The organism is Runella sp. MFBS21 (genome assembly GCF_029433105.1).
GTDB lineage: Bacteria > Bacteroidota > Bacteroidia > Cytophagales > Spirosomataceae > Runella.
The window spans coordinates 208,977-266,647 of the sequence record NZ_JARNTW010000004.1; the positions used below are offsets into that span (position 1 = coordinate 208,977).

Here is a 57,671-nt window from a genome sequence, read left to right on the forward strand (position 1 = left end):
TAACTACGCACAGATTCAGGATGCGAAAGATGGTCAGGGTAATCCAGTAACGGATATAGACTCGACACCAGGTAATGGTTTCACAAAAGGTGAGGATGATGATGACGATGAGCCAATTACTGTGACTCCAACTCCAGTATTTGACTTGGCTTTGTTGAAAAACTTAGCTCCCGGTCAAGCTTCAGTAGTGAACCCAGGTGCGAACGTTACCTTCCGTTTGACAGTAACCAACCAAGGTAATGTACCAGCGACAGCGATTGTGTTGAGCGATTCGTTGCCAGTGGGTATGACCTTGAATGATAGCGATTGGACCGCAGCTGGTCAGATAGCTACGTTGAATGTACCTATCGCGTCCTTGGCACCAGGTGCAAGCACCACAGTAGATATCACCGTAACAGTAAATGCAAACTTCAGTGGTTCGAGCTTGACTAACTACGCACAGATTCAGGATGCGAAAGATGGTCAGGGTAATCCAGTAACGGATATAGACTCGACACCAGGTAATGGTTTCACAAAAGGTGAGGATGATGATGACGATGAGCCAATTACTGTGACTCCTGCGCCAGTATTTGATTTGGCTTTGTTGAAAAACTTAGCTCCCGGTCAAGCTTCTATTGTTGATCCAGGTGCAAATGTTACCTTCCGTTTGACAGTAACCAACCAAGGTAATGTACCAGCGACAGCGATTGTGTTGAGCGATTCGTTGCCAGTAGGTATGACCTTGAATGATAGCGATTGGACCGCAGCTGGCCAGATAGCTACGTTGAATGTACCTATCGCGTCATTGGCACCAGGTGCAAGCACTACAGTAGATATCACCGTAACAGTAAATGCAAACTTCACTGGTTCGAGCTTGACTAACTACGCACAGATTAAAGATGCGAAAGATGGTCAGGGTAATCCAGTAACGGATATAGACTCGACACCGGGTAATGGTTTCACAAAAGGTGAGGATGATGATGACGATGAGCCAATTACGATTCGTGAGTGTCCTATTCCTCCAACGCCTACATGTGGTGGTCTTGCCAAAAATACATGTCCTAATTCATGCGTTAATTTGAATGACTTCATTCATAGCGATATTCGTACGCCTGGCGGTAGATTTGAATGGCATGCCGGACCAAGACCTACAGATCCAATTGTAGCTGATCCAACCAAAGTTTGTGTATCTGGTGTTTACTATTTGTTTGAAGTAGCAGCTTGTGGAGTGTATAGCAACGGCGCACATCTAGATGTGGAACTTACTCCATGTTATGCTGACTTGACTTTGGCAAAAACAGTGAACAACACTACGCCTAGTCAAGGAGATACCGTTACTTATAGTATTGCGGTAACCAACTTAGGGCCTAATAAAGCTACTAATGTAGAAGTTACAGATACTATAAAAGCAGGTTTGCAATACGTATCAGGTAGTGCTGCATGGGTACTCAACGGAACAGTCTTGACTGCTTCTATCGATTCGATTTTAGTAAATCAAACGGTGACGTTGACTTTCAAAGCAAAAGTAGTAGGTACTGGTACAATCAAAAACTTTGCACAAGTAACGAAGTCTGATCAACCAGATCCGAACTCTACGCCAAATAATGGAGGATATACTCCAAAAGAAAATGATGAAGATGATGTAGATATCACCGTAAAAGTGCCTTGTGCCATTCCTCCAACCCCAACTTGTGGTGGTATAGGAGAAAACACATGTCCTGATACCTGTGTGAACCTTAATAGCTTCATTCATAGCGAAATCCGTACACCTGGAGGTAAATTTGAATGGTATACAACATCCAACCATTTGCCTGGTACTTTGGTTGCTGATCCTACTAAAGTATGCACTTCGGGTACTTACTATCTATTTGAAGTAGCAGCTTGTGGTGAATACAGCAACGGCGCATGGTTCCAGTTGACAATCAAACCATGTGTAACTCTAACTGATTTGTCAGTAGAGAAGAGTGTTGTAGAAGCTGGACCTTATACAGTGGGTCAAACGATTACTTATAAAGTGATTGCTTCTAACAATGGTCCTGTAAATGCTACTGGTGTCACTGTAACTGATGTGCTTCCTGCTTCGCTTACTTTTGTAAGTGCAAGCCCAGCGGGTGAATATAATAGTGCGACTGGAATATGGACAGTGGGCAACTTAGCAGTAAGTGCCAACCGTACATTGGAAATTCGTGCTACTCTTAACGCTGTAGGTTCAACTACAAACACAGCGATTATCAAAGGGCCTAACAACGACCCAAGTAAAGCTGGAAATGATACCTCGCGTGTGAATATCAACGTAGGTTGCGTGAAACCAGATAAGCCAATCTTGGCTTGTGCTACTACCAATATCTGTTTGGGTGATAGTACTACTATTCATGCAATCGGATGTGCTGGAGGTATTGTAACATGGTCTAATGGTGCAACAGGTACAACTATCGTTGTAAGACCAAGTCAAACAACTACCTACACTGCAACATGTAAGAAAAATGGCTGCGAAAGTGATCCTTCAAATGCTATCTCAATACATGTAAACACTCCAACTACACCAGCAATAACAGCAAGTCCTTCTACAACAATCTGTAAAGGTAGCTCAGTGGTGTTGACAGCAGCAAATTGTGCAGGTACTATTAGATGGAGTACAGGAGCTACTGGTGCTCAAATCACCGTAACGCCTGATGTCACTACTAGCTACTCTGCCATTTGTAAAATTGGAACTTGTGAAAGTGCACCTGCATCTATTGCTATTACAGTAACGCCTGGCGGTCCTGTTCCTGAGGTAGTTTGCAGCACCGACAAAGTATGTCCTGGTGAAAGTGTAACACTTCAAGTAAACAACTGCGCTGGTATTGTAGAATGGTCAACGGGTGAAACAGGAACGGCAATTGTAGTATACCCAACTCAGACTACTACTTACTGGGCAGTATGTAACCTCAATGGTTGTAAAGCACGCTCTAAAGATTACACCATCAAGGTGGTTCCTGTAGCGGCTCCAACTGTGACTGCAAGTTCGTCAACAGTAATCTGTAACAATGGAAGTGCAACGCTTACAGCAGCTGGTTGTGAAGGTGAAATTCTCTGGTCAAATGGCGCTACTGGAGCAAGTATTGTGGTAAGTCCAAATACAACGACTAGCTATACTGCAACTTGTAAAGTAGGAAATTGTACAAGCGAGCCTTCTGCACCAGTGACCATCACTGTAGGAAACCCAACTCCAGTAGTTGTAGCAGCTTCTAAAACGCTTATTTGTGCTAGCGATAGCACTGTACTAACCGCAAGCGGTGAATGTACAGGTACTGTTGTATGGTCAAATGGCGCCACTGGAAGCAGTATCGTAGTAAGACCAGCTTCTACTACCGAATACACTGCAATCTGTAAAGTGGGAACTTGCGAAAGCCAATCTATTAATAAAGTAAAAGTAACTGTGACTACTGCCGGCCCAGCGCCAACAGTGGTATCATCTAAACCAAGCATCTGTGCTGGGGATAGTGTGACGCTTACCGCATCGGGCTGTGCTGGAACTGTAGTGTGGAGTACAGGTGCTGTAGGAGTAACAAGCATTGTTGTTAAACCTAACACTACTACTACTTACACTGCGTCTTGCCGTACAAACGGTCAATGTGATAGCGCTCCTGGTAGTGTAACCGTAACTGTAGGTAACAATACCACACCTCCAACAATCACTGTAAGTCCTTCAGGAACAGTATGTGCTGGTAGCACAGTAACTCTGACTGCGAGTGGTTGTGTAGGTGGTACAATTACATGGAATACAGGCGCTACTACGTCGAGCATATCTGTAGTCGTAAATAATACTACTACTTATACGGCCATCTGCAAAATCGGAAATTGCTCAAGCAACCCTGCTTCTGTTACCGTAAATGTAGTAGCAGCCCCTGAGAAACCTGTAGTAATCTGCAGCACCGACAAAGTATGTCCTGGTGAAGGTGTAACTCTCCAAGTTCCAAATTGCTTAGGAGTTGTACATTGGTCAACTGGCGAAACTGGTGAAGCAATCGTAGTACATCCTACTGAAACTACTACTTATACCGCAGTATGTAAAGTAGGAGACTGCTCAAGCCCAGTATCGGCTGACTACACTATCAAGGTTATTCCTGTACCTGTACCAACAGTTTCTGCAAGTCCAGCTTCTATCCAATTGGGAGAAACTTCTGTCTTGACAGCTTCTGGATGTGACGGTGAAGTGACTTGGTCAAATGGTATGGTAGGAGCTAGCATCGTGGTTAACCCATCTGAGACTACTTCATACACTGCCACTTGTAAAGTAGGTAACTGTACAAGCGCTGCTTCTGTACCAGTGAAAGTGACTGTCGGAAATTGCGTAGCACCTCAGATTACGGCTAGCTCAGCGGTTATCTGTGAAGGTTCTAGTGTCACCCTATCGGCATCGGGATGTGAAGGTGGTAATATTGAATGGTCAAATGGTAGCACTGGAAACAGTATTACTGTGAACCCAATTGGTACCACTACTTACACAGCTGTATGTAAAAAAGGTGATTGCACTAGCAATGCTTCAAATGCCGTAAGTGTAGTAGTAACAAAAGTAAATACTCCGACAATCGTAACTTCTGCTACTCACATCTGTAAAGGTGAGCAGGTATCGTTGTCTGTTTCGGGTTGTGAAGGCTCAGTATTGTGGTCAACTGGTGCAAATAGTGCTTCAATCACTGTAACTCCACAAACTACTACTAGCTACACAGCTATCTGTAAAGTAGGTGATTGTGAAAGTGCTGCTTCTGCACCGCTTACTATTGTAGTGGGCGTACCAGATGCTCCAACTATCCAAGCATCTAAAACCAACTTGTGCTTCGGTGAATCAGTAACCTTGACTGCACAGACTGCTTGCGCTGGTTATATCCAATGGTCAAATGGCCAAATTGGAAGCTCAATCACGCTCGTACCTGCTGCTAGCACTATTTATGTAGCTTACTGCTGTAACAATGAAAATTGTAAGAGCGTAGCTTCAAATACTGTAAACGTGACTGTTGCACCAAAAGTAACAACACCACAAGTAGTAAGCTTAGCCAATGTGTGTCCTGTAAAAACGGTAGATCTTGCATCGGCTGTGAAAAACTACACCGCTGGATCAGGCTTAACAATGGAATTCCACGTAGGAAATACACCAAGCTCAGCAGTTGTTGCTAATCCTTCAGCTGTAGGAGAGACAGGTACTTACTATGTATTCTTCCGTTCGACTACTGGATGCTATAGCGAAGGTGTGGCTATCCACGTGTTGATTTCGTCTTGCGAAACTACACCTTGTGAAACCAACCCAGCTACAGCTGACGCTGGTGCCGATGCTTCTATCTGTGCTGCCCTTGAGTACAAACTCAACGGTAAAATAGGAGGAGTTGCTACTAGTGCTATCTGGAGTACTACTGGAACTGGTAGATTCAGCAATCCGCTTGCTTTGGATGCAACTTACTATCCATCATTAGAAGACTTGATTAAGGGTGATGTAATACTCACCCTTACCACCAATGACCCTGATGGCGAAGGTAATTGCCAAGCTGGAAAAGATGATCTCAAGTTGGTATTTGAAGGTATCAAGTTTAGACCTCAAATTGTCATCAATGGTACGGTGAAACCAGATACATTGCCACAAACAATCACTATCTGCCAAGGTGATACCGTGAAATTGAGTGCTAGCGAACAGCAAGGCTATCAAGTGAAATGGTTTAAAGACGGTCAGGTATTGTTCCCTGCTTCTGACAAGAAGAGCTGGGATGTAACCGAGCCAGGTACTTACTCTTACTCACTAGTAGACGAAAAACGTTGTTGCTCAGTACCATCTGCTTACATTACGGTAGTAGTGAAAGCCCTTCCAACACCAATTGTGAAAAACCTACGTAATACTTGTCCAAGTACTACCGTAGATTTGACCACAGCGTTGGACAACAGTGGTAATTACACCGTTCAATTTAAATCTGCAGCAGAATTGGCATGTACTTGCCTAGTGGGTACACCAGAAGCTGTAGGGGCAGGTACTTATTATGTGGTCTACAAAAAAGACGGTTGCTATAGTGCACCAGCGGCTATCGAAGTGAAAATCTTTGATTGTGCTACGGATACACTCCGCTCTGATCTAAATATCGTGAAGAGTGTAGACAAAAATGTGGTAGCACTTGGCGAACAAGTAACTTATAACATAGTTGTTTCTAACTATGGCCCACATGATGCGACAAATGTAGACGTCCGTGATATTATGCCGTCTGAACTAGAAGTGATTTCAACTTCAGGAATGACCAATACAAACGGTGTCTTGTTGACTCGCCTCCCTGTTCTGGCTGCTGGCGCTAGTGACACACTTACTGTGGTCGCAAAAGCCAAAACCTCAGGAATCCAAGTGACTAACAGAGCTGAAATCAGCTATGCAGATCAAGTAGATCCTCAGACAGACAACAATCGCTCTTCTGTAAGCATTGTTGTGAGCGACGGAACAGTAGCGCCAAGTATTGGAGTAGCTTTAGCGGTGGATAATATCGAACCAAAAGGTAACGGTGATAGCACTAACATTAGTTATGATGTTACTTACAAAATCATCGTTAAAAACGTAGGAAATGTTCCATTGACTAACCTTCAGGTAGTTGACAGTATTACCCACGCTTTTGCGCCTCCTGTTACTTATACAGTAGTAGGTACGCCAACCGTAAGTGGAAATACTACAGCTACAGCTAATGCCGCCTACAATGGTACTACCGATAAGGACTTCTTAACGCTAGGTACTCTTCCTGTAGGAGCTGAAGCTTATATCTATGTAACTTACAATGTTGTGCCTCATGGCAACAACGGACCATTCTTGGGTAGTGTAATTGCTAAAGGAAGTCACGACGGTACAGTTGTTTTCGATATTTCTAATAAAGGAACTGTCGTAGATCCTCCAGTAAATACCTCTACTCCAGTGCGTTTCGATTTGCCAAGTGCGTTGATTGGTTTATCTAAATCAGTAGGAACACCAATAGTGATAGGAGATGGTAAATTTAAAATTCCTTACACTATCAGTGTGACCAACTTGGGTACAAGCGATCTCACTAAAGTTCAGGTAGAAGATGATTTGGGTCTTACTTTTGGCTCAAAAGCTGTCATCGTTGGCAAACCTTTGGTAACTGCAGATGAAGGATTCACTGTAGACTCTACCTACACAGGTCAAGGCTTACTTACCAAATTGTTAGTGGATTCACTAAGCGCATTGCCAAAAGGCAAGACCCGTAGTGTCCAGTTGGCGGTTATCGTTTCGCTTTATAACCCTGATTCAGTAACTACCTTCAACAACATCGCGATTGGTAGAGGTATAACAGGAGCAGGTGTAATGACGGCTGATACTTCGACTACAGGTAATGACGCTGACCCAGACAATGACCTAGACCCACGCAACAACAGCGAGTCGACGGCAGTGTCTCTCAACTCTACTCCTGGTAATGGATTGCTCGGTTTAGCGTTGTCAATCAAAGATACCCTCCGCAAAGGAGACGGTAGCTTGAATGTGACTTACCGTGTGATTTTGAAAAACTATGGTGCAGGTACGTTGACCAATGTTCAAGTGACTGATTCGTTGACCAAAGTGTACAGCTCATTGAATGGGGCTAGCTACCAATTGGTAGGTACACCTACTGCCAGCGATGTAAGTACCTTGCGTATTAATCCTGACTTCGACGGAGACCGCGATGCAAATCTCTTGATTGCAGAGCAGAGCCGTTTGGCAGGTGGACGTACCGACTCGTTGTTCTTTACAATCAATGTAACTACCGACGGTCGATTGACACCATATCAAAACCGCGTATTGGGTACGGCGTTAGCAGGTCAAAACACAGTTTCGGATTACTCAACCAATGGTTTGAATCCTGATCCGAACGGTGATAATGACCCAACAAGTTTGGCAGAAGCTGAATTTACGCCAATCGTGATTATCTCTGACGGTGGATTGTTTATCCCAGAAGGCTTCTCTCCAAATGGTGACGGAATCAACGATAAATTTGTGATTCGTCATCCATCTGGCACGAAGATTGTTCTAGAAATATACAACCGCTGGATGAATCTGGTATATCGTAGCAATGATTATCAGAATGATTGGGAAGGTGGAGCAAACGTAGGTGTAGGCAATAGTAACCAAGCGGTGCCTGTTGGAACATACTTCTACAATGTTATTCTCCTTGACCAAAATGGCGGCGAAATTAAGAAGTCAAGTCGATTCATGACCATTAACCGCTAATCACGATGACCAATATCATCAAACAAAAGTGTACGATGTTGCTGCTGCTGATCTCTTTGATCGGCAGCAGTAAACTCTGGGCTCAGCAAGACAAAATGTTTTCGCAGTACATGTTCAACATGATGGCCCTTAATCCTGCTTACGCTGGAAGTCGAGATGTACTCAGTGCCACAGCTCTCTATCGTAATCAATGGGGAGGAATGCCGGGTGCTCCACAAACCGCTACTTTTACCATTGATATGCCCGTGAATCGTGAAAAAGTAGGTCTAGGTTTGCAGCTTTTCAACGATCAAGTAGGTCTTGAAAACTGGACGGGAGCCATGCTTTCTTACGCTTTTCGTATCAAAATGGGAGAACGCTCGACTTTGGCTTTGGGATTGCAAGGCGGTGCTATGAATTTCCGTTGGGATTTGGCCAAAGCCAATCTAGGAAATAATTTGTCCGACCCCGCTTTTGCAAGCAATGTGTCTAAAATTCTGCCTAACTTCGGTACAGGGATTTATTTAAGCAACGACCGTTCTTATATTGGGGTTTCGGTACCCTATCTTATCGAAAACAATCTCTCTGATTATGATTCAGGTGAGCAGCGTGCTAAAATCCGCCGGCATTTTTATGCCACCGCCGGATTTGTGGTTGGGCGTAACAATGTCAAACTGAAACCTTCGATGATGGCGCGTTATGTAAATGGAGCTGGGCTTTCTCTTGACGGAAACGTCAACGTCTGGTTCAATGACCGTATCGCTTTAGGTATGTCTTATCGTCACAACCGTTTTACGACTTACGCTGGCCAAATTCAGGAAGATAAAGAAGGCAATGCCCTCAAAGGTGATGCACTAGTTGGAATGATTGAAATACAGCTTTCGGATCAGTTTCGTTTGGGGTATTCATACGACTGGACGCGCAACCGCCTCAATCAGGAACGTAAATTTTTGAGCATTCCTACCCACGAGATAATGTTGCGTTATGAATTTGGCTTTAGCAAGAGCAAAATTCTCACTCCGCGTTATTTCTAAGGGATTATTTTCAACGATTCAAAGGTATATTCTTCATGCTGGGTTTATAATAAACCGACAACGGAGAGTATACCTTTTTTCTTACCCAAATTTCTGAATCATGAAGACCTATATTTTTCTAGTTGCATTGGCAGTAGCGATTTGGGCAAAAGATGCGCATGCACAATCGTCTCTGAGCCAAGCCAACCGCCAATATGAAATGATGGCTTACAGTAAAGCCATTGAGTTGTATGAAAATGCACTTAAACAAAACCTACAAGATACAGTCAAACTTAATACATTCCTAAAACTAGGACATAGCTATCATCAACTCAGAGATACCCAAAATGCCGAGCGCGTTTTTCGTTTGGCTATGGGGGAGGGTAAATCTCTACCGCACGAAAATGCTAGCTCTTACTTGTATTTTGCACAAGCACTCGCTAGCAATGGTAAATATGATGAAGCCAAAGAGATTTACGAACGTTACAGCCAAGCTCAACAAGAAGACCAAAGAGGGAAAGATTTTACAAAATTATACTCAAACGTGGGCAAACTCTCAAAAAATGCCACTAGCTATGTAGTCCAATCCCTAGACAATATCAATACTAATCGAGCCGAATTTAGCCCTGTTTATTATAAAAAAGGACTCGTATTTGTATCGGCTCGCAATGAAGCAGTAAACATAAAAAGAGTTTATGGATGGAATCAAACAGCCTTCTTAGATTTGTATGAAGTGCCAGATTTATCGGTTGTCAATTCTTCCAAAACTAGTAAAGTAGGTGGGTCAGTAGGCGCAAATCGGACCCTCGCAAAAAATAAAGGAGTGTACCTTCTTGGGTCGGACGAATATACCCCTCTCACTGCCAATGATACCAAAATTCCTGCTACTTATCGCTCTCTCAATGACAAAAACCCTGAGCCATTGCAGGCACCTGTCATAGAGTCACAAAACATGGGAAAAGCACTAAATTCTAAATACCATGAAGGACCAGTAGCTTTTTTCAAAGACGGCAGCAAAATACTATTTACTCGCAACAATTATTTAAATGGAAAATATAAAACTAGTAAAGAGGGTATCAACAAATTAAAGTTGTACTCTGCCGAATTGAAAGGCAACAATTGGGATAATCTACAAGAACTACCTTTCAACAGCGATGAGTATTCGGTAGGACATCCTACTTTATCCAAAGATGATCAATTGCTTTACTTTGTATCGGATATGCCGGGTGGTTTTGGCGGTACTGATATTTATGTCAGTCGCAACGAAAACGGTAATTGGTCAACTCCTGTCAATTTAGGGCCTTCTGTCAATAGCAAAGGCAATGAAATGTTTCCCTTTGTAGACGAGCAAGGTAATTTATATTTTGCTTCTGACGGACTTGCTGGAATGGGAGGCTTAGATATATTTTATGCCAAACTCATCAATGGTGTGATGGCTCGTAAACCTACCAACTTAGGAGAACCTATCAACTCTACTAAAGATGATTTTGGATTGATTACAGATGCTGAACGTAAAAGTGGTTTTTTTAGTAGCAATCGCAAAAGAGGTGGTGAGGATGATGACTTGTTTCGTTTCGAACGTGTAGGGCCTCTTAATCCCTGTCAAGAAACACTAGTGCACGTCATTGATGGTGCTACTAAGACGTCGTTGGCGAGTGCCGCAGTGGAAGTAGTTAGTAAAAGTGAAAGCGAGCCGGGTGCCAAAACATTATATACTGACAAAGATGGTAACCTGAAAATTTGTCTTGATTCAGAAACGGATTTTGTGTTCAAGGCCTCCAATGAAGGCTATGTTAATAATGCTCGCAACTTTACAACCAAAGACCTAGATGCCACGGAGTTAGTACAATTAGAAATTCCACTAGATAAACTAAAGCCTAAAGCACCTCCTGTCAAGATGTTTACGTTGAGAGGGCTAGTGACGACTCAAAAAGATCGTAAGCCTATTTCAGGTGTGAAAGTTTTGTTACACAACGAGTGTGATGGTTCTACACTAGAGGCAGTTACGGACGCCAACGGAGCCTATGAGTTTGAAGTACCAAGCGGCTGTGATTATTCTATAGAAGCGCTTAAAGATAATCTCGCTACTATGGGTACCAAAGTGAAAGGCGAAGAGTTTTCAGAAGCAAATATCACCATGTTTGAAAAAGGAGATGTTATCAAAATTGATAATATTTACTATGACCTCAACAAATGGAATATCCGTTCGGATGCCGAGTCTGAATTAAACAAATTGGTGGGCTTGATGAACAAATACCCCAAAATGAAGATTGAATTTGGCTCTCATACTGATAGCCGTTCTTCTACCAAATACAATAAGACTCTTTCAACAAAACGAGCCAAAGCCGCTGTCGCGTATATTGTGAAGCAGGGCGTTTCGTCGAAGAGAATTATCGCAGCAGGCTATGGTGAAGAAAAACCGGTCAATAAATGTAAAGATGGGGTGCCTTGTAGTGAAGAAGAGCACCAGCAAAATCGCCGTACCGAAATCAAAATCTTAAGTTTGTAAAATAAAGTTTTAAGGTTGCTCACAAAACAGAAATCTCATTGAGGTTTCTGTTTTGTTTTATAGTTACTTTTTGAGTTACAACGCGTCTTATTAAAAGGTTCAAATAGTGTTTGATTAAAAGGTGGAAGTTGTACTGACTTCTGCCTTTTTTATTTTTCTTTTTACTTTTGTAAAAAAAACATTATTATGCCCAACTGGACTACTGTAAAGGAGTATACCGATATTACCTACAAAAAATGCGATGGCGTGGCACGTATTGCCTTTAACCGCCCCGAAGTTCGCAATGCCTTTCGCCCCCATACCACTTTTGAATTATTAGATGCTTTTGCTGATGCTACTCATGATAGTCACATTGGGGTAGTGCTACTTTCGGGCGAAGGTCCTTCGCCTAAAGATGGCGTGTGGGCATTTTGCTCCGGCGGAGACCAAAAAGCTCGTCAAAAAGGTGGTTATCGAGCCGAAGACGGTCGTGATCGTCTCAATATCTTAGAAGTACAGCGACAGATTCGCTTCATGACCAAGCCTGTTATCGCCGTGGTACCAGGCTGGGCAGTAGGTGGAGGGCATAGCCTTCATGTTGTTTGTGATTTGTCGCTAGCAAGCAAAGAACACGCTATTTTCAAACAAACAGACGCCGACGTGGCGAGTTATGATGCTGGGTATGGTTCGGCTTATTTGGCACGCATGATTGGTCAAAAGCGTGCTCGCGAAATATTCTTTTTGGGACGTAACTACTCCGCACAAGAAGCCTACGAAATGGGGATGGTCAATGCCGTAGTACCTCACGATCAACTGGAAGATACCGCTTTTCAATGGGCGCAGGAAATCCTCGGTAAAAGCCCGATGGCAATTCGGATGTTGAAATTTGCTTTCAATCTTGTAGACGACGGGCTGGTAGGGCAGCAGCTTTTTGCAGGAGAGGCCACGCGGCTAGGCTATATGACCGAAGAAGCCGAAGAAGGACGTGATGCGTTTCTCCAAAAGCGAAAACCTGACTGGGATAAGTTTGAACGCTATTGATGAAAATAACTACCTAGGGTTATACCACTCTGTGTATCTTTTTTCTTCTGTGGTTAAGAATAAAAATTTTATGAAAAAGCAGAAACCATAAGGGACTTCTGCTTTTTTGTTTTGTAGATTAAAAATTATAAAATCTTTTATAATCACTATTTTATATCAATTTTGTTTAATTTTGTCTTCCTCTTATGCTGCTACCCTAAATTTTGACACCATAGTATGCTTTCTACTGGTTCGTTCAACTCATACAATGAGACCGCCCTTTGGGAATCTCTTGCCAAAGGAGATCAGGAGGCTTTTGAGATTTTGTATAGGCATTATTTTAAAATACTGGTCAATTATGGTTCTCGATTTACATCAGATACATTGCTGCTTGAAGATGCCATTCAAGATTTGTTTACCTATCTCTGGCGGCGAAGAGTCCAGCTAGCCAACATTCAAGAACCTAAATTTTATCTGCTGCGGGCACTACGAAACCAACTTAGTCGAAATATCCGTAATGATTTACTAGAGGAAGCTGAAGATATTGACGATTTTCTAGATTATCTGGTTTCGCTTTCTGACGAGCAGCAGACAGTAGAGCAAGAAACGCTGCTTGACCAATCCCGCCAGATCCAGGCTGCTATTTCCAAACTAAGTCCTCGTCAGCAGGAAGCTATCAACCTCCGCTTTTATCACGGTATGACTCTTGACCAGTCGGCTGAACTTATGGGTATTCCCAAACAAGTAGTTAGTAATCTCCTTTTTAAAGCCTATTCTATGCTACGACTCATGTTGAAAGGGCTATTTTCATTTCTGTTTACGTTTGTATATTCCTAATAGGGTAGTAGTGACCAAATAAGGTTTATTTTTAGTCTTCAAAATGGTATTTTTCAAAAAAAATAAAAAAAAGTTCAATTTCGTTGGTTAATTTCTACAAAAACGTGACTGTGTATAGTAGAAGACCCAAATAGATTGATGATGCTATACCATAATTTCACCTTGAAGGATTTCCTCAACGACGATGCGTTTGTTCGATGGGCATTGCACAATGAACAAGATGCTTACTGGCAGAAGGTGATGGTCGACTACCCAGACAAACAGGATATCATCAGACAAGCACTTGAACTTATTCAACAACTACATAACGCTGAAGAGTACAGGACTCTGACCCTCAGTGAAGAACAAAATTGGAAACGACTCCGTAAAAATACCGTTCACGCCTCCCCGCTGGCTCTATGGTCTCAAAAACGCTATTGGGTGGGTGCATTGAGTGTTTTTATCATAGTAGCCTTGGTGGGTGGATTGCTGTGGATAAAGAAGGCTACAGACAGCACTACCTACACTAAATTGGTAACCAAAGCTTCTGAGAAAAGTCCACTTATCGAAAAAGTGAATAACAGCGATACCACTCTGAAAATCAATCTAGAAGATGGTAGTGTGGTTTATCTGAAAAAAAATAGCCGATTCAGTTATCCTGCTCATTTCACTGCCAAATCGCGAGAAACTTTTTTAAGTGGGGAAGCTTTTTTTCAAATTGCTCCCAATCCTAAAAAACCTTTTTATGTCTATGCCAACGAACTGGTGACACAGGTATTGGGAACGAGTTTTGATATCAAAGCCTTTGATAATGACCAAAGAGTACAAATCAAAGTGCGAACGGGACGAGTGTCAGTCTATAAACAAAACCCGATTCGATTAGCAAGTGAAGAAAGCCAACATCTCATTTTGCTACCTAATCAGCAGGTCGTTTTTAATAGAGAAACCGAAAGCTTATCGAAACAATTGGTAGCTGATCCAATACCTATTCAGCCGTTGGTGAAGGGCGAAAAGCGTTATTTCGAGGATGTACCAGCTACTACGGTATTGCAGGCCTTGGAAAAGCGCTACGGTGTACGTATTTTATATGACGAGGAGTTGCTTGCAAAATGTATTATTACAACCACCCTGAGCGACCAACCACTAACCAACCAATTGGATTTAATTTGCCAAACGATTGGGGCCACTTATAGAGAAATGGATGCCCAATTAGTAGTTCAGTCGGCTGGTTGCCCATAAGGGATTCATAACCAAACCAAAATCTAAAACCTAAAAAGCCCATGCGTTAAAGTTTTTAAACTCAATTAAAAAAAAGAGAAGATGCTGCCACATCTTCTCTCGAACCTAGCCAGCGCCTGTAGGTGCCGGAAGGAAGTGTTCTGTCCTGATAAAAACAAAAACAGTCAAAAGTATGTCAAAAATTTTTACTAAAAAAGAAGTTTTCATGCTCATGAAAATTACTTTATGCCCACTCATCCTTATAGGGTTACTAAGTAGTAATACATTAGCTTACCCTGTTGTTGCTCAGGAGTTATTAAAAGAACGGGTTAATTTAACCCTAAAAAACAGTAATCTCCGCTCATTTTTACGTAGCCTCGAAAAACAGGTCGACGTGGTATTTTCGTACCAGAAAGAAGTCATTGAGTTTAATGAAAAACTGAATCTGTCGATTCAAAATGAAACCGTGGATAATGTCCTAAAACAGGTGTTAGCGCCAAGACGTATACACTATAAGGTTATTAACAATAATCAAATTATTTTGACCCGCGAAATCAAAAGTGAACAGAGTAAACCTGAGGCCAGTATAAATACACCAATCGAGCTGATAGATAGTGAAAAAACTGTTCGGGCTATTACAGGGCGCGTAACGGACGAAAAAGGAGAGGTCTTGCCAGGTGTGAACATTATATTGAAAGGAACTCAACAGGGAACTGTCTCCGATGCCAAAGGGGCTTTTAGTATGGATATTCCTAATGAGAATGCAGTATTGGTATTTTCGTTTGTAGGCTATAGCCCTCAAGAAGTGATTATAGGTAACCAAACATCGCTGGAAATAACCCTGAAAGCAGATCAGAGAAGTTTAGACGAAGTAGTAGTGGTGGGGTATGGTACCGTCAAAAAAAGCGACTTAACTGGCTCGGTGAGTTCGATAAAAGCAGATGAAATAAGTGCCTTCCCCACTGCAAACGTAATGCAGGCCCTATCTGGCAGAGCTCCGGGGGTACAGGTCAAACAGAATACAGGCGCTCCCGGAGCCGCAGTGAGTGTCCGAATTAGAGGAACCAATTCGATTCAGGGTAGCAACGAACCCTTGTATGTTATTGACGGGTTTCCGGTGAGTGGTCAGCCTCTAGTACTAAACAACACTGACATCGAAAGCATAGAGATTCTCAAAGACGCTTCGGCGGTGGCTGTCTATGGTTCAAGAGGGGCTAATGGGGTAGTATTAATTTCTACTAAATCAGGGAAGGAAGGCAAAATGCGGGTAGACTACGAAACCAATTACGGTTCTCAACAATTGCGCAAAAAGCTAGAATTGATGAATGCACGCGAATACGCCACATTTTATAACATTTTAAGTGCAAATCAGGGATTAAGCCCCTACTATACGCAGGAGCAAATCAATGGCTTTGGCGAAGGATTTGACTGGCAGGATTTTGTGTATCGCCAGGCCCCTCTCCAAAACCATTCGCTCAATATCAGCGGAGGAAATGCAAAAACGCAGTTTTCGGTGTCAGGTAGCTATTATGGTCAGGATGGGATAATCAAGGGTAGCGATTATCAGCGGTATGCCTTACGAACCAATATCAACCATACCATAAGCAATAAAATCAAGGCAGCTTTTTCTACCACCCTTTCCAGAAATCAGACCTCACGGCAAAACTCGGGAGGAGGAATTCAGGGACAATCTCTGATTAGTGCGTCGCTGGTAGCTCCACCTATCCTAACTCCTTACAACGATGATGGCAGCTATCGCGTGCTGACCTCACCACTGCCTATTATTGTTATCAATCCCTTAAATTATATCAATGAAACCATAGACAAGGGCTTTTCGAATAAAGTTCTCGCCAATGCTTCGCTATCGTTTGAACCCATCAAAGGATTGGTGCTTAAAGTATACGGAGGAATCGAAAATAGCGATGATAGAAATGACTATTATCGTACCCTGAATTTCTTTAATCAGCAATCCAATGCCAGTGTCACAACTACGCAGTTTACCAGTCTATTGAATGAAAATACCATCACTTATAGCCGAAACATTGGTGCAAAGCATAAAATTGTGGCATTGGGTGGATTTACCTATCAAGACTTTGTCAATACTTCCTTGAGTGGCTCTGGTACGGGTTTTTTGAGTGATGCCACAGAAAGTTATAATCTTGCCGCAGCTACCATACCGGGTATTCCAGGCTCTGGTTATTCTAAGTCTGTACTTTTATCTTACCTCGGAAGAATCAATTATAACTTCAATGATCGGTTTCTAGCAACGATAAGTTTCCGTTCTGATGGCTCTTCAAAATACAGTGAAGGAAATAAATGGGGTTTTTTCCCCTCAGCTGCGGTGGCATGGCGATTGAAGGAAGAAGCATTTTTGGCCAAAAATGACTTTATATCTGACCTGAAGCTTAGAGCAAGTTGGGGGCGTACTGGTTCGCAGGCTATCGGGGCTTATGCTACATTAAACCAGCTGGCTGTTGGTAAAACAGTATTTGGAGATGCACTTTACAATACCTTTGCCCCAACGACCACCCTTCCCGGAAATCTAAAGTGGGAAACAACCGAACAAACCGATATAGGAATGGATTTGGCATTTTTGTCTAACCGTATCCAGCTAACTGCCGACTTCTACATAAAAAATACGCAGGACCTTCTCAATTCAGTACAATTACCTGCTTCTATGGGTTTTACCAATACCATAAGAAATGTTGGAATAATTCAGAATAAAGGTGTTGAATTTTCGGTCAACAGCACGGTGATAAACAACAAGGGTTTCAAATGGGATTTGAACGGAAATATCGCATTCAATAAATCGAAAGTAGTAAAGCTATATGGTGGGCAACAAATTTTGACGGGCAGGGTAGCTGTGTTGATTTTTGATGATAATATCACCATGCTCCGTGAGGGAGAACCGATGGGCGTATTTTATGGCTATCAAGAAAATGGTTACGACCAAAATGGCCGCGTGCAGTACAAGGATGTCAACAACGATGGAGTCATCAACACTAATGATAAAGTTATTTTGGGTAATCCTAATCCCAAATTCATTTATGGCTTGAATTCCTTCATGTCTTATAAAGGAATTGACCTTTCTCTTTTCTGGCAAGGCTCTCAGGGGAATGATCTTGCCAATATCAGTGGAATCGGGAATACTTTACATTACAGTTGGGGTATGAATATGTTGAAGGATGTGCTGTATGACCACTGGACACCAGAAAACCCGAATGCAAAATATCCTAGAGTAACGATGTTCCAGAATATTAATTTTTCAAATCGGTTTGTTGAAGATGGTTCTTATCTAAGACTCCGCAACATTGAACTTGGATACTCGTTGCCAACGGCCAAATGGAATCTCTCTTGGATAAAAAGTGCCAAAGTTTATGCAAGTGGGCAAAACCTTCTGACATTGACAAAATATTCATGGTGGGATCCCGATGTTAATTCGGCTGGAGGGGCAAGCGCCGTTACACAAGGAATTGACTTTTCGACTTATCCCGTAGCCAAATCATATATGGTAGGCCTTCGTGTCGGTTTTTAAAATTTAAAAAAGATATGTTTATGAAAACCAATATTTTACTCATCTGTTTGCTACTAATGCTTGCATCGTGTCAAGATTTACTAGTTGAAGCTCCCAAGTCTATTGCGGTCGAAACATTTTACAACACTGCCGCCGAAGTAGAAGGGGCTATCGCGGCTATTTATGCTCCTCTCAAAACAATTTATGGATCAGAATTTTTGCCTTTGCTAGAATGCTCAACCGACTATCACAAAGGTGGGGGTAGCTATGCTCCCAATAGTGAGTTTCAGGGTATGAATAGCACAAATATTACCCGAGCTGGTACCAAATGGGAAAGTTTTTATTTGGGGATACGTAATGCTAACTTAATCTTATCCAATGTCCCCAAAACCCAAAAGCTAAGCGATGAGATTAAAAACCGCTACTTGGCTGAGGCTAAGTTCATGCGCGCTTTAATCTATTTTCAATTGGTGAGGTGTTGGGGTGATGTGGTGATACGTACCGAAGCAAATATGGCAGAAGCAAGTGTAAAGCGAAGTCCCTCAAGTGAGGTCTATAAGCTAATTAAGGAGGATTTGTTGTTTGCTGAAAATCTTTTACCACCTAACGAACCCGCTCCTGGACGTGCCACTAAGTGGGCGGCAAAGACCCTCCTTGCCGATGTGTATTTTTATACCGAAAATCATACTGAAGCAGCCAGTAAGGCAAAAGAAGTGATTGATTCTGGAAAATATGCCTTGGTTGAAGTAAGTACAGCCGACGATTTTACAAAATTGTTTGGTCCCGAAGTCATCTCTTCTTCGGAGGAAATCTTATCCTTAAAGTACTCCAAAGAACAACAATGGGGTTATCCCTTCTTTACCCATGCCATTAAAAGCCCATATATGCTGGCAGCGGGCTTTGGGGGAGCGTTATATAGTGAAGAACAAAATTCGGTCTATGCTAATTGGGATGTAAAAGACCTTCGGAAATCGTATGGATGGTATAAATCCACGCTATCTTTTGGAACCAATACTATTCTGAATAAGAAGTTTTCCGATCCGGGGAGTTTACAACCTAGAAATGACTATCCGCTTTATCGCTATGCTGATTTATTGCTTCTTTATGCGGAGGCATCTTGTGAAGCATTGGGACAGCCAGACTCCAAAAGCCTCGATGCTTTGAATAAAGTACATCGAAGAGCGTATGGCTATAATTCTTCTCAATCATCACCAGTGGATTTCAAACTCGCTGATTATACCAAGGCATCATTTATTGAATTGGTCAGAAAAGAACGAGGCTATGAGACGCAAGCCGAAGGAAAACGATGGTTTGATTTGAAAAGAACGGGAAAAGCTAAAGACTATATCAAGGCAGCTACAGGGAAGGATATTGCTGACAAGCACTATTTATGGCCAATCCCGCTATCAGAAATAAACTACAATGGCGCCTTGGATCCCGCAAAGGACCAAAATCCAGGATATTAATTTAAGCGAATGAGTGGAAAGACAATAAACCCTCACATAATCAAATCGTTCATAATGGTCTTTTTTGCTAAAATCAATGTTAAGTGTAGGCTTTTTTTAGCTTTGGTTTTCTTGCTTTGTCCTGCAATGTCTTATGCATCAGAGGGAGCAGGAGTAGTGATTGGGATGTACGAATGGTCGGCTCAAAACCTTAAAGTGACTCACTTCAGAAATGGAGATCCTATTCCTGAAGCAAAAAGTGACGATGACTGGAACAAAGCAGCCGAAAACGGAACTCCAGCTTGGTGTTATTATAATAATGACCCCGCCAATGCCAATAGCTATGGAGTGCTGTATAACTGGTTTGCTATCAATGACCCACGGGGAATTTGTCCTATGGGGTGGGATATCCCGACCCGTGAAGAACTACAAAACTTACTATACGAAGTGGGTCGCAAAGGAGGTAGCAAACTGAAAAGTAAGTCGGCTTGGGTAGGTGATTTGTCCAGTTTCGACGAATGGCGATTTGGAGCAGTACCTGCGGGAGTGCGTTATATAGGCGGATTATTTCACGACCTGGGCAAATATACCTATTACTGGACTAGTACCTCAAAACGGCAAGATGCAGCCTTGTATTTTAGTCTGGGGCATAAACATGACGCTATCGACTCTACAGGTACGTTTAGCTTTCTAAAAAAAGGTACAGGAATGTCGGTGAGATGTGTACGGAGGGTTTCTTATACGGGCTATACCATTAACCCAAAAGGTACCCCAAACGACGGAATTATGTTTATAGATAATGAGTCAGTTAACCGCTCTGGACATTATGGCTCTGCCCTGACCGAATGTAAAAACGGTGATATTATTGCGTTTTATACCAATGTGTCGGGGAAAATATTTGAAGGGCATGGCATTGCTGGCTGGTCTGAGTATAAACGTTCGACCGATGGCGGCAAAACGTGGGGGAAACCAACGGTGTTTCCTTACTCCAAAAAGGTTTGGGATATCAACAAGATAACAGGCGATACTCTTCCCAAGGGGAAACCATATATTGCGGCATTTGTTCGGTCCATTATTACGGCACCCAATGGAACGTTGGTCGCCTTTTTGTCCCGACAACTTGCCAACAATCGAGATAACTATCTGGGTTTTAAGACGCCCGTATATATCCTGAGTCATGACAATGGACACACCTGGACTGAACCAAAGGAGGTTGATGAGATTGCTACTTCCAAAGAAATCAGTCTGACCAACGATGATGGTGCTTCTTTTGTGCATGATGGGGTAATATACACAGTATTCATAGGAGGCTATGGTACAGGAGAATACTCATTTTATGCCTCTTACGACAATGGCGAAACTTTTACCAAACTCAGTGAGGGATTGTTCCGAAACCGAAAATATAAGAGTAATTATTACTATATGACAGCCAAAGCCCTTGACGATGGGCGGTTTATTGTCTACTCTTATGACCTCAACGATGAGCATTATTTTCCTTACGTAATTAGTAGCGATAAAGGGCGAACTTGGAGTGAAGTAAAGACTACCTATATGGCCAAGCGTGTTCGAGATGCACAGATGAGCGAAAAAATAGGGAGCTACTATTTTATGGTGGGGCGTAGCGGAAGTTTTGGCAATGACCCCATGAATCTGGTGCTTTATGCTTCTAAAAATGGAATTGACTGGGACAGTGGGCAGTACCTTAAAAAAGTACAGAAAACACTTGATTCATACTCTGCCATTGAGGTTGTCGGGAAATATGACCGAAAACAAACCAAGAAGGTTTTGATACAGGGCTCGGTAGGATATGGGGTCGGGGCTTGTGTCAATGTCAAACATTGGTGGATTGAAGATGTCAAGTAGATTTACTTTTTAGTTTTATCTCTCACCAAGAGATTTTCTTCTATCTCTGAAGACGTTACTTTTTATGAACTCAACTAGTCATTGGAGCATAGCGATGCTATGCCTTGTGGTCATTACTGCCCTTGGGCTACTGCCTACGTGCTTTTTGGGCTGCTTTTCGGAAAAACGCATCATTACCGAAAACACATTCGACAGCTTGTCTTTTAATTCATTTGTAGAGCCAGATTTCCCATTTATGAGCACCTATCTAGATGCTCGAAAATTAGGTTCCCGCTTTCCTGATGATAATGTTGTGGCCCGTGGACTGGTCATTCAACTGGATGATAGTGCATATGTGTGTTTCGATCAGGATTTGTTAAGATGGTCCGTAGCTTGGACAGGCAAGTCGCTAACAAAGAGTATGTTGCCTGAGGTATCATACCACGATTTTTTCAACAAAAAAAATACGGTACCATTGGTGGCAGGCCAGCCTGACATTGCCAATGGGATATACCCTGGCTGGTCATCAGGAAAGCCAGTTCTGACAGATGTACGTCCCAAAGAGCAATCCCGAGAAGGCTTCACTTGGGGACCTCTGCCTCCCCACTATGGCCGTTGGCAAGGAAGCTACGTATATGAGAATAGTTTAATTCTGGCCTATAGCGTTGCAGGTGTCGATATTTTCGAAATGCCCGATTGCGTCCGACATGATAAAGAGATTGTTTATACCAGAACCTTGGAAGTAGGTGCTTCGTCCGATACGCTCTTTTTGAATGCAGCCGAAGTACGAGATGGTGCTTCGGCTGCCAGTGACGGTAACGTAGCCTATATTTATTATGCTCAAGATTCGGTGATTGCTGTAAGTATTAAGAGCTTGGAGGCAACTGCTACTGTAAGCGTGAGTGGGGGACGGTACATCAGCGTATCGGTGCCGCCTTCTAGTCAAACCCGAAACATGACGGTATGTTTATGGAGAGGGCTGACCAAAAATCTGAAAAACTTTCGTTCAATAGCAGATAAGGCGGCTCTTAGGAAGTTACCCGCTTTTCGAGAAGGAAGTCCTCCGCATTGGTCAGGGGAGGTGCTTACCAAAGGAAAAATCGCCCCTGACACTGCGGCCTTCGTGACGGATTTACTCACACTGCCCATTCCCAATCCTTGGAAACGAAATGTACGTGTTACTGACATTGCCTTTCTGGATGAACAACGGGCTGCGATTACTACATTTGAAGGCGATGTATGGGTAGTCAGCGGAATCGATAAACAACTAGCGCAATTATCGTGGAAACGATTTGCGTCAGGATTGTACGAGCCTATGAGTATCGAAGTTTACAAGGGGCAGCTGTATATTTTTGGGAAGGCGGGGATTGTTCGGTTACACGATTTGAACGGGGATGGCGAGGCTGATTATTATGAAAATTTTTGTGACCTAATGCAGCAGTCAGCCGAATCTTACGAATGGGCGGCTGATATGGTCATTTCGGAAAAATATGGCATCCTGATTGCGAAAGGCGGGGGCGTCACGGCAAGGCCGGGTATCACCAAAACGCTAACCGCAGGTTTTCGGGCGGGCTCGAACCATTCAGGAGTAATCATGAGAATCTCACTGGATGGAAAACAGACTGAAATAATCAGCACAGGTTTCCGAGCACCTTATCTCGGTTTTCATCCCATTTCTGGTATGCTGACTGCTACCGACCAGCAAGGAAATTATGTGCCAAGCACCCCTATCTATGTGATTGAAAAAGATGATTTTTTGGGTGTTCCTGCTACAAGCCATCGTACTGATAAGCCATCTCCTAAACGTCCCCTCACATGGATTCCGCACAGAATTGATCGTTCGGCAGGCAGTCAGGTATGGATGACTACTCAACAAATGGGACCACTCAATAACGCGCTTCTTCATTTTTCGTTTGGGCGTCCCGGACTTTTTCGGGTACTCATTGATTCCACTTCCAATGGATTGCAGGGGGCAGTTGTTTCAGTCAATGCAAATTATTCAACACCGATTATCAAAGGGACTATGGGCCCTCATGATGGGCAGTTGTATATGGCTGGTTTTAACCTGTTTGGGAGTAGTTCGAAAGGTATCAGTGCAATTCAGCGGCTACGATATACTGGAAAAAATAGTTATATGCCCAACCACTTTAAAGTGGGCCGTCAGGGTGTCCTGCTTTCTTTTGATTCGGCATTGGATTCCCGAAAAGCTACCAATCCATCCAGTTATCGAGTGAAGCGGTGGAACTACAAACGAACTGAGGCTTATGGTTCGGGGCATTTCAAGCTAGATGGTACACCTGGTGAGGAGATTTTGCCAGTACTTGCCTCGTACCTGTCTCTCGACAAAAAGAAAGTTTTGTTGCTTATTCCTGATATGCGGGAAGTTGACCAAATGGAGGTATTGTACAAGGTAACAGCCAGCGATGGTAAATCGGTAAGTGATGGAGTTTGGTTTAGTATCAATCAGGTAGATAATCTGGACTTACGAGCACAGGGGTTTGTCAACGTGGACTTGAAAAAGCTCCAATTGAGTAAGGCACAATTTGCCGCTCAAATCAAGTATGATCCGCCGATTACCAGAGAGCGGGGCAAAGAACTTTTTGAGAAAATGGGGTGTATTGGGTGTCATTCTCCTGGTACCGAAACGGCAGGAATGTACGGCCCACCCTTCAAAGGGCTGTATGGTTCGATGCGAAAAATGGCCGATGGCTCCACCCTTGAAGCTAGGGAAGCTTACCTTAAAGAGTCAATTCTCGACCCCAGTAAAAAGGTCGTAAAAGGCTATGATGCCGAAATGCCCTCTTTTCAGGGTATCCTATCTGATTCTGATATAGAGGCTCTAATCTTGTATATTATGTATTTGAAATATTAGTCGAAACAGTAAAGTAATGAGCGTTGATATGATAAGTTCGTTTTGTAAAAGTGAGGGTCGAAAGAAGCTGATTGTTTTGCTCCTGCTTTTTGTGGAAATTGGAGTACAGGTTTTCGCCCAAAAAACTGGGCAATCATCGGACAATTATTCGTCTGATCCGAAAATGTTGGCGGTAGGACAACAACTTTTTGAAAACAACTGCTCGTCGTGTCATAATTTCTCGCAGCGAAGTATTGGCCCAAGCCTGCAACAAGCCACCATTGAATCTAAGAAAGTTTGGTTGAAAAAATTTATCCGAAACGCTCCTGCGATGATTACTTCAGGAGATACGAGAGCAACCCAACTTTTTGAAGAATATAAGCAGATGATGCCACCCTTTACATCGCTAGGTAATAATCAGGTAGAGGCTATTCTTGCCTTTATTCATAAGAACCAGCAAGCGTCTGCCAATCAACCAAAATTAGTAGATACAGCCATTAAGGATCCGATACCAGCCAAAATTCCGCAGACGGGTGGACAATTGTATTTACAATATCAATCCACTGCTCCAGCCACTAGCACCACAGCGCCGTTGGCTCGCATCAATAAAATGCAAGTGTTGAAAGGTCCTAAAGAGCGTCTTTTCGTCATAGATTTACAGGGTATTCTTTATGAAATTACTGATAGCGTATGGCAGATTGCTATGGATATTCGCCCATTGCGTCCCCATTTTACAACATCTCCTGGTCTAGGAACTGGTTTCGGTAGCTTTGCTTTTCATCCTGATTTTAATGAAAATGGATTGTTATACACAACTCATGCCGAAAAAGCCCATTCTTTAAGGGGAGATTTAAGCTTTGCCGATTCGATAAAGGTCGGCCTGCAATGGGTATTGACAGAATGGAAAATCGAAGATGCTACTAAACTTCCTTTTATGGGCGATAGTCGCGAGCTACTTCGTATTGATTTGTTGACCATAGCGCATGGTGTACAAGAAATCACCTTCAACCCTTTGGTCACGAAAGGTCATGAAGAATATGGCCTTCTTTATATTGGGATTGGAGATGGGGGAGCCGCTGAGAAAAAAGGCTTTTATCCCCTTTGTAGTAGCGCTCAAATAGCTTCAAGTTCGGTTTTGCGGATTGACCCTTTGGGGCGAAATAGTGCCAACAAGCAATATGGTATTCCGCCCACTAATCCGTTTGTTGATGCGCCAGACCCAACCATACTAAAAGAGATTTATTGTCGGGGTTTTCGGAATCCCAATCGTATCACTTGGACGCCTGATGGCAAAATGCTCATTGATGATATAGGACAATCAAACATTGAAGAAGTAAATTTGGGCATAGCTGGCGCTGATTATGGATGGCCCGAACGGGAAGGAACTTTCTTAGTCAATCCGAGAGAGGATATTAATAAGGTCTTTGTGTTGCCTACTACCGAACTCCCTAAAAAATATACATACCCGATTCTTCAATATGATCATGACGAAGGTCGTGCTATCTCAGGCGGTTTCGTTTATGATGGTCGGGCTATTCCTGCGCTAAAAAACAAATATATTTTCTCCGACATCACCAATGGTCGTGTTTTTATGGCAAACAATCAGGATTTGGAGTTGGGAAAATTAGCCCCGATTCAGGAATTGGAAGTCTGGGTTGACAATGAGCTTACTACGTTTCAAAAATTAAACGGAACCGCCAAACCCGATTCTCGTCTAGGGATAGGACTGGGCGGAGAACTGTATTTTTTTACTAAAGCCGACGGAAAACTTTATAAAGTGGTGGACTTTCGGGCCAAGTAATGTAAGTCTAAAAATGATTAGTGTCTCCTCCTACCTATATTTTCTTTCCCAGATTTTGTACCAATTTTTGTTTTTAGGATAAGCGCGATGACCAGCGCGGTTGTTGACAACTAGTGCTACTAACAATAAAATCAAAACCCCCGTCAGTACTGGATTCAGTACATATAAATAACCCAGTGAAGTGATTTTGGGTGAGCCTAGGTTGGCAATCAATGCAGTGGCGCCGCCAGGTGGGTGGAGTGTCTTGGTGATTTGCATTACAACGATTGAAACCGACACTGCCAAGGCTGAAGAGAGCCACAACTCGTGAGGGATTAATAGATGTACTGTAACTCCTATGAAGGCACTTATTACATGGCCACCGATGAGATTGCGTGGCTGAGCCAATGGGCTATTAGTAATACCATATAGCAAGACAGAGGTAGCTCCGAAGGAGCCAATCAAGAAAAGATTATCGGTAGAACTTATCTTGTTTTGATTGAGAAAGCCAATCAAGCCTATCCCAATAAACGACCCGACGAATGTCCAAAAATGGTCTTTAAAATCGATGAGCGTTTCTTTATAAATGACATAGCGTGCCATGAGCACTTGTCTTTTAAATTTTCTTTTCAACGTTCAAAAAATCAGTGGATGGAGGAATACATTTACTATCATCAAACCTGTGTGAAAGAATGATAGTTCGGAATTTTATTAAAACTTTAATAATTGAAATAAAACAAGTTGGGAAAAAGAGCGTTGATATACAAGTGTATCGCTGTATTATGGATAAAAGACTTAAGGCAGGAGGATTATAAAATAAAAAAGCCAGTGGGTTAGCACTGGACTTTTTTGAATTGCTCAAACTAGGTGATGATTAGGATTTTAAGTTAGGTTAGGTAGTTTGTTGATTCATCATAAGGTCGTCTAGTAAGGTAAAGAGTGAAGGTTCCCAAAGTTCTTGTATTTTCTTTAGAATTGCACCCCCCAAAAGGGTAGTTTTGTACTAAATATTGAAGACTACCCCTTAGGGTAGTCTTCAATATTAGCTTCCTTTGTTTTTGAGACGGACCAAAAACTCTTTCCTATCCTTTACTTCAAGCAACAAATAGATGTTTTTGATGTGATATTTGACCGTGTTTTCTGAAATGAAAAGTTTTTCCGCAATTTCTTTGTTAGATAGTCCTTTGGCGATGAGTTCTAGTACTTCTTGTTGTCGTTGGTTGAGTAAGTCGAGACGTATATTTCTAAACTCATTGCTAGGCTGATGGTAATGCTCGTCGGCGTATTGTTGGAGTGAAGACTTCATGTTTAAGAATTCACTCTCTAAGCGTTTCCTTTTATTTTTTTGTTGCCAAAAAGCATAAAACGCCCCCAAACATAAAATACCTAGTAGCACAGAAGCCGCAATTATGTATAAAATTTGACGATTTTTGGCTTTAATTTTTTTTTCCTGCAAACTGGTTTCAAGGTTTTCTTTCATTAAATTGACTTCAGCCAGCCGCTCATTCTTTTTATAGATTGAATCAAGTTTGTCTATCTCATCTTGAAGCTGACCCATTGCTGCAAACTCTTTATTGCGTTTGTAGATGTTGCGTAGTTCTTCTTTAGCATAAATAGCGTATTTGAGTATACCGCATGAATCTGCATAATGGAGTGCCTTGTGATAGTTTTCTAAAGCCCTAGAACGGTCTCCCATTTCTTCATAAAGTTGCATCTTTTTGACGAGTGCCATTGGCAAGTCACACATTGATACACCTTTGATGTTTGCAATGGCAAGATCATAAGTGGCTTCTGCTTTAAAATAGTCTTTATCCAAAAACTGAAGATAAGCACGCTGCATTTGGAGTTTAGCGACAAGTTCGTTGTTGAGGTGCTTGAATGAATTGGCTTCTAAACTAAGCAATAAAGTATCGGCCTGAGGGTATTCGTGGATGTCAAAATGAGCTAATGCGCGCTGAGCGTTGATTTCGGCGAGATATTTGCCGTCAGGGTCTGAGCTCTTGATCTCTTTGTATGCTTTGTTAAGATAGTGGAAGACAGACGTATAGTCAAAAAGCCGTTTGTGCGTATACGAAAGCAAACGATATACATGATAGCGGTCGTGGGCGGTGAGTTTGTTGTTGTGTAATTGAGAAAGTAAAAGTTCTTGTGATGCTTTAAAATTAAGTTTATTGTTAAAATTATATACTTGATCTTCTATTGTTTTTACATCTATGGTTTGCGAAAATAGCGAAGTGGAAAAAGCTAACCCGCAGCATAATATAGTGGATATAATTATTCTCATAGCGCTTAGTAATTTTCTGCAAACTAATAAAAATTGAAAGAATTAAATAGATATGTAAGTCATATTAGAGGCCAAACCGGTTAAATAATTGGATAATTTACCTATATGTACTCTTGAAAACATAAAATTTACATAAACTATCTATAACACCATTATATCTCAATAGAATATACGTGCAAGGAAGATGATAACAAGGCAGCATTTCATACAAAAAATCCGAACCAAAAAGATTTTGATTCGGATTTTGGAAAGAGGAAGGTTAATCTTTTAGAGACCTGTTTTTTTTGTCTTGTGAATAATGACAGGTATACATAAATCGGGAGGACAACAGTTGTCGCTAGGTTCGATGATGACTGGGCAGCATCCTTCCACAGGGCAGGTATTGTTGGTAGCCGTAAAAGTATAAGTGCCTGTTTCGCCAAGTAGTACTTCATTACCCTGAGCTACAGAGGTAGAACCACCATCTTTAAACCACACTACGCCAGTATAATGAGCCGGTAGATTAACTTGTACTTTTTCGCCGACACACAATTTGAAAGGAACGCTAAAGCACTGACGATCTAAATCATCTTCTGTCTCAGAGTCGTTGTTGGGAGTAGAGTCTTTATCCGGCTGGTCGGTCTTACTGATTTCGGCTTTGTTGAAGTGAACACCTTCTTGAATTACCTTGATTTTATAAGTAAGAGTGACAGTATCACCATTAGCTGCTATGTTGCCGATGTTCCATTTAATGACCTGATTAGTGATGCTAGCCGTACCGCGCGAAGCATTGAAACTACCTACCACAAACGCCACACTGTTAGGGATAGAATCTGTCACTTCTACACCCGAAGCATTGTTGGTAAACTCATTCCATACTTTGATTGTGTAGGTTAGGGTATCGCCGATATGAGCAATTTTGCGGCTGATTGATTTGCGAAGAGCTAAATCTACTTGGCAGTCGATAGCGGTGACTAGGATAGCTGTACGGGTTTGCTCAATACATAGAGGACTCACATCAGCAAGTTGAACATAAAACGTATCTGTAGCTGATACAATGCCAGAAGGTTTGAAGGTTAGGCCTGTGCCTAGCACTTGGTTGCTACCACTGCGGTACCATTCGACACTTGCATTGCCCACAACGTTTACGGAGAGTGTTGGGATTGTATCTCCAATACATACGCTGATATTAGGGGTAAGTACAGTTACCTGAGGACAGTTGCAATCAGGAGCTACAAGTGTAGTGTCGAATTTGCAACCAGCAGATAGACTATCAATAATAACAAGATTGACACCATTTGGAATACCTGATACGGTATAATTATTGGCCGATGTGCTGGTCAGGGTTCCTGCATTTACTTTGAGGCTACCATTGGGGTTAAGCACTGCAAAGCTTACGCTGTATACTGGCGTAGTAGGAGAGCAAGCAGGTGCACTTGTGATGGTCCAAGTAGGAGCTACGCACGGTTTTACTAAAGCTGCATCGATGGTCGGATTGTCTTTGTCAATACCTGTGCCTAGTGGATTAATGACAATTTTAGGGCTAAAACCTGTGGCTGAATCGAAATCAGAATCGAGCGTATCGTCTCCACCTTTATTGGTAGAGTCTGACAAGATGCAGGCTACCGGAAGGCTTTGCGTGACAATTTTGACATAATAATCGCCCGCATCAAGATTGGTAAACTCATATTTACCATTGCTATCAGTGGTGTCAGTAGCAATAGCTACGCTTGTAGTACTACCTTTGTAAAGCTCCAAGATTACCCCTTCAACTCCTTCTTCTCCACTATCTTGGATTCCATTGTTGTTGAGGTCTTTCCATACAAAGTCTCCGATACTTCCTTTGGGCGAATAAAGCGCTCCGTCGATAGTTGGATTGTCTTTGTCGATACCATTGCCAAGTGCATTGATACTTACGACAGGACTGGTTGCGGTGGTTGGATCAAAATCTGAATTGAGACTGTCTGGTACGCCAGCAGCTTTGTATTGACTGCTAATAGTACAACCATCTGGAAGAGAAGAAACGAGTATTTGTACTTGATAATCTCCAGTGGCGAGGCTGTCAAAGTTATAGTAGCCATTGCTATCGGTGGTATCAGAGCCAATGACGGCACTATTTTGCAATAATAAAATAATTACATCTTTCACGCCAGGCTCTAGGGCATCTTGGCGACCGTTGTTGTTGAGATCTTTCCAAATAAAATTCCCTAAGCTACCTAATGGGCAGATAGTTTTTGAAAGAATAATGGTAGTGTCTTTGTAGCAACATACACCATTATAAAGTCTTACCGTGAAAGTATCAGCAGCAGCAGTAGGATTAGGTAAATTAGCAATTACGATGCTATCGCCCGTTATTGCGGTAGCATTGTCGTATTGATTTCCCAAAAATACACTTCCGATAGAATACGCAAATTTGTCGGCACATTTGATATTAGTAAAGCGGATGCTTGCATCATTGTTAGATTGACCTGTACCTGTGCAAGTAGCAGTTTTTACAGAGATGGTTTCGTTATAAGGTAATATGCAGTAAAAGCCAGCATCAAAGGTGTGGTTGACAGAGCCCTCTGCTCCCGTAGTGATAGTGATAGAAGGATAAGTGCCTGCTGTGATAGTACTTACTGCTGCATCGCTGTCAATCAAATCATTGCTACCAGCATTGGCTTGGGTTAGGATAAATTTCCCTAAGCCAGCGACAGTCAATGTATCGCCTGAGGCATTGACTTGATTTCCGGTTCCAAATACAATTTGATAGCTAGTGCTTGGCAACAAAACAGTATCTGCATCTACGCCTACCCATGTACCACTGCCAATTTTAGATTTACTGCTGAAATAATATTCGCCAGTAAGATTTGTTTTAGTGGTTGCGATGAGCGTATTGCCTTTGTATAAAGATACATTGACGTCTTTCAGTGCTTTTTCACAGGGGTCTTGAATACCGTTTTGATTGGTATCTATCCACACACGGTTACCAACTTCTAGATAATTGGGTAATAAACATGTTACTTCTAAATCTCCTAGACCCGTGGATTTTCCAAAAGTTCCACTTTCGTTGTTGGTATTATAAAGAACAAATCCCATCTCAGGGCCAGTAGGAGATAAGCCCGTGGTATTGCTGAGATAGCGTACTCCACCAGAGAAGTTAGTACCAGTTTGGTTTTGGTCTACAGGGTCCATGGCGGTCATGATTACTTGCCCTGAGCCAGGTTTTAAAGCTAAAGCACCAAATCCGATTTCGGCATGAGTAAGGGCTCCGTTGCCTCCCAAGAAGTCGTCATTGTAAAACTCCCCAAAGCCAGGTCCTTGGTTGTTGTTGACACCTGACCCGTTGAATCCTGGTACTTTTCCGTTATTCTCTAAAATATAGGTTCCATTCGTAAAAGCAGCTCTTAAAATATCACCTCCTGACAATCCTGTATAGACACCAGTTCCCGAAAGAGGATAGTTATTGTAACCTGATTGAAGGCCAGTACGGTCACCTAAAGCCAATACCATTGAACCATCGATATCAAATTCAATATCGGTAAGCATAGGCTGAGGGTGAAGGATACGAATGAAAGTCCCATTGGTAGTGTTGCTGTTGATATCGTTAAAGTTGTCGGTCCAAGGATACCAGCCTACTCTATCTACTACAGCAGGGGTGGAGTTGATCAAAACAGCTCCTTTAGGATAAGTAAGTGGAAAATCAAAAACTTGGGTAAATGTAGCCCCGTCAAAAGCCGAGACATAACCCCGTAGGTTTGATTTTGTGGAAGAAGAGGCATCGCACACCGACCCCACATATACTTTTCCTTTATATACTTTGGTAGCAAAAGGGCGCATAGAACCATCTACACATCCAGGGTCAGGAATAGCCCACGAACCAGCCAAAGTAGGATTGTTGGTTACGCTTATATCTAACTTATATAGTTTTTTGTCGTATAAATTTACAAAATAGAGCGCTTTACCATCTTCCGAGATTTCTAAATCGCCTATTCCTACTTTGCCAATCAATGCAAACGATACCGCATCATTACTAGGCTGTTCGGGGTCATTCAATAGACCTCGGCTAGCATTGGTGACTCCAAACCAAGGGTCGCTAGCAGTACTTGCCCCTACATTGATATTGAGAGGAGAAGCAGATACATCTATATAATTTGAAGTGGTGTTGGTAGCCATGTCAGTGACATAAATACCTCCTAGTCCCAAAGGCCCAAGCCCTGCGTGGCGCTTCAAACTTGCCGAGGTGTAAGTTTTGTTAGTGTATTTGTCGTACGCTACCCCCCAAAGGGTACCGACGGTTTCGGCTTTTGCTAAGACGGTAATCTTTAGCATGTCTTTAGGCCCAGACGTGCCGTAGTTGAAAGCTACCAGAGCATCCATTTGTCCACTATTGCTACCCACTTCTGGGTTTCCGGATACGTAGCAAGGAACTACTATTTGAGGAGTAGTTTGGCAAAAATCATTATTATCCAATACCCCTAAGTCAATATTACAATTAGGTGCATCCACAAACTGAACTGTAGTACGCCCATCAGATCCATGGATGGTGCCTTGTCCTGCATAAGAAGGCAAATTGCTAAATTCAACCCTAATAGGATAATTGGCTTGGGGAATGTCAAATAGGTATTTTCCTGAAGCATCGGTAGTAGTAGTATAAACAGTGCCGTCACAAGCGGTAGCAGTGACAGTAACATCGGCAATACCGTTGATTTCTCCTGCATCTCTTAGCCCATCTGCATTATAGTCACTAAAAACTACCCCACCAGCGTGGGTGCCATCACAGACTAACGGTGGGCAAGGGTTTGGAATCGCCACCACCTCAGTATCTGTACAGGCAGGAAGTGTCGTAAAATGGGCAGTAACATTGCTGTTGGTACCCGTAGCGTTGACTTCAAATGCAACTACTTGGGGAGACACAATCGTCTGGTTGCCTTGGATGTTTGTGGCGGGGTAGCTTACTTGATAAGTACCTGGTTTTATGTATCTCTTTTCACTACCGAGCGCTACTTCAATACTATCCCCCGCCGGAGGGTTTTCCCAAGAAACTTCTATACTTAAGGTGACTTTACTTTGATTGTTTACGTAATAGCAATTAGAAACGATTACTTTATTGATGTTGATACCGCATTGCTGAGCGTAGAGAGGAGAGGCAAAAGCTAAGCCTACAACAATCCCCAAACATTTGAAGAGAGTATAGTGCCACGGGAAAAAATGAATCTTTTTAGGGAGAGAGTAATAATGGCGAGATAGATTCATAATATATGTTTAATAAGTTAGGTAAATAAAGAATGCCAGTCGCTTAGTAGCATTGCCCTTTATAATGCAAAATGTATACCATTTGGACTTTTCTGTCTTACAAAAGGGATATTGTCAATTTTTTATTGGAAAAGTTAAATTTTTAAAATGTTTTTTGAGGAGATTTTATAAAAACAATAATCAAGCCAAAAATGAAGAAGAATAATTGAATGTTTGGGATATTATTGTTTTTGAAAAAGTTGACTCCTTCTTGAGGAAGTAAATACAGTTAAATGCAGAGTTTGCCCGCAAAACAACTAGGGAAGTAGGGGGTAGAAGAGAAATTTATCAATGAAAAAATATTCTTAAACGGTAATTTATTTTTATTTTTTTGTCTGATTAGGAAGTTTTATTTTATTTAAAAAAATATGTCAATTAGTGGCTTTGTATGGAGATGAAACAAACTAGTCTAATACCTATCAATTTTGGGCCAAATTTGCCATTTCTTAGGCATGTGGCTAAATTGCATTTTCAAATCAGTAAAATAAAGTCAAATGCGAGTTCGGTTAGCGGTCTTATTTTTTATTTGGTTCTCTCTTTCTTTTACCTCTCTCTTTTCGCAGGTTCGGTATGGTAACGAATGGCTCAATCCCCAACAAACTTACTTTAAGATTCCTATTGCTAAAAAAGGATTGTATCGCCTGACATCTGCTGAGTTGAGACAAGCAGGCGTGCCCATAACTGCTGTTAATCCCCAACAAATACAAATGTTTTTTAGGGGTGAAGAACAAGCCATTTATATTGAAGGAGAAGCCGACGGGCGTTTTGATGACGCTGATTTTATTGAGTTTTATGGGCAGGCCAACGACGGTACGCAAGATTCTCTGCTGTATATTCCTCATAGTGCGCAGCCGCACAAAATCTATAATTTGTACAGTGATACCACGGCTTATTTCCTGACTTGGAGACTGGATACGCAAGCCGGCAAGCGAATGGGGTTTTATGAGGAGCAAAATACAGCCAACCTTACCCCTGAAAGCTATCACTTGGAAGATTTGTGGGTGTCAAATATTGCGAGTTATTCTTACGTGGGAATGTCAGAAGGACTTATCTATCCTTTAGGAGCATCGGTAGGGGCACAGCACTCTTATTATGATTATGGTGAAGGATGGTCGGGAGTAGAACTTTACAAAAATGCGGTGGTAACTAAAAAGTTAACCCTTGAAAATCTACTCCGAAATGGCACTAAGCCACAGCTCGAACTGCATGTGATGGGGCGCGACCATCGGCAGCATCTTATAGAAGTAAAAGTAGGGCCTGGAAGTGTTGCCAACAAACTCTTAGACACTTTGCGGTTTAATTTTCAGTATTCGACTCTTTTCCGAAAAGATATTGATTTGGCAGATGTGTCAGTGGATAGTAATTATGTATCAGTGGCGACGGTGTCGCGTGGGGTTACGCCCAATCAACCCGATGATGTGTATAGTATTACATATTATCGAGTACGTTATCCTCAACGGTTTGATTTTGGCAATAAAACCCACAAGAGTTTTTATTTGTTGTCTGCCAATAATGGCAAATCTTATGTTGAGATTCCTAACGCTACGGCTCAGGTGAGGTTGTTTGATGTCACCGACCCAAATAATCTCATAAGGGTAGGAACCACTTTTCAGAACAATACTCTCAAGGCCATAGTGCGGGGTACTGCTAGCTCCCAAACACTTTTTGCAACCCGTGAAATCTTATCAGTCCCCAGTATTCAGCGGATTGGATTTAGGACTATCGACCCTGCCAAAGCCACTTACCTGCTGGTGACTCATCAATCTTTAGCGACGGCAGCGAAGCAGTTTGCGGGCTATCGGGCTTCTCCTAGTGGTGGTGGATATGACACCCTGACGGTAGATATGGGTTTGCTCATCAATCAATTCAACTATGGGGAATTTAGCCCTTTGGCTATTCGGCGGTTTGTGCAGTATATGGCCGATAAAGGAAACCCCCGCTTCTTGTTTATCATCGGACGTACCGAGCAAGTGGACCTCAACCGAAGTCAAAGCTGGCGAACTACCCGAGATATGGTGCCGACTTTTGGGTGGCCAGGGTCAGACAACCTCTTTTCTCATGGTTTGAAAGGGCAAGCTCCTCTGGTGGCTGGTATTCCTACGGGGCGATTATGGACGGCATCGCCGCAAGTAGTGTTGGATTATTTAGAAAAAGTAAAACTCCACGAAGCTACCCCCATGAATGCCCTCTGGCGCAAAAATATTTTGCACCTCAGTGGGGGGACAGATTCCTTTGAACAAGGGCAATTTCTGCAAATCATGAATGGGTTTAAGCAAAAAGCCCAACAAGAATACTTAGGCGCACGTGTGACTACCATCACCAAAAAAACGGATGAGGCAGTAGAGTATGTGGGTATTGCCAATGAAGTAAACGAAGGGGCGGGATTGATTACGCTTTTTGGGCATTCAAGCTTGAGCGTAACAGACATCAACATAGGAAATGTATCAAACGATGTGTTGGGATTCAGAAACAAAGGACGTTATCCGTTGGTGTATGCCAATGGTTGCGTACTTGGAAATTTTACTTTTACCGAAAATACCTTCCCAATCGACTGGATTGGAACTAAGGAGAGAGGGGCTATTCTGTTTTTAGCGCATTCTAACCTAGCTTTTGTGTATTCACTAAGGGATTTTGCAAATACTTTTTACGATACCTTTCTGGGAGATACTACATTTTTAAACCGACCTTTTGGTGAGGTTCATCAGCAAGTGATTCGTAAAACCCTCGCAAAGTATCCCAACGACCCCATTTATCAGGTGGATGCCCAGCAGATGAGTTTACAGGGTGACCCTGCTATCATACTTTTTCCCACCAAGCACCCCGATTATACCCTCAATAGTCAAGGTATCGGTATCAGAGATAAAAACGGAGGTGCCGTAGGAGCGCTGAGCGATTCGCTCAAAGTGCAAATGGTGGTGTCTAATCTTGGCATATATCGAAAAGAAAATCTGCCTATTCGTCTTTTGCGGACTACTCGCGACGGAGCCGTAAGGGTTTTTGATACTGTGTATCCGGCGGTAGCTTATCAAGATACGCTGAATATGTATATTCCGCACGAACGCACTCAAAGTGGCCTCAACCGTTTTGAGGTGGTGATAGACCCAGAAGGAACTTTGTCAGAAATGGATAAGCCCAACAATACCGCTGCTATTGAAGTGACGCTTCCAGCAGTGGGGGCGTATCCATTGTTTCCAGCAGAATACAGCATTGTTTCTACTTCACAAAATGCTCAACCTCAAGTTCAGCTTGTAGCCCAGCAAATAGAGAATACCACTCGCAATTATGTTTTTGAATTAGATACCACAGCTCGATTTGATAGCCCCTTCAAAAAATCACAAACGGTGACTGCCGCACTCTTGCCGTCATGGAATCCACCACTTTTGACACGCGACTCTACTACTTATTATTGGCGTGTAAGATATGCCGATGTTTCATCAGCTTCTGACAATGTATGGAGTGGAAGTTCATTTACGTATATATACAATGGTGGAGAAGGCTGGACTCAACGCCAGCCGTCTCAATTTATAAAAGCAACACCGTTGGATGTGAATTTGTCGGTGGCGTCTAATCCTACTTGGAGTTTTAGCTCTTTGTCTGCTCCCATCAAAGCCGTGGTGGCAGGAAACTCCGTAGGAGGATTCAATCAAGGGTATAGGGTATCTCAACTTTCGATTAGTGATATTTTGTTTGTTGCAGACGGAAATTGCACCACTTTTCAAGGTTCCAATGCAGAAGCAAACATGGTGATGACTGCTCTTCGAAAAGATAACCTTCAGGCATATTCAGTGATGCCGCAGCTCAACTGTGGCAATCCCCCTTATGCTATGAATACCCTGCGTCAAGCAAATATTATTTCTAATCAACTTTTTAGCCGTTGGCTTGATGCTGTGCCAGAGGGAGATTGGATTGTGATGATGACCGTGGGAGCGGTTCAGTTTAATCTATGGCCCGCTTCCGAAATTGCGAAGTTAATAGAACTTGGCTGGACAGACGAAAACCTAGCTAAGTTGAGAAACCCTTCGATGTTTATATTCCAAAAAGGAAGTAAAAAACCAGCCCTCGAACTATCGGTTGATCCCAACGAAATCGCTCCTTCTTTACGTGCGCTTTCTTTGGACAATTATACCTTAAAAAGTACAAAGTCTCGTGGCTCGATTGTGTCTTCATTAATTGGCCCAGCCAAAAACTGGAGTTCTCTGAAGTATCATCTCAAATTGCTTCCTCAACGGCATCGAGCATCGCTGCAAATAATAGGCCTAGACTTAGAAGGTAAAGAGACGGTCTTGCCCCTTTCGCAAGGAGCTTATAGCGTGGATTTGACTCAGATAGATGCTACTCGCTTTCCGTTTTTAAGGCTCAAATTGGATTTGGAAGATGAGGACTTATCGGCACCATTGCCCGCACAGCTACAAAATTGGGGGATCAATTACACCTCAGTAGCCGAAGGCGCCGCTTCTGCCAATCTCAACGGAACTATTGAGAAGCAAGAAGGAGAAACAATGACGGTCAAAGTAACTTTTAAAAATATCTCAAAGGTTGCTTTTCAGGATTCGGTCATTGTACATCAAACGCTCTTTGGCCCTAAAGGTGCTCCTCAAGTCAGCGAACGAAAACTGGCACGTTTATCCCCTAATGAAGAAGTAGGGTATGACATTGTGTTGCCGACCATAGGGCGCAGTGGAGACAATCGACTGTTGGTCAATTTTAATCCACGACGCCAGCCTGAGCAAAGTTATTCCAACAATGTTATCAACCTGCCGATCACTGTGATACCTGATCGAACGCCCCCGGTGCTAGATGTAGTATTTGACGGGCAGCGTATTCGTAATGAAGAAATTGTGTCGGCCAATCCCTTGATTTTGATGCAGATGAAGGATGAAAATCGTTTTTTGTTTAAAAATGATACCATAGGCATTAATGTATTTTTACAAAGACCCAATGCGCCAGATTTTCAACGTATCGCTTTTGATAACAAGGTCCTGAAATTTACTCCTGCCAATGCCCAAAATTTGTACACTGTATCTTACCGACCAGGTGTTTTGCCAGATGGACTGTATCGGTTAAGAGTACAAGGTGCTGACGCGTCTAGCAATCCAACGGGTGTTTATGAAATTGCTTTCAGGGTCATCAATCAACAAAAAATAGTGGCCGTTTCGACCACCCCTAATCCTGCAAGCAGTTTAGTGCGGTTTTCGTTTACGGTTACAGGGCAGCAAGCTCCCGATAAGGCCTCTCTTTCTATTACAGACATAAACGGACGTATTATCAAAAACATATCAATAGTACCCAGAATTGGAGTCAACGAATGGATATGGGATGATGCCGTAGCGTATCCTTCGGGGGCGTATTTTTATAGGTTGCTGGTTCAAAAAGATTTCCAAGAACTATCACTAGAAGAAGGAGTGAAAATGTCTGGTAAGTTGTTGTTAATCAGGTGATTTTGTGTGTTTGGTGATTGTGCACTGTAATGGTTTTTCAACAAAAAAATAGAAAGCCATCGCCAACATCCAGAGGATGATAAATTGCCCTAGTTTTTGGGTAGTGAAAAAACGTTGTATCATTACTGGAAAAGGCCCCAAATGGATAAGATAAAAAGCGTAAGACGCTTTGCCAAATAGCACAAACCATTTGTGAGAAAGCAACTTATAAAGAAGGGTGGCTTCTTTTACTAGTCCTATGAGAAGAAGCCCTAGGCTCAACGGTAAGCATATATTGTAGAGAAGCCATTCAACCTGAAAAGCAGGGAAATGATATTCATCAATCGCCATAACATAAAGGCCTACGATGGCCATAGACAATAAAACTCCCCAAATAGTGGCATATTTTGGTTGACGAGAAGTGGAGGCATTGCGGCAATACAAGGCTATGAAGATTCCTACGCTAAATTCAAAAAAGCGCCCTAGCAGCGTATAAAAACTCCCAAAAGCGAGATTTGGAGAGTAAAATACGAAGAGAGAAATCAAAAAAAACGCAAAAAGCCCAAGAAGTTTTATCCATTTTTGGTGAGCGATTGTCCGAATCCACCACGGCGCAAGTACATAAAATCCTATTTCTACCGTCAGTGACCAGCTTTGTGAGATTCCTTTAAATGCTAGAGTAGGAAACCATCCTTTAATGAGAAAAACATGAGTCAAGAAGTCTGACCACGAGAGAATAGTGGATCCGTTTTTGAAAATAAGAATTGTATAAAGCAATAATAGTAATACCCAATACAATGGGAAAATACGGGCGAAACGACTCACATAAAAATCTCGTAAAGAGAAGGTTGAAGGCTGCCATCGTGAGGCATAATTCCACGTAATGACAAAGCCGCTCAGTACAAAAAATAAAGTAACGCCTATGTATCCTTCTTGCGCGATACGATGTAGCCACGTATTGGGAAGAAAAGGATTGTAATGATGAATATATACCAATGTGGCCGCTACCGCTCTTAAACCAGTCAGAGAAGGTAGGTAACCAATGGGGTTTTGGGGAATATTCAAATCAAAGTATAAAAATTTGGATTGAGCGAGCAAAGATAATGCTAGGGAACCAACGCTACCGCTCCTCGGTACAGATTCGTTTCGCCGTTTCTGAATTCTACCAAGATTTTGTAAGCATATACTCCTTCTAGTATCTTTCCCAAATACTGACCATTCCAGCCATAACTAGGGTCGGAAAATGGAAAGTTTTCGGCCTTAAAGACGGTTTCTCCCCAACGGTTATAAATAATCATTTCTTTGATGATTTTGACACAAGTATTGCCATACACAAAAAACACATCGTTTTTTTGGTCATTGTTGGGCGAAAATACTTCGGGGATATAAATATTGCAGGGCAGTACTGATATTACGACTTTCTGGGTTTGTTGGCAAATCTGACTTTCATTTTTGAATAAAACTGTATAAGTAGTACTAGACGTGGGATGTGCCCAAGTGGTATTGCAAGTAGGGCATGAAAGCCCCGTAGGAGGGCTCCATTGGGTAGTAAAATATCCTGACGGTTCAATACTTGTTTCGAGCAAAACACTATCTCCTTGCACAACCGTCTGAGGCGGTGGTACGATGGACTGCATTTTTTCTACTAAAAGTGTAGTGGTTATGATACTATCACAGCCCGACGCTCGTCGGATAGAATTAATATAAGTACCCGTTTTTACATAGGTAGAATCACCCACTCGTATGTTTTGCCCTTCACAAATTGTAAAAGATTGAGAATGTCGTGCCGTGGGGATAATTTTTAGATTGAGTCTGATTGTACTGTCGCATACATTGGCACGGCGGATGGTATTTACATAATTTCCGGTAGTGTTGTACACTCTATTGTCAACACTGTAAGATTCACCTTCACAGAGAGTAAGGTTGATAGTGGTATCGGCTTGATAAAACTTTACTTGATAATCTAGCTGAAATTGACAGGATTCATTGAGCTTGTCGAGGGGTGAGATTTTGACTGAATATACATCTCCTAAATTAGCTTTAATCCGTACTGTGGATTGGGTTTGTCCATCTTGCCAAGTATAATTTCCAAAACCGTCGGGAGCTTTTACGGTCATATAACCTTCTTCATCAGGACAAAGTGAGGTCGGTTTGATTTCTGCTTTGAGACATTGTGCATCAAAATAAGCATACCCATAGTGCCGCATTTCGGTACACCCATGGGCAGTCACTTCCACATTGATAGTGCGGCCGATGTAATTGCGCAAATCAATGGCACCCGTACTCCAATTTCGATACTCTATATCGCCTTGTTTTTTAAAGCCTTCGATAATACCGCCCTTTTGGAGTTGTGCACTAAAAGCATTACACGCCAGAGGTTGCCCGTTGCTATCAGAAATCAGAATGTTAAATCCTGCTTTTTGATAATCTTCATGCCGACTGTCGTTTTGTAGCACTACTGCAAATTGGTATTGAAATATGGGTCTTTCGGGATTGACCACAAATGAAGTCTTGATACGGTCAAAAGTACCGCCCTGTACGGTATTTCCGATTCGAATAGAACGGGTACTTCCAGGAGCTACCATGGGGATTTTTTCGGCAGTAACTTTTGGGTCAGCTCCATCACTGATTTGGGTGATATAATGGCGGTTGTTGACAGTACCTGTAACTTCATTGATAAAATTAACTTTCTCATTAGATGAGTTAAGGGAACCATTGGTAAGTGCCCATCCTAAGGAGCCACCTGTTTCAAAACCAATGTTGGTACAATCTACTTGTTGACTATATACACATAATGAAAGATGCAAGACAATTACGAGTAGGGTAAAATACCTTTTCATAGTGTATGTTGAGGTTTAGGAAGGGATGTCCGACTATACTTTACGCATCTACGCTAGAGGGTGTTGCAGTCTCCTTAAGTGGGTCAGCACTATTTTTAAAATCGGCTATGATCAAAACCTCGTTTCGAGATAATAGGGGAGCATTTTGTGCCAAGTCGGCCAATCATGTGGAATATCATGTCCCCAAATATCCAACTCATGTGGTATGGATTTGGAGTGAAGAATACTCGACAAAAGACGCGAGGCATCGGGGGCTTCGTAGCTACCCGAACCACTCAAAAGGTGAATATGCTTGCTGGCTCTGTATTTAGACAAATACGCTTCATCGTGTAAGTTGCGTAAGTAATGCACGGGGGAATTGAAGTACACATTGTCGTCATAATGTCCCTTGGTGTAAGCAGTAAGGTCATAACAGCCACTCATAGCGATGACGCCGTTGATTAAATCGGGACGTCGGAAAAACAAGTTGGCCGAATGTAAAGCCCCAAAAGAAGCGCCTGCCGCAATGATAGGAGTTTCGGAACTAGTTTGGCTTTTGATATAAGGGACGACCTCATTATAAATGTACTCGTTGAATTGCTGGTGCCGAATACCTTTGGCATGTCCGCCCATGTGAGGGTTCATCCAGCTTTCAGTATTGATACTGTTGACACAAAACACCTTTACTTTACCTCCATCGATATATTGACTAATACTATCAATGAGGTGTTGGCGCTCATACTCTAAGTAGTCTGAGGCCGCAGTTGGAATCATCAAAAGCCCAAAACCATAATGGCCATAAACCGCTATTTCGGTGTGTTTCTGGAGGTTGGGGCTATACCAGTTGTCTAGTTCGCGTTGCATACAGTGGGGATTGGGATAAAAAAGAAGTCAGAGATAATAAGTATCCAAAACAACTCCCTGACCGACAAATAGATAAACTTTGTCAAAGTTCGCAAAAGGATTTATTTTTGACAACCCCTAATTTACATTCTTCTATGCTCATTTTTGCGATTTGTTTTTATCTTCTTATCAACTTAGGAGTAGGCCTTTGGGCCTCCAAACGAATTCACAACACCGAAGATTTTGTATTGGCAGGGCGGCGGTTGCCCATGGCTTTGGCTACGATGGTTACTTTTGCTACGTGGTTTGGCTCCGAAACTATGATGGGTTCACCTTCTCATTTTTTGGAAGGAGGATTTTTGAGTGTCATCGAAGAGCCTTTTGGGGCAGCCTTGTGCTTAGTGTTGGTGGGAGTATTTTTTGCCCGTACTTTTTATCGTTGGAACATCATCACCTTTTGTGATTTCTTTTTGATACGTTTTGGTAAAACCGCCGAATTTGTCTCTGCCGCGATGATTATTCCTTCGTATTTTGGGTGGATAGCAGCGCAGTTTGTGGCAATGGGCATAGTAGGGCAAGTTATTTTTGGGTTGCCTTTAGCCACTGGAATTTGGGTAGGGGCCTTGATGGTCATGGTTTATACTCTGACGGGAGGCATGTGGTCTATCTCCATTACTGATTTTTTGCACAATATCATTTTGATTATTGGACTGGTGGTATTAGCGGTGATATTGTTTACCAAAACAGGGGGCATTGAACCCGTTTTGGCACAGCAACCCGAAGGTTTTTTTAGAATGGTGCCTAAAGAACACAGCCTGCAAAGCTATGCGGAGTATTTGGCGGCGTGGATTACGATAGGATTGGGGTCTATTCCTCAGCAAGATATTTTTCAAAGAGTAATGGCTTCCAAAGACGCCGAAACTGCCGTGAAATCATCGATTTGGGCAGGGGTTTTGTACCTTACGGTGGCACTAATGCCTCTTTTTATTGCGCTGGCTTCTAAGTCGCTTTATCCTCAACTTATGCAAGGCGATACCAAAATGATTATTCCTAATATGGTACTTCAACACGCTCCCATGTGGATACAGATTTTGTTTTTTGGGGCGTTGATTTCGGCTTTGTTGAGTACGAGTAGTGGCGCTATTTTGGCACCTGCGGCGGTTTTAGGTGAAAACTTAGTCAAACCCTACTTTCCCAAACTTCCCGATGCCAAGTTGCTTTTAGTGATAAGAGGAGGGGTAGTGTTGGTGACTTTATCGTCGATTTGGATGGCACGCTCTCGCCAAGATATTTTTGAGTTGGTAGGCGAATCATCGGCTTTCAGTTTGGTGTCACTATTTGTACCGCTGACTTTAGGATTATACTGGAAACGAGCCAACAAAGCCGGATGCTTGGCTTCTATGATTCTGGGGCTAGGTGTATGGGTACTATGTGAGTTTGTTTGGGAAACTACTTTTCCGGCTCTTCTTTATGGTACATTTGCCAGTTTATTGGGGATGCTTGTTGGATCATGGCTGACTCCCCCTCAAGCGGCCCTCTCTCCTAGTCTGAAAAAATTGGACTAAAAGCCTCATGAATGCTGAGTGTATTTATATCTTTTAATTTGTTTTAAAAATACTTACGATGATTGTTTCGTAATATGTCGAACATTGGTATGGTTTTGGTAATGGTTTTTTTGATGTTTACCCTTGATTTTTGTAACCATGAAAAAAGAAATGATTCCTGTGCTGAAGAATGCGATTAATGTAAAGAAGCGTCGCCAGCAATTGCCAATGCCAAGCGATATTGAAGATTATGTGTTTAGTACCGATACGCCTGCCGTATTTGAAAAAGCACAAGACAATTTTGTATTGAGTCAAAGTCAAAGTATAAGTCATTTAAGTGGTAAATACGAACGGTATTATTTTGACGATGAACGCAAAATCATCGTGAAAGATTTGGTCAATATTGGCGTTGATGGCCGGGTGATTATTCGCTCGTTGAATGGAATTTTTAGGGCAATTGGGACCTATTTTAATAATACTACTTTGGCTATCAATGTGTTTGCTGTCAATGATGACGAAGCTTTTTTTTCGCAATTGTTGGCGTATACTGGACGATTTGGGAGCGATGAGATTGAGTGTTTGTTTGCCGTTGCTACTACCCTCGATAGCCGCCATATCCCCACAGGACGCATAGAAGTTTTAATTCCTTCTGATACTTTTGGGGTATTACCAGAGTACATAAAAATTGAGTCGCAAGCTTTTTTTAAGCTTAATTACAAATACCCAGCGCTTTATAAGATACTTCAAACACGCCAAGTACATTCATTGGGAAAAATATCTTGGGAATAAATTAGATTTTGGGGCATTGGGTTTTACCTCTACTTCGGCGCGAAGCGGGCCGAAAGCGTAGCTGATTTTTGGAGGTAGCGTAGCGTCCATTGCCATTTTTTGCAAATACATTCCCGCCCCCTTCCATCGGGATAAAATCCAAAGAAGGCAAAAATACAAAATCATCTATGGGATTGGCTTTGATGTCAAAAAGCGGGTCGCCAGGAAAATGATAAGTCTCAAAGTCGTAATCAAACAAGAAGATAGTAACGTAGCCGTCGGGACTGTACTTTAGGCTGATATCTTTGGTCGGCATCAATTTGAAAGCTCGCTGTAAGTCGGGTCTACGGATAAACTTATCTTTGTAGTGATCGTGGTAAAGCTTGGCGCGATTATAGAGATAAATGGTGTTGGCAGTGTCATAACTAATCGCAATATCGAGATAGTGGGTAGCAAAATCTTTTCGTTCTTCGTTGCCAAAAAGTACCCCCATATTGTTGATAGCGTGCTTGCTCAAATAAAGCTGATAGTGCTCAATCGCCGCTGCTTCTTCTTTTCGGTTTTTGTATACATTGCCAATATTGACATGATAGGCTTTTTTGGTTGAATCTACTTCCAATCCTTTTTCAAAATCTTGCATCGAAAGCGTTGAATATTTGGCTTCTTCGGCTTGGTTGCGCTGATGGCGTTCGCGGAGCGACATATACGAGCGTACAATCCCACGGTTGTTGTGCAGCATTGCTACGCTTTTTTTGCGTAGTAGGCTGTCATAAAGTACTTTGGCGCGGTCTATGTCGTCCATGTTGAGATACGAAATCGCTAAGCCGTTGGAAGCGTTGATGTTGCTAGGGTCGAGGCTATGTGCTTTCTCAAAATCGGCCATTGCATCTTCGTATTCAAGACATTTGAGGTAGATATTACCTCGATTGACGAGCATCCGGGCACTTGCTTCTTCGTTGGCTTTGATGCCTCTTTCAAGCCATTTGAGTGATGATAAAAAATAACCTTCGATGCGTAAATATTCGCTCATTGCCAAACAAGGCAAAAGGCCTTTGCCCGACAACCTGACAGCGGTCTGTACGTCCTCTTTGGCAAGTTTGGATTGATTGGTATATAATCGACAAAAGGCTCTTGCTGCAAACAAATCCGCATGATTGCGATTACGGTCGCTAAGAATATCACCTGCTTGGTCAAAACAAGATACCGCTTCCCCAAAATTGCGCAAGCGATAATATACCATTCCTAGACCCAGCCACGCACTTTTTTGAGTAGAGTCCAAATCCAGTGAGCGTTCAAAGGCTTTCTGAGCTTGTCGTTGACCGTTGGTTCCTACATAAGCAAAGCCTAGCCCAAGCCAAGCTTCGGCAGTGCCGTTGGTACGACAAGCTGCGTCATATTCTAAGACGGCAAGCTGGTATTTACGTTGTCGATAGAGGGCATGACCCAAGCCCAAATGCGCCGAATAGCGATAGAAAGGGTCTTTGGTAGATAAGTATTCTCTATATAGAAGTTCAGCTTTGTCGTATTCGTGTTGAGCCAAATGAGCGTTGCCACGCTGTATCAATAGACGTGGCCCGGCGGCACGTTTTCCAGTACGATTTGCAAATTTTTCGGCTTTTTCGTAGAGTTTTTCAGCTTGCTTGTACTCTCCTAATCTGAACGATACGTTGGCGATGAGCTCGTGAAACTCGGCAGCTTTGGCAAAACCAAACCTTTTCCCCCAGTTTTGTGCTTCTTGCAAATCTCCCAACCGGTAATTGGCCAAAGCCACATTAAAGCAAAGAGTATCAGTAGGATGTGCAAATCCCCAAGTAGTCAAACTTTCTTGGAGTTGACCTTTTTGGGCTTCCCATACACCTTTATTGTGCAGATACTTCTTGCCAACGCCAGTTTGGCTCATAAGTTCGAGGGCTGCATCGTAATTTTTCATCAGACCTGTTACCAATGATAAGTTATAAAGCAAGGTATCATTGTGCGGCGACATTTCATCGGCTTGTAAGAAAAGTGAGTGTGCCGTGTGATATTTCATCTGATAAGCTTGCTGTACCCCCCCGTTATTGAGTTGTTTGAAGCGTTTATCGGTAAGGCGAGGAGCGATATTTTTTGGAGCCACAATCGCAGGTGGTGATGGGCGTTTTGCTAAAGCGATAGTAGGTTCTATTCCCAACGCTTTTTGCTGATTGGTGGAATCAGACGTAACACTCCATGCTGGAATTATCAGCACTAACCAAACAACAAAAAAACTAAGTAGCAGCCTCTGATACGACATCACTATTCCTAGATTTGGGGTAGCATACATATCCTCTAAAACACGAACCGTGCCATTTTAAAAGCTTTTAGAAATACAATCTATTGAGGTGGGAGAGGCTAGCAGCAAAAGATACTGTAAACGAGTTCGTTAGGATAATAAGTAAAAGTACGGAACAAAACTTTTAAAATCAAAAATGTCATTTTGGGATAATAACCCATCTATTGTTTGGCATATTAAAATAAAAAGAAATAGTGTTATTATGTTTAGGTGGGAATAATATAAATATAGATATAAATGTTGGAATATGAGTGTGATGCTAAGCCTTAACGTATTAAATAGGCTTTTTTTGCATAATATACAGCGCTATTTTAAAGATAATGCTTATTTTTTGGGAATTATGTTTTTTGTAGGTTAGGCACACAAAAATAATGGTCACAGAGTGGGTTTAAATGATATAGTTATTCGAAAGTATGAGGGAAGTTAAGTTTAGGGTAAGGGGTCAACGTTTTATCAATTGTCCCTTGTTTTCTTTTAGAATAGAATTCAAATTTTTATCCTTAAAAAATATTTGTATCCCAAAATGCTTTTGAATGGCATTGTTTTTGTCATTTGCGCCGTAGAGACGTTGCATGCAACGTCTCTATATTTCTACATGCAACGTCTCTACATTTCTGCATGCAACGTCTCTAATTTCTGCATGCAACGTCTCTATATCAAATAATAACCACTGTTTTTGCAAAACCTAAATGGGATAAACGTAGTTTTGGGCATAGAAAAACAAAAGTTAAGTACATGCCCAAACGCATTATATATTGGTTTCGCAATGATTTGCGCCTACACGACAACGAAGGTTTCCTGAAAGCTACCCAAAACGCAGATGAAGTGATACCTCTCTACGTTTTTGATACTCGTCAATTTGAACAGATACAACCGCTCGGCTTCCCTAAAACGGGTCAATTTAGAGCTAAATTTCTCCTAGAATCGGTTCAAAACTTACGTGATAATCTCCGCAAAAAAGGAGGAAATCTTCTTATAAGACAAGGAAAGCCCGAGGCTATCATTAGTGACCTTGCCCGTGAATGGGAAGTAGAAGCTATCTACACCAGTAAAGAAGCCACCCAAGAAGAAACCGACGTAGAAACCTCTCTCTCTAAAAAATTAAAGGTCTATAATGTTGATTTTGAGGTTTTTTGGGGGGCGACTCTCTATCATCCGCGCGACTTGCCTTTTTGGGTTTCGCGTTTACCTGACGTTTTTACGGATTTTAGAAAAGCCGTTGAAAAACAATCTACTATTAGGTCTATTTTTCCTGAACCTATTTCATTTAAACTACCCGAGGGACTAGAAACAGGCAAATTACCTGAGATTTATGAATTGATTCTTTTTTCGTTGTTCCCAGAAGTGGATCCCCGGACTGTTCTCAATTTTAAGGGTGGAGAAACTGAAGCACTCCTTCGACTTCAATCCTATGTATGGGATACCGACCATATCAAAACGTACAAAGAAACCCGCAATGGGCTGATTGGTGCTGATTATTCTTCCAAATTGTCACCGTGGCTGGCTTACGGCTGTGTTTCACCTCGTCAGATTTACGAAGAAATCAAGCGATACGAAGCCGAACGTGGTGCCAACGATTCCACATATTGGCTCATTTTTGAGCTTATTTGGCGTGATTATTTCCGATTTGTAGCTCTCAAATACGGCCCACGTCTTTTCAAACCAAGTGGTATTCAATACAACCTCGAATTGCGCTGGAGTCACGACCGTGAGGTGTTTGATAAGTGGGTAGAGGGCCAAACGGGCGTTCCTTTTGTAGATGCCAATATGCGTGAGTTGCTGCTGACGGGTTTTATGTCAAACCGAGGTCGTCAGAATGTAGCTAGTTTTTTGGCTAAAGATTTGGGGGTGGATTGGACTTGGGGAGCGGCTTATTTTGAAAGCCAATTGCTTGATTATGACGTGTCTAGCAATTGGGGGAATTGGAATTATGTGGCAGGAGTAGGCAACGATCCCCGTGAAAATCGCTACTTCAACCCTCTAACGCAGGCTACTAAATATGATCCCCAAGGTGAATATGTAAAAAGGTGGTTGCCCGAATTAGCCAACGTCCCTGCCGAATGGATTCATAAGATAAGCTCCCTTACTCCCGACCAACTTCAAAAATATGGGGTCAAGTATTCAAGTCCGATTGTAAATACCGATAAATAGACTATAAAATCATAAAATCTTTTTTGACAGGTTGGGCTTTTGCCCAGCCTGTCTTAATTTTAGGCACTAAATTCTAAAATCACTTTCTCGATTAAGTCACAGGCTTCGTGGAGTTGAGCTTCTGTAATCACCAAAGGCGGTGCAAATCGTATTTTGTTGCCGTGGGTTTGTTTACAAAGTAATCCTAGGTCTTTGAGGCGCAGACAAATCTGCCATGCTAAAGGGCTTTCTTCGTCGGTATTAATCACAATGGCATTAAGCAATCCTTTGCCACGAACTTGTTGGATAAGGCTAGTTTTGGATTGAATTTGGTGCATTCTTTCCCTAAAAACTTCGCCTAAATGCTGGGCATTTTCTGCTAGTTTTTCCTCCTTTACTACCGATAGAGCCGCCATCGTTACGGCAGCAGCGAGGGGATTGCCTCCATAAGTAGAGCCGTGCTGTCCGGGCTTGATAGTCAGCATGATTTCATCGTTGGCAAGTACACACGATACGGGATACACGCCGCCCGAGAGTGCTTTGCCCAATACCAAAATATCGGGTTGGACATCTTCGTGGTCGCAAGCGAGACGTTTTCCTGTGCGTCCAATTCCTGTTTGAACTTCGTCGGCAATAAAAAGCACATTGTATTTGGTACAAAGCTCGCGTACTCCTCGTAAATATCCTTCCTCAGGAACTACCACCCCGGCTTCGCCTTGGATAGGCTCCACCATAAATCCCGCAATATTGGGGTCTGATTGGAAGGTTTGCTCTAAAGCCACCAAATCATTGTAAGGAATGATAATGTAACCAGGTAAAAATGGCCCATAGTCGTCGGTGCTATCGGGGTCTGTAGAAGAGGAAATGGCCGCTAAAGTTCGTCCCCAAAAATTGCCTGCTGCATAGACTGTCTTGGCTTGGTTTTGGGGAATACCTTTCACCAAATATCCCCACTTACGAGTGAGTTTAAGAGCGGTTTCGCCTCCTTCTACGCCCGAATTCATCATCAATACTTTGTCATATCCGAAGTACTCGCACAAAAACTTTTCACATTCACCTAGTACAGAGTTGTAAAAAGCGCGGGAAGTAAGGGTCAGTTTTTGAGATTGCTGTATCAAAGCCTCTACAATACGTGGGTGGCAATGCCCCTGATTGACTGCACTATAGGCCGAAAGAAAATCGAAATAACGGTTTCCTTCGACATCCCACACATATATGCCCTCGCCTCGGTCGAGCACCACAGGTACAGGTTTGTAATTGTGAGCACCGTAGTTTTGTTCGAGGCTTATTAAATAGTCGGAGTGGGTATATTCGGTGGCAGTCATGATAGGTGGTAATTAATGTTTATTGTTCAAAAGAGCAAAATAACTTTTTATCAAAACTTTATAAGTTATAATTATTTTATTAAGTATAATTTTATTTTTATTGACTTAATATTGATTATAAACAAGGAGAATTAACTTTCATTTTTGTGTTTTATTGTTTGTTATGGAAGAGCCTTTAGATGAATACGACCGCTTGATTCTCAAGCAACTAGAGCGAGATGCGCGTAAAGCATATTCGGCGATTGCAGATGATTTAGGAATTTCAAATACTATGGTTCACCAACGTGTAGGAAAGCTCCGCCGAATAGGGGTACTTAAAGGTACCACTGTAGTAGTAAACGAACGCAAACTAGGCTATGAATGGGGCGCGTTTACGGGGATTATGCTAAAGGAAGATTCTGATTCTGAGAAGATTATTGAAGAACTGAAATTGATACCCGAAGTGACAGAGTGTTATTATATTACTGGAAAATACACCCTTTATATTAGGATTGTGGCACGTAGCAATGAGCACATGAGACGTGTGTTGTACGAAAAAATTGACCATATTCCGGGCGTTCTCAAAACCGAATCGTTGATAGATTTTGGGGCAGCTTTTAAGCGAAACGTACCTATTGAAGAGTAGGTATCTTGTGGTTTGTTCTTAACTTTTGTAAAATCTTAATTATTCAATTTTGTGCAAAATGTTTGGATAGGGATAGACATTGGAACCACCAATGTAAAAGCCATTGCGATGACGGAGCAAGGCGAGACAGTGGCGCAATCAACGGCCTCTTGTGTGACTTATCATCCTCGAAACGGTTATGTTGAGCAAAATCCCGACGAAATTTTTGGGCTTTTTGTGGATGTGATTCGCCAAGTAACGGATATGTTACGCAACCAAAATCGCTCCGTAGAAGCCGTTAGTTTATGTTCGGCGATGCACAGTGTGATTGCCTTGGATGGGCACAATCGTCGATTGTCGCGGTCTTTGCTTTGGGCCGACAATCGCAGTAAAACCCAAGCTGATGCCCTAAAAAAAGATCCCATTTTTAATAAACTTTATCCACAAATCGGGATTCCTGCACACCCTTATGCACCGCTTACCAAGATGCTGTGGTTCAAGGAGAAACAACCCCAGGCGTTTCAGAATATCAATCGTTTTGTATCCCAAAAAGAATACCTTTGGTATAAGCTGTTTGGCAAATTCCAGATTGGATACTCGATAGCTTCTGGTACCGCTCTTTTGGACAATCGACGCCTCAAATGGTCTGACCTTGCGCTTCAATATGCGGGTCTTTCTTCTGATTATTTATCAGAAATTGTAGATACCTATCACCAAGAAAAGCTTACTAAGCCTAGTCTTTGCAAAAAATTAGGGCTTCCTTCTGGAACTCCTTTTGTAATTGGGGCAGGCGATGCATGTTTGGCCAATTTGGGTTCGGGGGCTTTGGAAAAAGGAGTTTCTACTCTAACTATTGGGACGAGTGGAGCGGTAAGGCAAACTTCTTCCAAACCTTCAAAAGACCCTTACAAAAGGCTTTTTACCTATGTGTTGGACGATACCCACTACGTGTCAGGGGGGCCTACCAACAACGGTGGCAATGTACTTGAATGGCTTTCAAAGCATCTGCTTCACAAAGATCCTGCCGAGCTATTGAGCATGGCCGAAAGTGCAGCGGCAGGGTCGCACGGGTTATTGTTTGTCCCTTATTTGTTGGGAGAACGAGCACCTGTGTGGGATGCGCGCGCCAAAGGAAGTTATCAAAACTTAACTTGGCAGCACACACAAGCGCATTTGGCGAGGGCTACCCTTGAAGGGATTTTGTATAATCTCAACCAAACGCGCCAAATCATTGATGAGCAGTTGACTAAAACGAAAGAATTGCACGCCAATGGTGGTTTTACAAGGTCGGCATTTTGGTTGCAGTTGGTGTCGGATATTTTTGGGATTCCGGTACGAGTCAATGAAAGTAATGAAAGTGGGTGTCTAGGTGCTATTTTATTGGCAATGAAGTCATTAAAAAAAATAGATACTTTGGAAAGTGGCGTACATCAATATGTGCGATACGCGGATACTTATCATCCCGATCCCACAAAAATTCGTTTGTATCGTAAAATGCAGGAGGAGTTTGGACAACTTTTGGCTCGTCGGTAGGGAAGGTTGAGAAAATATGGCGCGGTTTTTGTGGAGGAACATTTTGCAATAAGCGTTTGTTTACAAATAATCAAACTTTTGAAACGAAACCATGAAAAAAATAGGAATAGCGGGGCTTGTGGCAATAATGCTAGTGAGCCTCATGGCACTCAAACCAAAAAGCTCTAATGTAGAAGAAACCAAAATTAAATGGGTGAGCTTGAGCGAAGCTTATAAATTAAGCCAAAAACAACCACGTAAAGTATTTATTGACTTATATACCGATTGGTGTGGATGGTGTAAGGTGATGGATAAAAATACTTTCAAAAATGCGGAAGTGGTGGATTTTGCCAACAAAAAATTCTACGCCGTCAAATACAACCCTGAAAAAGATGCCGATGTGATGCTCGGAAAAGTATCTTTCAAAAGCATGATGAATGGCAAAGTGTCGGGCTATCCTACTACAGTTATTTTGGATGAAAAAATGAACTTGATTCAACCGGTATCAGGGTATTTAGAGCCGCGGTTGTTTCACCAAGTATTGGCTTACTTTGGCGACGATAATCATACCAAAGAGCCTTTCAAACAGTTTCAGGAAAAAACATATTCTAATAAATACATCGCTAAGAAAAATTAGTTGGGCAGAAAGGCAGCGGGTGGTGTAATAGATGCTGATTCAAGTTTTATACTTCTGTGGCGAACCACCGTAGAAGTATAAATGTTTCATATACAGGACCAACTAATTTTATATGCAACTCCCTTTATACCAGTTAGACGCTTTTACAAATCATGTTTTTGGGGGGAATCCTGCCGCCGTAGTTCCACTTCCTTCTTGGCTTGCCGATGACACTATGCAGGCGATTGCGGCCGAAAACAACCTGGCCGAAACAGCTTTTTATGTTCCCACAGAAGAGGGATTTCATATTCGTTGGTTTACGCCTACAGTAGAGGTGGACTTGTGTGGGCATGCCACGCTTGCTACGGCCTACGTAATTTTTAATTTGGACAACTATCCTCATGATACAATTCGTTTTGATTCGCGTAGCGGTGAATTGAAAGTGACTAAAGAGGATGATTGGTTGGTGTTGGATTTTCCGGTGGATATGATGCTCCACAAGCAACTTCTGACTCCACCGGCTTTGTTAGAAGCACTTGGTGAGATTACCCCCGTGGAGATATTACGGGGTAAAACTGATTTTTTGGTGGTATTGGAAAGCGAGTCATTGGTTCGTAATCTCGACATTGATGTGATTGTCTTATCCACTGTGCCCGCTCGTGGGGTGATTGTGACAGCCAAAGGCGATGAAGTAGATTTTGTATCGCGATTTTTTGCGCCACAGTCGGGTATTGCCGAAGATCCTGTAACGGGTTCTGCACATACAAGCTTGACGCCTTATTGGGCCGAAAAACTCAAAAAAGATGAATTTGTAGCACTTCAAGTATCTCCACGAGGTGGCTATCTTAAAACAAAATTGAGAGGAGAGCGCGTCGATATAGCAGGTCAGGTGAAATTGTATCTTACAGGAACTATTGAAATAAACTAGTAAATGCTTGCGCACACCTAATAGTTATTGTGTTTTAACGCCGAGTTTTTAGGCTAGGGTTATGGTATGGATTAACTATGCGTAAGTACTTAACAAAGAAAAAGGTGATTGATTCAACCACAAGGCTAGGTGTAGTAATATGCTTGGTTTTGTGGTTTTTTGTTGAAAATATTGCGATGCGCTGTACCTAGGATGTTTTCAACACTTACTCTCACTTCTGTAGTTGTTTGAGAAGATGAGAGGTTTGCAGAAATAAAGGAAAAATTTTCGTTTTTTTTAGAAAAATGTTATGCTTGCAGAGTATTTTTTGCGAAAAAATTGTTTGTTTTGTAGTGAATAGTTCAAACGAAGCAATAATTCTTAACACATGAACGCATACATTGTAGCTGGTTATCGTACAGCAGTGGGAAAAGCCCCCAAAGGTGTTTTTCGTTTTACTCGTCCTGATGATTTGGGCGCGGAAGTAATCAAGCATATGATGGCTCAACTTCCTCAACTCGACCCCGCTCGCGTAGATGATCTTATTGTTGGAAATGCTGTCCCAGAAGCAGAACAAGGGATGCAAATCGCCCGTTTCATATCTTTGTTAGCACTTCCCAAAAGTGTTCCAGGCTTTACTATCAACCGTTATTGTGGGTCAGGAGTAGAGGCGATTGCAATAGCTGCCGCCAAAATTCACGCAGGTATTGCCGATTGTATTGTAGCGGGTGGGGTAGAGTCTATGTCGATGGTACCAACTACGGGTTGGAAAACGGCGCTTAATTATGAAATCGCCAAAGAACACGCCGATTATTATATTGGTATGGGACTTACGGCTGAGCAAGTAGCCAATCAGTACAAAATCAGTCGTGAAGACCAAGATGCTTTTGCTTTTGCTTCTCACCAAAAAGCGCTAGCGGCGCAGAAAGAAGGGAAGTTTGACAGTGAAATAGTACCAATTACAGTCAAAGAAACTTATTTTGACGCCAATAGCGGCAAAAAGAAAAATAAAGAATATGTGGTAAGCAAAGACGAAGGCCCACGCGCAGACACCAATCTGGAAGCATTGGGTAAGCTAAAGCCCGTATTTGCAGCGGGCGGAAGCGTCACAGCGGGTAATTCGTCGCAGACTTCCGATGGGGCGGCTTTTGTAGTAGTGATGTCAGAACGGATGGTGAATGAGCTGAATCTCAAGCCGGTCGCGCGTATGATGTCTTATGCGTCAGCAGGAGTAGAGCCTCGTATTATGGGGATTGGCCCAGTAGCCGCAATACCTATCGCGCTCAAGCAAGCAGGACTATCGCTGAATGATATTGACCAAATAGAATTGAATGAGGCTTTTGCCGCGCAGTCTTTAGCGGTGGTGAGAGAATTGGGCATTGACCCCACCAAACTCAACCCTAACGGAGGTGCTATTGCACTAGGGCATGCTTTAGGGTCAACAGGTGCTAGGCTTTCGGTACAGCTATTTAACGAAATGCGTCGTCGTCAGCAAAAATACGGAATGGTGACAGCCTGCGTAGGCGGTGGTCAAGGCGTAGCAGGTATTTATGAGTTTTTGAACTAATTAATTTGACTTCTCCGAAGCCGTTTGCTGTTTGTAAGGACTTTGTTAGCTAGCTACAAACCTTTTGCCTCTCCTAAGCAGGGATGCCTTTAGAGCTTCGGAGAAGCCCAATATTTGTAGCATAAGGTTATTCCCTGCACGCAAACGACTTCGTAAAAGTCAAAATTGAGGTTTTATTTATGAACCACCTATTTTTAGTCTTTTAGGGCAATAACTGATATTTCTACATTTACATCTTTGGGCAAACGAGCCACTTCTACCGTTTCGCGGGCGGGATAATCGCCCGTAAAAAATTGCCCATATACTTCGTTTACTTTCCCGAAGTTGTTCATGTCTTTCAAGAAAATACTGGTTTTGACCACATTCTCAAAGCCCAATCCTGCTTCTTTCAGAATGGCTTCTAGGTTTCGCATCACTTGTTGTGCTTCATCTTCGATACTTCCTACGACGAGATTGCCAGTGGCGGGATCGATGGGGATTTGTCCTGATACATAGAGGGTATTGCCTGCCAATACAGCTTGAGAATAAGGGCCGATAGGAGCAGGGGCGGCGGCGGTCAAAATGATTTTTTTCGACATGCTATTGTAAGAGGTTTGAAGGAAATAATGCTTCTAAGTTTTGAAAAGTATATTGTGAAATCATAACTACTTAGCAAGATGCTCCGCGCGGGCGGCCGCGTAGGCCGTAAGCTTTTTATTAAGAATGGTTTTGCATAAGCAGCGATTCTCCGCTGTGATTGCCTATAAACATCGCAAAAAATGCCTACTGCTTAACGCTTATTGCCTACGGCTCAATAATTACGTAAAATCTTTATTCTAACTCACGCAGATACATCTGTATGGTATTTTCGAGGCCATAATAAAGAGCATCGCAAATAAGCGCATGACCAATCGAAACTTCGTCCAAATACGGAATTTGTTCTTTCAAATACCGAAGATTTTCGAGACTCAAATCATGACCTGCATTAAGACCAAGTCCTATTTCGTGGGCTATTTTAGCGGCTTTTACATAAGCCTCTACCGCTTTTGCAGGATTTTCGGGATAATGAGTCGCGTAGGGCTCGGTATATAATTCTACGCGGTCGGCGCCACATATTTTAGCCCCTTCTACCATTTTTTCGTCGGGGTCCACAAAAACCGACACACGAATGCCCGCTTCTTTGAAAATGCCCACCAAATCCGTCAATCTTTCGCGATGGGTGATGGTATCCCAGCCGGCATTGGAAGTGATAGCGCCGAGGGCATCAGGTACAAGCGTGACTTGCGCAGGTTTGGCTAGAAGTACGAGTTCGATAAATTTTTTTTCGGTAGGATTCCCCTCAATGTTGAACTCAGTGCTTACGACTTCTTTTAAATCCAACACGTCTTGGTATCGAATATGGCGCTCATCGGGGCGCGGGTGTACCGTAATTCCTTGTGCTCCAAAACTTTCACAATCGAGTGCTGTTTTTACCACATTGGGATTATTGCCTCCACGGGAGTTGCGTAGCGTGGCAATTTTGTTGATATTTACACTAAGACGGGTCATGGTAAATAAAATGGTTATGATAGTGCATCCACTTAAGCAAAAATATACTGTGATGAATGCTTAACTTTCTAACTTTTAAGT

At 42.3% G+C, this 57,671-nt stretch carries 30 protein-coding genes; 20 read left to right on the plus strand and 10 right to left on the minus strand.

Annotation, left to right across the window (positions count from 1 at the left end):
- Positions 1–121: 121 nt before the first annotated feature.
- From P1X15_RS11370 to P1X15_RS11420, 11 genes are all read left to right on the plus strand, one after another.
- On the plus strand, positions 122–8,200 hold the full coding sequence (locus tag P1X15_RS11370; protein WP_277338243.1) for a gliding motility-associated C-terminal domain-containing protein: 8,079 nt from the start codon (positions 122–124) through the stop codon (positions 8,198–8,200).
- 5 nt (positions 8,201–8,205) lie between these two features.
- Positions 8,206–9,213 (plus strand): type IX secretion system membrane protein PorP/SprF, encoded by a 1,008-nt coding sequence (locus P1X15_RS11375; RefSeq protein WP_277338244.1) that lies wholly within the window; start codon positions 8,206–8,208, stop codon positions 9,211–9,213.
- Positions 9,214–9,313: 100 nt separating this feature from the next.
- The gene (locus P1X15_RS11380) at positions 9,314–11,701 is read left to right on the plus strand and encodes an OmpA family protein (protein WP_277338245.1); all 2,388 of its coding nucleotides are present in this window, start codon (positions 9,314–9,316) and stop codon (positions 11,699–11,701) included.
- 186 nt (positions 11,702–11,887) lie between these two features.
- The gene (locus P1X15_RS11385; protein WP_277338246.1) at positions 11,888–12,721 is read left to right on the plus strand and encodes a 1,4-dihydroxy-2-naphthoyl-CoA synthase; all 834 of its coding nucleotides are present in this window, start codon (positions 11,888–11,890) and stop codon (positions 12,719–12,721) included.
- A 216-nt stretch (positions 12,722–12,937) separates the two neighbouring features.
- Positions 12,938–13,537, plus strand: a complete 600-nt coding sequence (locus tag P1X15_RS11390; RefSeq protein ID WP_277338247.1) for an RNA polymerase sigma factor — start codon at positions 12,938–12,940, stop codon at positions 13,535–13,537.
- Between the two features lie 138 nt (positions 13,538–13,675).
- The gene (locus P1X15_RS11395) at positions 13,676–14,755 is read left to right on the plus strand and encodes a FecR family protein (RefSeq protein ID WP_277338248.1); all 1,080 of its coding nucleotides are present in this window, start codon (positions 13,676–13,678) and stop codon (positions 14,753–14,755) included.
- 172 nt (positions 14,756–14,927) lie between these two features.
- Positions 14,928–18,269, plus strand: a complete 3,342-nt coding sequence (locus P1X15_RS11400) for a TonB-dependent receptor (RefSeq protein ID WP_277338249.1) — start codon at positions 14,928–14,930, stop codon at positions 18,267–18,269.
- Positions 18,270–18,289: 20 nt separating this feature from the next.
- Positions 18,290–19,714, plus strand: coding sequence for a RagB/SusD family nutrient uptake outer membrane protein (locus P1X15_RS11405; RefSeq protein ID WP_277338250.1), 1,425 nt, complete (start codon positions 18,290–18,292; stop codon positions 19,712–19,714).
- A gap of 126 nt (positions 19,715–19,840) precedes the next feature.
- Entirely contained in the window at positions 19,841–21,556 is a 1,716-nt protein-coding gene (locus P1X15_RS11410) for an FISUMP domain-containing protein (RefSeq protein WP_277338251.1), read from the plus strand.
- Between the two features lie 64 nt (positions 21,557–21,620).
- A complete protein-coding gene (locus tag P1X15_RS11415) occupies positions 21,621–24,407 on the plus strand; it encodes a cytochrome c (RefSeq protein WP_277338252.1) in 2,787 nt (928 codons plus the stop codon).
- Between the two features lie 28 nt (positions 24,408–24,435).
- The gene (locus P1X15_RS11420; RefSeq protein ID WP_277338253.1) at positions 24,436–26,187 is read left to right on the plus strand and encodes a PQQ-dependent sugar dehydrogenase; all 1,752 of its coding nucleotides are present in this window, start codon (positions 24,436–24,438) and stop codon (positions 26,185–26,187) included.
- Positions 26,188–26,217: 30 nt separating this feature from the next.
- Here P1X15_RS11420 and P1X15_RS11425 read toward each other — a convergent pair whose 3' ends face one another.
- From P1X15_RS11425 to P1X15_RS11435, 3 genes are all read right to left on the minus strand, one after another.
- Positions 26,218–26,769: an HPP family protein gene (locus P1X15_RS11425; protein WP_277338254.1), complete on the minus strand. Its 552-nt coding sequence runs from the start codon at positions 26,767–26,769 to the stop codon at positions 26,218–26,220.
- A 439-nt stretch (positions 26,770–27,208) separates the two neighbouring features.
- Positions 27,209–28,450: a LuxR C-terminal-related transcriptional regulator gene (locus P1X15_RS11430; RefSeq protein WP_277338255.1), complete on the minus strand. Its 1,242-nt coding sequence runs from the start codon at positions 28,448–28,450 to the stop codon at positions 27,209–27,211.
- A gap of 267 nt (positions 28,451–28,717) precedes the next feature.
- On the minus strand, positions 28,718–33,664 hold the full coding sequence (locus P1X15_RS11435) for an SdrD B-like domain-containing protein (protein WP_277338256.1): 4,947 nt from the start codon (positions 33,662–33,664) through the stop codon (positions 28,718–28,720).
- Positions 33,665–34,197: 533 nt separating this feature from the next.
- Here P1X15_RS11435 and P1X15_RS11440 point away from each other — a divergent pair.
- On the plus strand, positions 34,198–39,141 hold the full coding sequence (locus P1X15_RS11440; RefSeq protein ID WP_277338257.1) for a C25 family cysteine peptidase: 4,944 nt from the start codon (positions 34,198–34,200) through the stop codon (positions 39,139–39,141).
- Here the strand turns inward: P1X15_RS11440 and P1X15_RS11445 are convergent.
- The 3 genes from P1X15_RS11445 to P1X15_RS11455 form a co-directional block, all read right to left on the minus strand.
- Positions 39,130–40,185 (minus strand): acyltransferase, encoded by a 1,056-nt coding sequence (locus P1X15_RS11445; protein WP_277338258.1) that lies wholly within the window; start codon positions 40,183–40,185, stop codon positions 39,130–39,132. The two genes, P1X15_RS11440 and P1X15_RS11445, sit on opposite strands and share 12 nt — an antisense overlap.
- 41 nt (positions 40,186–40,226) lie before the next feature.
- Entirely contained in the window at positions 40,227–41,960 is a 1,734-nt protein-coding gene (locus P1X15_RS11450; protein WP_277338259.1) for a gliding motility-associated C-terminal domain-containing protein, read from the minus strand.
- A gap of 111 nt (positions 41,961–42,071) precedes the next feature.
- Positions 42,072–42,803 (minus strand): esterase family protein, encoded by a 732-nt coding sequence (locus P1X15_RS11455; RefSeq protein WP_277338260.1) that lies wholly within the window; start codon positions 42,801–42,803, stop codon positions 42,072–42,074.
- Between the two features lie 134 nt (positions 42,804–42,937).
- On the opposite strand from P1X15_RS11455, the gene P1X15_RS11460 reads away from it, so the two are divergent.
- Both P1X15_RS11460 and P1X15_RS11465 read left to right on the plus strand, forming a co-directional pair.
- Positions 42,938–44,347 carry a sodium:solute symporter family protein gene (locus tag P1X15_RS11460; RefSeq protein ID WP_277338542.1) on the plus strand — a complete coding sequence of 470 codons (1,410 nt, stop codon included), beginning with the start codon at positions 42,938–42,940 and terminating at the stop codon, positions 44,345–44,347.
- 138 nt (positions 44,348–44,485) lie between these two features.
- Positions 44,486–45,115 (plus strand): hypothetical protein, encoded by a 630-nt coding sequence (locus P1X15_RS11465; protein ID WP_277338261.1) that lies wholly within the window; start codon positions 44,486–44,488, stop codon positions 45,113–45,115.
- A 1-nt stretch (position 45,116) separates the two neighbouring features.
- Here the strand turns inward: P1X15_RS11465 and P1X15_RS11470 are convergent, their stop codons facing one another.
- On the minus strand, positions 45,117–47,363 hold the full coding sequence (locus P1X15_RS11470) for a tetratricopeptide repeat protein (protein ID WP_277338262.1): 2,247 nt from the start codon (positions 47,361–47,363) through the stop codon (positions 45,117–45,119).
- 774 nt (positions 47,364–48,137) lie between these two features.
- On the opposite strand from P1X15_RS11470, the gene P1X15_RS11475 reads away from it, so the two are divergent.
- Positions 48,138–49,553, plus strand: a complete 1,416-nt coding sequence (locus tag P1X15_RS11475) for a DASH family cryptochrome (RefSeq protein WP_277338263.1) — start codon at positions 48,138–48,140, stop codon at positions 49,551–49,553.
- 59 nt (positions 49,554–49,612) lie between these two features.
- On the opposite strand, the gene rocD is transcribed toward P1X15_RS11475, so the two are convergent.
- A complete protein-coding gene (gene rocD / locus P1X15_RS11480; protein WP_277338264.1) occupies positions 49,613–50,857 on the minus strand; it encodes an ornithine--oxo-acid transaminase in 1,245 nt (414 codons plus the stop codon).
- 163 nt (positions 50,858–51,020) lie between these two features.
- Here rocD and P1X15_RS11485 point away from each other — a divergent pair, with 163 nt between their 5' ends.
- From P1X15_RS11485 to P1X15_RS11505, 5 genes are all read left to right on the plus strand, one after another.
- Positions 51,021–51,482, plus strand: coding sequence for an Lrp/AsnC family transcriptional regulator (locus tag P1X15_RS11485; RefSeq protein ID WP_277338265.1), 462 nt, complete (start codon positions 51,021–51,023; stop codon positions 51,480–51,482).
- Between the two features lie 51 nt (positions 51,483–51,533).
- Positions 51,534–52,994: a gluconokinase gene (locus P1X15_RS11490; RefSeq protein WP_277338266.1), complete on the plus strand. Its 1,461-nt coding sequence runs from the start codon at positions 51,534–51,536 to the stop codon at positions 52,992–52,994.
- A 91-nt stretch (positions 52,995–53,085) separates the two neighbouring features.
- Positions 53,086–53,610 carry a DUF255 domain-containing protein gene (locus P1X15_RS11495; protein WP_277338267.1) on the plus strand — a complete coding sequence of 175 codons (525 nt, stop codon included), beginning with the start codon at positions 53,086–53,088 and terminating at the stop codon, positions 53,608–53,610.
- A gap of 112 nt (positions 53,611–53,722) precedes the next feature.
- Entirely contained in the window at positions 53,723–54,517 is a 795-nt protein-coding gene (locus P1X15_RS11500; RefSeq protein ID WP_277338268.1) for a PhzF family phenazine biosynthesis protein, read from the plus strand.
- 367 nt (positions 54,518–54,884) lie between these two features.
- Positions 54,885–56,063 carry an acetyl-CoA C-acyltransferase gene (locus P1X15_RS11505; RefSeq protein ID WP_277338269.1) on the plus strand — a complete coding sequence of 393 codons (1,179 nt, stop codon included), beginning with the start codon at positions 54,885–54,887 and terminating at the stop codon, positions 56,061–56,063.
- Positions 56,064–56,257: 194 nt separating this feature from the next.
- Here P1X15_RS11505 and P1X15_RS11510 read toward each other — a convergent pair whose 3' ends face one another.
- Together P1X15_RS11510 and P1X15_RS11515 are read right to left on the minus strand one after the other, a co-directional pair.
- On the minus strand, positions 56,258–56,641 hold the full coding sequence (locus tag P1X15_RS11510) for a RidA family protein (protein WP_277338270.1): 384 nt from the start codon (positions 56,639–56,641) through the stop codon (positions 56,258–56,260).
- Between the two features lie 232 nt (positions 56,642–56,873).
- A complete protein-coding gene (locus P1X15_RS11515) occupies positions 56,874–57,590 on the minus strand; it encodes a pyridoxine 5'-phosphate synthase (RefSeq protein ID WP_277338271.1) in 717 nt (238 codons plus the stop codon).
- Between the last annotated feature and the right edge of the window lie 81 nt (positions 57,591–57,671).

What these genes read in the sequence shown, in the direction of transcription:
- P1X15_RS11375 (WP_277338244.1), top strand. Translation starts at nt 8,206, where the DNA reads ATGACCAATATCATCAAACAAAAGTGTACGATGTTGCTGCTGCTGATC.
- P1X15_RS11380 (WP_277338245.1), top strand. Translation starts at nt 9,314, where the DNA reads ATGAAGACCTATATTTTTCTAGTTGCATTGGCAGTAGCGATTTGGGCA.
- P1X15_RS11385 (WP_277338246.1), top strand. Translation starts at nt 11,888, where the DNA reads ATGCCCAACTGGACTACTGTAAAGGAGTATACCGATATTACCTACAAA.
- P1X15_RS11390 (WP_277338247.1), top strand. Translation starts at nt 12,938, where the DNA reads ATGCTTTCTACTGGTTCGTTCAACTCATACAATGAGACCGCCCTTTGG.
- P1X15_RS11395 (WP_277338248.1), top strand. Translation starts at nt 13,676, where the DNA reads ATGATGCTATACCATAATTTCACCTTGAAGGATTTCCTCAACGACGAT.
- P1X15_RS11400 (WP_277338249.1), top strand. Translation starts at nt 14,928, where the DNA reads ATGTCAAAAATTTTTACTAAAAAAGAAGTTTTCATGCTCATGAAAATT.
- P1X15_RS11405 (WP_277338250.1), top strand. Translation starts at nt 18,290, where the DNA reads ATGAAAACCAATATTTTACTCATCTGTTTGCTACTAATGCTTGCATCG.
- P1X15_RS11410 (WP_277338251.1), top strand. Translation starts at nt 19,841, where the DNA reads ATGTCTTATGCATCAGAGGGAGCAGGAGTAGTGATTGGGATGTACGAA.
- P1X15_RS11415 (WP_277338252.1), top strand. Translation starts at nt 21,621, where the DNA reads ATGAACTCAACTAGTCATTGGAGCATAGCGATGCTATGCCTTGTGGTC.
- P1X15_RS11420 (WP_277338253.1), top strand. Translation starts at nt 24,436, where the DNA reads ATGATAAGTTCGTTTTGTAAAAGTGAGGGTCGAAAGAAGCTGATTGTT.
- P1X15_RS11425 (WP_277338254.1), bottom strand. Translation starts at nt 26,769, where the DNA reads ATGGCACGCTATGTCATTTATAAAGAAACGCTCATCGATTTTAAAGAC.
- P1X15_RS11430 (WP_277338255.1), bottom strand. Translation starts at nt 28,450, where the DNA reads ATGAGAATAATTATATCCACTATATTATGCTGCGGGTTAGCTTTTTCC.
- P1X15_RS11435 (WP_277338256.1), bottom strand. Translation starts at nt 33,664, where the DNA reads ATGAATCTATCTCGCCATTATTACTCTCTCCCTAAAAAGATTCATTTT.
- P1X15_RS11440 (WP_277338257.1), top strand. Translation starts at nt 34,198, where the DNA reads ATGCGAGTTCGGTTAGCGGTCTTATTTTTTATTTGGTTCTCTCTTTCT.
- P1X15_RS11450 (WP_277338259.1), bottom strand. Translation starts at nt 41,960, where the DNA reads ATGAAAAGGTATTTTACCCTACTCGTAATTGTCTTGCATCTTTCATTA.
- P1X15_RS11455 (WP_277338260.1), bottom strand. Translation starts at nt 42,803, where the DNA reads ATGCAACGCGAACTAGACAACTGGTATAGCCCCAACCTCCAGAAACAC.
- P1X15_RS11460 (WP_277338542.1), top strand. Translation starts at nt 42,938, where the DNA reads ATGCTCATTTTTGCGATTTGTTTTTATCTTCTTATCAACTTAGGAGTA.
- P1X15_RS11465 (WP_277338261.1), top strand. Translation starts at nt 44,486, where the DNA reads ATGAAAAAAGAAATGATTCCTGTGCTGAAGAATGCGATTAATGTAAAG.
- P1X15_RS11470 (WP_277338262.1), bottom strand. Translation starts at nt 47,363, where the DNA reads ATGTCGTATCAGAGGCTGCTACTTAGTTTTTTTGTTGTTTGGTTAGTG.
- P1X15_RS11475 (WP_277338263.1), top strand. Translation starts at nt 48,138, where the DNA reads ATGCCCAAACGCATTATATATTGGTTTCGCAATGATTTGCGCCTACAC.
- rocD (WP_277338264.1), bottom strand. Translation starts at nt 50,857, where the DNA reads ATGACTGCCACCGAATATACCCACTCCGACTATTTAATAAGCCTCGAA.
- P1X15_RS11485 (WP_277338265.1), top strand. Translation starts at nt 51,021, where the DNA reads ATGGAAGAGCCTTTAGATGAATACGACCGCTTGATTCTCAAGCAACTA.
- P1X15_RS11495 (WP_277338267.1), top strand. Translation starts at nt 53,086, where the DNA reads ATGAAAAAAATAGGAATAGCGGGGCTTGTGGCAATAATGCTAGTGAGC.
- P1X15_RS11500 (WP_277338268.1), top strand. Translation starts at nt 53,723, where the DNA reads ATGCAACTCCCTTTATACCAGTTAGACGCTTTTACAAATCATGTTTTT.
- P1X15_RS11505 (WP_277338269.1), top strand. Translation starts at nt 54,885, where the DNA reads ATGAACGCATACATTGTAGCTGGTTATCGTACAGCAGTGGGAAAAGCC.
- P1X15_RS11510 (WP_277338270.1), bottom strand. Translation starts at nt 56,641, where the DNA reads ATGTCGAAAAAAATCATTTTGACCGCCGCCGCCCCTGCTCCTATCGGC.
- P1X15_RS11515 (WP_277338271.1), bottom strand. Translation starts at nt 57,590, where the DNA reads ATGACCCGTCTTAGTGTAAATATCAACAAAATTGCCACGCTACGCAAC.